Annotated in this window: 54 protein-coding genes (2 of these 54 only partly in view); 24 read left to right on the top strand and 30 right to left on the bottom strand. The window is 59.7% G+C overall.

Annotated features, from left to right (window positions below):
• The 7 genes in view from F3I21_RS09250 to rbsK are tightly spaced (at most 17 nt apart) and all read left to right on the top strand, a layout consistent with a single transcriptional unit that may run on beyond the window.
• Positions 1 to 261: the final stretch of a substrate-binding domain-containing protein gene (locus F3I21_RS09250; RefSeq protein ID WP_058758342.1), read on the top strand. The gene continues 723 nt to the left of window position 1, outside the view; the window shows 261 of its 984 coding nt (coding positions 724-984); its start codon lies beyond the left edge, outside the window; it ends in the stop codon at positions 259 to 261.
• Between the two features lies 1 nt (position 262).
• Complete coding sequence (locus F3I21_RS09255; protein ID WP_150058736.1) at positions 263 to 1,768, top strand: sugar ABC transporter ATP-binding protein; 1,506 nt, start codon at positions 263 to 265, stop codon at positions 1,766 to 1,768.
• On the top strand, positions 1,761 to 2,750 hold the full coding sequence (locus F3I21_RS09260; protein ID WP_150058737.1) for an ABC transporter permease: 990 nt from the start codon (positions 1,761 to 1,763) through the stop codon (positions 2,748 to 2,750). Before F3I21_RS09255 ends, F3I21_RS09260 begins: the two co-directional genes overlap by 8 nt.
• A 17-nt stretch (positions 2,751 to 2,767) precedes the next feature.
• Positions 2,768 to 3,817, top strand: coding sequence for an ABC transporter permease (locus tag F3I21_RS09265; protein ID WP_021508059.1), 1,050 nt, complete (start codon positions 2,768 to 2,770; stop codon positions 3,815 to 3,817).
• Entirely contained in the window at positions 3,817 to 4,509 is a 693-nt protein-coding gene (gene alsE / locus F3I21_RS09270) for a D-allulose 6-phosphate 3-epimerase (RefSeq protein WP_031279804.1), read from the top strand. Before F3I21_RS09265 ends, alsE begins: the two co-directional genes overlap by 1 nt.
• Complete coding sequence (gene alsK, locus F3I21_RS09275; protein ID WP_058758339.1) at positions 4,506 to 5,402, top strand: allose kinase; 897 nt, start codon at positions 4,506 to 4,508, stop codon at positions 5,400 to 5,402. The genes alsE and alsK overlap by 4 nt, the downstream gene beginning before the upstream one ends.
• On the top strand, positions 5,399 to 6,373 hold the full coding sequence (gene rbsK, locus F3I21_RS09280; protein ID WP_150058738.1) for a ribokinase: 975 nt from the start codon (positions 5,399 to 5,401) through the stop codon (positions 6,371 to 6,373). Before alsK ends, rbsK begins: the two co-directional genes overlap by 4 nt.
• Positions 6,374 to 6,444: 71 nt before the next feature.
• Here rbsK and nudK read toward each other — a convergent pair whose 3' ends face one another.
• The 8 genes from nudK to F3I21_RS09320 form a co-directional block, all read right to left on the bottom strand.
• Positions 6,445 to 7,023: a GDP-mannose pyrophosphatase NudK gene (gene nudK / locus F3I21_RS09285; RefSeq protein ID WP_150058739.1), complete on the bottom strand. Its 579-nt coding sequence runs from the start codon at positions 7,021 to 7,023 to the stop codon at positions 6,445 to 6,447.
• Between the two features lie 654 nt (positions 7,024 to 7,677).
• Positions 7,678 to 8,262 (bottom strand): cytochrome c-type protein NapC, encoded by a 585-nt coding sequence (napC, locus tag F3I21_RS09290; protein ID WP_031279803.1) that lies wholly within the window; start codon positions 8,260 to 8,262, stop codon positions 7,678 to 7,680.
• A gap of 7 nt (positions 8,263 to 8,269) precedes the next feature.
• Positions 8,270 to 8,701, bottom strand: coding sequence for a nitrate reductase cytochrome c-type subunit (napB, locus tag F3I21_RS09295; protein ID WP_058758336.1), 432 nt, complete (start codon positions 8,699 to 8,701; stop codon positions 8,270 to 8,272).
• An 11-nt stretch (positions 8,702 to 8,712) separates the two neighbouring features.
• A complete protein-coding gene (napA, locus tag F3I21_RS09300; protein ID WP_104094115.1) occupies positions 8,713 to 11,199 on the bottom strand; it encodes a nitrate reductase catalytic subunit NapA in 2,487 nt (828 codons plus the stop codon).
• Positions 11,196 to 11,474, bottom strand: coding sequence for a chaperone NapD (locus F3I21_RS09305; RefSeq protein WP_021508051.1), 279 nt, complete (start codon positions 11,472 to 11,474; stop codon positions 11,196 to 11,198). Before F3I21_RS09305 ends, napA begins: the two co-directional genes overlap by 4 nt.
• Positions 11,464 to 11,934, bottom strand: coding sequence for a ferredoxin-type protein NapF (gene napF / locus F3I21_RS09310; protein WP_058775675.1), 471 nt, complete (start codon positions 11,932 to 11,934; stop codon positions 11,464 to 11,466). The genes F3I21_RS09305 and napF overlap by 11 nt, the downstream gene beginning before the upstream one ends.
• A 163-nt stretch (positions 11,935 to 12,097) precedes the next feature.
• Entirely contained in the window at positions 12,098 to 13,600 is a 1,503-nt protein-coding gene (gene ansP, locus F3I21_RS09315; protein WP_141496604.1) for an L-asparagine permease, read from the bottom strand.
• 290 nt (positions 13,601 to 13,890) lie between these two features.
• Positions 13,891 to 14,163 (bottom strand): DUF1471 domain-containing protein, encoded by a 273-nt coding sequence (locus F3I21_RS09320; RefSeq protein WP_058770823.1) that lies wholly within the window; start codon positions 14,161 to 14,163, stop codon positions 13,891 to 13,893.
• Between the two features lie 239 nt (positions 14,164 to 14,402).
• Here F3I21_RS09320 and narQ point away from each other — a divergent pair, with 239 nt between their 5' ends.
• From narQ to acrD, 3 genes are all read left to right on the top strand, one after another.
• Entirely contained in the window at positions 14,403 to 16,091 is a 1,689-nt protein-coding gene (gene narQ / locus F3I21_RS09325) for a nitrate/nitrite two-component system sensor histidine kinase NarQ (RefSeq protein ID WP_150058740.1), read from the top strand.
• 41 nt (positions 16,092 to 16,132) lie between these two features.
• On the top strand, positions 16,133 to 16,765 hold the full coding sequence (locus F3I21_RS09330; protein ID WP_058758331.1) for a response regulator: 633 nt from the start codon (positions 16,133 to 16,135) through the stop codon (positions 16,763 to 16,765).
• 195 nt (positions 16,766 to 16,960) lie between these two features.
• Positions 16,961 to 20,077 (top strand): multidrug efflux RND transporter permease AcrD, encoded by a 3,117-nt coding sequence (gene acrD, locus F3I21_RS09335; RefSeq protein WP_021508044.1) that lies wholly within the window; start codon positions 16,961 to 16,963, stop codon positions 20,075 to 20,077.
• A 108-nt stretch (positions 20,078 to 20,185) separates the two neighbouring features.
• Here acrD and ypfM read toward each other — a convergent pair whose 3' ends face one another.
• On the bottom strand, positions 20,186 to 20,317 hold the full coding sequence (ypfM, locus tag F3I21_RS23575; protein ID WP_211072994.1) for a protein YpfM: 132 nt from the start codon (positions 20,315 to 20,317) through the stop codon (positions 20,186 to 20,188).
• Between the two features lie 322 nt (positions 20,318 to 20,639).
• Here ypfM and F3I21_RS09345 point away from each other — a divergent pair, with 322 nt between their 5' ends.
• Genes F3I21_RS09345 through F3I21_RS09355 form a run of 3 tightly spaced genes read left to right on the top strand, consistent with a single transcriptional unit; the run spans position 20,640 to position 22,349 of the window.
• On the top strand, positions 20,640 to 21,008 hold the full coding sequence (locus F3I21_RS09345; protein ID WP_021508043.1) for an ArsC family reductase: 369 nt from the start codon (positions 20,640 to 20,642) through the stop codon (positions 21,006 to 21,008).
• A 1-nt stretch (position 21,009) separates the two neighbouring features.
• A complete protein-coding gene (gene dapE, locus F3I21_RS09350; RefSeq protein ID WP_010617581.1) occupies positions 21,010 to 22,137 on the top strand; it encodes a succinyl-diaminopimelate desuccinylase in 1,128 nt (375 codons plus the stop codon).
• Between the two features lie 23 nt (positions 22,138 to 22,160).
• Positions 22,161 to 22,349, top strand: coding sequence for a YpfN family protein (locus tag F3I21_RS09355; RefSeq protein WP_021508042.1), 189 nt, complete (start codon positions 22,161 to 22,163; stop codon positions 22,347 to 22,349).
• A 67-nt stretch (positions 22,350 to 22,416) separates the two neighbouring features.
• On the opposite strand, the gene ypfH is transcribed toward F3I21_RS09355, so the two are convergent.
• The 6 genes from ypfH to dapA all read right to left on the bottom strand — a co-directional run bounded on the left by ypfH (position 22,417) and on the right by dapA (position 29,014).
• Complete coding sequence (ypfH, locus tag F3I21_RS09360; protein ID WP_021508041.1) at positions 22,417 to 23,112, bottom strand: esterase; 696 nt, start codon at positions 23,110 to 23,112, stop codon at positions 22,417 to 22,419.
• A gap of 73 nt (positions 23,113 to 23,185) precedes the next feature.
• Positions 23,186 to 25,162, bottom strand: coding sequence for a tRNA(Met) cytidine acetyltransferase TmcA (locus F3I21_RS09365; protein ID WP_150058741.1), 1,977 nt, complete (start codon positions 25,160 to 25,162; stop codon positions 23,186 to 23,188).
• A complete protein-coding gene (locus tag F3I21_RS09370; protein WP_021506607.1) occupies positions 25,162 to 26,025 on the bottom strand; it encodes a neutral zinc metallopeptidase in 864 nt (287 codons plus the stop codon). Before F3I21_RS09370 ends, F3I21_RS09365 begins: the two co-directional genes overlap by 1 nt.
• 206 nt (positions 26,026 to 26,231) lie before the next feature.
• The gene (purC, locus tag F3I21_RS09375) at positions 26,232 to 26,945 is read right to left on the bottom strand and encodes a phosphoribosylaminoimidazolesuccinocarboxamide synthase (protein ID WP_031279423.1); all 714 of its coding nucleotides are present in this window, start codon (positions 26,943 to 26,945) and stop codon (positions 26,232 to 26,234) included.
• 144 nt (positions 26,946 to 27,089) lie between these two features.
• Positions 27,090 to 28,121, bottom strand: a complete 1,032-nt coding sequence (gene bamC, locus F3I21_RS09380) for an outer membrane protein assembly factor BamC (protein WP_021506605.1) — start codon at positions 28,119 to 28,121, stop codon at positions 27,090 to 27,092.
• 14 nt (positions 28,122 to 28,135) lie between these two features.
• A complete protein-coding gene (gene dapA, locus F3I21_RS09385) occupies positions 28,136 to 29,014 on the bottom strand; it encodes a 4-hydroxy-tetrahydrodipicolinate synthase (RefSeq protein WP_021506604.1) in 879 nt (292 codons plus the stop codon).
• 143 nt (positions 29,015 to 29,157) lie between these two features.
• Here dapA and F3I21_RS09390 point away from each other — a divergent pair, with 143 nt between their 5' ends.
• Entirely contained in the window at positions 29,158 to 29,724 is a 567-nt protein-coding gene (locus F3I21_RS09390) for a glycine cleavage system transcriptional repressor (RefSeq protein ID WP_059011708.1), read from the top strand.
• 142 nt (positions 29,725 to 29,866) lie between these two features.
• The gene (gene bcp, locus F3I21_RS09395) at positions 29,867 to 30,334 is read left to right on the top strand and encodes a thioredoxin-dependent thiol peroxidase (RefSeq protein WP_021506602.1); all 468 of its coding nucleotides are present in this window, start codon (positions 29,867 to 29,869) and stop codon (positions 30,332 to 30,334) included.
• Positions 30,335 to 30,391: 57 nt separating this feature from the next.
• Here bcp and F3I21_RS09400 read toward each other — a convergent pair whose 3' ends face one another.
• The 9 genes from F3I21_RS09400 to F3I21_RS09440 form a co-directional block, all read right to left on the bottom strand.
• A complete protein-coding gene (locus F3I21_RS09400; RefSeq protein WP_150058742.1) occupies positions 30,392 to 31,987 on the bottom strand; it encodes a sensor domain-containing diguanylate cyclase in 1,596 nt (531 codons plus the stop codon).
• Between the two features lie 166 nt (positions 31,988 to 32,153).
• Complete coding sequence (locus F3I21_RS09405; protein WP_021506600.1) at positions 32,154 to 32,972, bottom strand: phosphodiesterase; 819 nt, start codon at positions 32,970 to 32,972, stop codon at positions 32,154 to 32,156.
• A gap of 24 nt (positions 32,973 to 32,996) precedes the next feature.
• The gene (locus F3I21_RS09410; protein WP_058770829.1) at positions 32,997 to 33,983 is read right to left on the bottom strand and encodes an ABC transporter ATP-binding protein; all 987 of its coding nucleotides are present in this window, start codon (positions 33,981 to 33,983) and stop codon (positions 32,997 to 32,999) included.
• Positions 33,980 to 34,792, bottom strand: a complete 813-nt coding sequence (locus F3I21_RS09415; protein ID WP_150058743.1) for an ABC transporter permease — start codon at positions 34,790 to 34,792, stop codon at positions 33,980 to 33,982. The genes F3I21_RS09410 and F3I21_RS09415 overlap by 4 nt, the downstream gene beginning before the upstream one ends.
• The gene (locus tag F3I21_RS09420) at positions 34,789 to 35,646 is read right to left on the bottom strand and encodes an ABC transporter permease (RefSeq protein ID WP_150058744.1); all 858 of its coding nucleotides are present in this window, start codon (positions 35,644 to 35,646) and stop codon (positions 34,789 to 34,791) included. The genes F3I21_RS09415 and F3I21_RS09420 overlap by 4 nt, the downstream gene beginning before the upstream one ends.
• The gene (locus F3I21_RS09425; RefSeq protein WP_150058745.1) at positions 35,646 to 36,668 is read right to left on the bottom strand and encodes an ABC transporter substrate-binding protein; all 1,023 of its coding nucleotides are present in this window, start codon (positions 36,666 to 36,668) and stop codon (positions 35,646 to 35,648) included. Before F3I21_RS09425 ends, F3I21_RS09420 begins: the two co-directional genes overlap by 1 nt.
• On the bottom strand, positions 36,655 to 37,677 hold the full coding sequence (locus tag F3I21_RS09430) for a substrate-binding domain-containing protein (RefSeq protein WP_150058746.1): 1,023 nt from the start codon (positions 37,675 to 37,677) through the stop codon (positions 36,655 to 36,657). Before F3I21_RS09430 ends, F3I21_RS09425 begins: the two co-directional genes overlap by 14 nt.
• Positions 37,678 to 37,801: 124 nt before the next feature.
• Positions 37,802 to 38,410 carry a DsrE family protein gene (locus F3I21_RS09435; protein WP_021506594.1) on the bottom strand — a complete coding sequence of 203 codons (609 nt, stop codon included), beginning with the start codon at positions 38,408 to 38,410 and terminating at the stop codon, positions 37,802 to 37,804.
• 27 nt (positions 38,411 to 38,437) lie between these two features.
• Complete coding sequence (locus tag F3I21_RS09440) at positions 38,438 to 39,043, bottom strand: DsrE family protein (RefSeq protein ID WP_150058747.1); 606 nt, start codon at positions 39,041 to 39,043, stop codon at positions 38,438 to 38,440.
• Between the two features lie 697 nt (positions 39,044 to 39,740).
• Between F3I21_RS09440 and F3I21_RS09445 the strand changes: the two genes are divergently transcribed.
• Together F3I21_RS09445 and arsC are read left to right on the top strand one after the other, a co-directional pair.
• The gene (locus F3I21_RS09445; RefSeq protein WP_150058748.1) at positions 39,741 to 41,204 is read left to right on the top strand and encodes a M48 family metallopeptidase; all 1,464 of its coding nucleotides are present in this window, start codon (positions 39,741 to 39,743) and stop codon (positions 41,202 to 41,204) included.
• Between the two features lie 88 nt (positions 41,205 to 41,292).
• On the top strand, positions 41,293 to 41,640 hold the full coding sequence (gene arsC / locus F3I21_RS09450) for an arsenate reductase (glutaredoxin) (protein ID WP_190286082.1): 348 nt from the start codon (positions 41,293 to 41,295) through the stop codon (positions 41,638 to 41,640).
• Here arsC and hda read toward each other — a convergent pair.
• The 3 genes from hda to upp form a co-directional block, all read right to left on the bottom strand.
• A complete protein-coding gene (gene hda, locus F3I21_RS09455; protein ID WP_031279417.1) occupies positions 41,637 to 42,338 on the bottom strand; it encodes a DnaA inactivator Hda in 702 nt (233 codons plus the stop codon). The two genes, arsC and hda, sit on opposite strands and share 4 nt — an antisense overlap.
• Positions 42,339 to 42,430: 92 nt before the next feature.
• Positions 42,431 to 43,714, bottom strand: a complete 1,284-nt coding sequence (gene uraA, locus F3I21_RS09460; RefSeq protein ID WP_031279414.1) for a uracil permease — start codon at positions 43,712 to 43,714, stop codon at positions 42,431 to 42,433.
• Positions 43,715 to 43,932: 218 nt separating this feature from the next.
• Positions 43,933 to 44,559 carry a uracil phosphoribosyltransferase gene (upp, locus tag F3I21_RS09465; protein WP_010617600.1) on the bottom strand — a complete coding sequence of 209 codons (627 nt, stop codon included), beginning with the start codon at positions 44,557 to 44,559 and terminating at the stop codon, positions 43,933 to 43,935.
• A gap of 240 nt (positions 44,560 to 44,799) precedes the next feature.
• Between upp and purM the strand changes: the two genes are divergently transcribed.
• The gene (gene purM / locus F3I21_RS09470; protein WP_104094092.1) at positions 44,800 to 45,840 is read left to right on the top strand and encodes a phosphoribosylformylglycinamidine cyclo-ligase; all 1,041 of its coding nucleotides are present in this window, start codon (positions 44,800 to 44,802) and stop codon (positions 45,838 to 45,840) included.
• Complete coding sequence (purN, locus tag F3I21_RS09475) at positions 45,837 to 46,475, top strand: phosphoribosylglycinamide formyltransferase (RefSeq protein WP_150058749.1); 639 nt, start codon at positions 45,837 to 45,839, stop codon at positions 46,473 to 46,475. Before purM ends, purN begins: the two co-directional genes overlap by 4 nt.
• Before the next feature lie 135 nt (positions 46,476 to 46,610).
• Here the strand turns inward: purN and pstB are convergent, their stop codons facing one another.
• From pstB to F3I21_RS09490, 3 genes are read right to left on the bottom strand one after another with little or no spacing between them, the layout of a single operon-like run.
• Positions 46,611 to 47,378: a phosphate ABC transporter ATP-binding protein PstB gene (pstB, locus tag F3I21_RS09480; protein WP_021506586.1), complete on the bottom strand. Its 768-nt coding sequence runs from the start codon at positions 47,376 to 47,378 to the stop codon at positions 46,611 to 46,613.
• 12 nt (positions 47,379 to 47,390) lie between these two features.
• Positions 47,391 to 48,989, bottom strand: coding sequence for a phosphate ABC transporter permease PstA (gene pstA / locus F3I21_RS09485; protein WP_150058750.1), 1,599 nt, complete (start codon positions 48,987 to 48,989; stop codon positions 47,391 to 47,393).
• Positions 48,986 to 51,079 (bottom strand): ABC transporter permease subunit, encoded by a 2,094-nt coding sequence (locus tag F3I21_RS09490; RefSeq protein ID WP_150058751.1) that lies wholly within the window; start codon positions 51,077 to 51,079, stop codon positions 48,986 to 48,988. The genes pstA and F3I21_RS09490 overlap by 4 nt, the downstream gene beginning before the upstream one ends.
• Before the next feature lie 183 nt (positions 51,080 to 51,262).
• On the opposite strand from F3I21_RS09490, the gene ppk1 reads away from it, so the two are divergent.
• The 5 genes from ppk1 to mgtE all read left to right on the top strand — a co-directional run.
• Positions 51,263 to 53,323 (top strand): polyphosphate kinase 1, encoded by a 2,061-nt coding sequence (gene ppk1 / locus F3I21_RS09495; RefSeq protein ID WP_021506583.1) that lies wholly within the window; start codon positions 51,263 to 51,265, stop codon positions 53,321 to 53,323.
• Between the two features lie 5 nt (positions 53,324 to 53,328).
• Entirely contained in the window at positions 53,329 to 54,852 is a 1,524-nt protein-coding gene (ppx, locus tag F3I21_RS09500) for an exopolyphosphatase (RefSeq protein ID WP_150058752.1), read from the top strand.
• Positions 54,853 to 54,879: 27 nt separating this feature from the next.
• Positions 54,880 to 55,479: a tellurite resistance methyltransferase TehB gene (gene tehB, locus F3I21_RS09505; RefSeq protein WP_132464747.1), complete on the top strand. Its 600-nt coding sequence runs from the start codon at positions 54,880 to 54,882 to the stop codon at positions 55,477 to 55,479.
• Positions 55,480 to 55,738: 259 nt separating this feature from the next.
• Positions 55,739 to 55,924, top strand: a complete 186-nt coding sequence (locus F3I21_RS09510) for a YfgG family protein (protein WP_021506580.1) — start codon at positions 55,739 to 55,741, stop codon at positions 55,922 to 55,924.
• 124 nt (positions 55,925 to 56,048) lie between these two features.
• On the top strand, positions 56,049 to 56,747 hold the start of the coding sequence (gene mgtE, locus F3I21_RS09515) for a magnesium transporter (protein ID WP_021506579.1). It continues 738 nt past the right edge of the window; the window shows 699 of its 1,437 coding nt (coding positions 1-699); its start codon is at positions 56,049 to 56,051; its stop codon lies beyond the right edge, outside the window.

Raw genomic sequence — 56,747 nt, forward strand, 5'->3', positions numbered from 1 at the left:
GCCTTCAGCCCGGGCCAGGGCGCGTCGCTGGTACAGCGCGGTGCTATCAAAGGCGGTTATATCTGGAATCCGCAGACCGCCGGTGAAGTATTTGTGCGTATCGCCGACATGATGGAGAAAAAAGAGCCGATCACCGACGGCATGACCATTGAAGGGCTGGGCAAAGTGAAGGTGGATGAGGCGACGCACACCATTCTCGGTAACAACACCGAAAGTCTCGATAAAGAGAACCTGCCAAAACTGGTGAAAATGGGGCTGTAACATGCAAGAGGTCACTCCACAGACGCTGATTGCGCTCGACAACCTGTCGAAAACATTTGGTGGCAACCGCGCACTGAGCGATATCTCGCTGACTCTGCTGGCCGGCGAAGTGCACTGTCTCGCTGGCACCAACGGCTGTGGCAAGAGCACCTTGATTAAAGTCATTTCCGGGGTGCACGCCCCGGACAGTGGCAGCCGCATCACCCTCGGCGACGGTCAGAGTTTCCCGCGTCTGACCACCCGTCAGGCGCGCGACTTCGGTATCCAGGTGATTTACCAGGATCTGTCGCTGTTCCCCAATTTGAGCGTGGCGGAGAACATCGCTTTTGAGCATAACCTCAACGGGTTGCTCGGCTGGCACCGTCAGGCCCGGCTGCGCGACACCGCGCGCGGCATTATTGATGAGCTGAAATTCGATCTCGATCTGAATGAGAAAGTCGCTTCGCTGTCGATTGCCCAGCGCCAGCAGGTGGCGATTTGCCGCGCGCTGGTGGCCGAGGCACGACTGGTGATCATGGATGAACCCACCGCATCGCTGACGCGTACCGAGGTCAATCAGCTGCTGCGCACTGTGCGCTATCTGAAAGACAAAAACATCTGCGTGGTGTTTGTCAGTCACCGGCTGGATGAAGTGCTGGAGATTTCGGATCGCGTAACGGTGATCCGCGACGGCCGCAAGATGGGCTGCTGGCCGGCCAGAGAGATGACGCCGCATCACCTGAGCGAACTGATGACCGGCCTGAAGCTCGACTACCAGTTAAAAGCGCCAACGCGCAACGCCGATCGGGCGATTCTCGAAGTAGAGAAGCTGACGCGCGCCGGTCAGTATCATGACGTCAATTTCAAACTCTACGCCGGTGAAGTGCTGGGCCTGTGCGGCCTGCTCGGCTCCGGCCGCACCGAACTGGCGCTGTCGCTGTTTGGCATGACCAAACCGGACAGCGGCAAAATCTGGCTCGACAGCAAGCCGGTGCGTTTTCGCGGGCACGAAGACGCCATCAAAGCCGGCATCGGCTACGTTTCGGAAGATCGCCTGACGCTCGGCCTGGTGCAGCAGCAGTCGGTGGCCGACAACATGGTGCTGCCGATCCTCGATAAGCTGCAAAACCGTTTCCACCTGATCGACGAATACCGCAAGAACAAGCTGATCCTGCAGTGGATTCAGCAGCTCGGCGTGCGCGTGGCCGATCCTAACCTGGCGATCTCCACCCTGTCCGGCGGCAACCAGCAAAAAATCGTGCTGGCGAAATGGGTGCTGACCCAGCCGCGCATTCTGATCCTCGACTCGCCGACCGTCGGCGTGGATGTCGGTGCCAAGGCCAGCATCTATCAGCTGATCCATGAGCTGGCGAAAGAGGGACTGTCGATCATCCTGATTTCCGACGAAGTGCCGGAGGTCTGGTACAACTGCGACCGCATTCTGCACTTCCGCGACGGCACCATCCATGCCGAATACCAACCCGATACCGTGGCGCAGGAACAGCTGGCGGAGGTGATTAATGCCTGATTTCTCTCGTTTACGTCCGCACTCCAGCCAGGGCTGGCTCGCCTGGGTGCTGCTGGCTTTCATGGTGTTCTTCTCGCTGGCCAGCGATCAGTTCCTGACGGTGCAGAACCTGCTGGATCTGGCGGAAAGCTATGCCGTTACCGGCATTTTCGCCCTCGGCCTGTTTGTGGTGCTGGTGACCGGCGGTATCGATATCTCCTTCGCCGCCGTGGCGTCGGTGGTGCAATACCTGATCGCCTCGCTGTTTGTGCAGTTCCAGTTTGATAACGCGCTGCTCAGCATTCTGCTGGCTATCGTCTGTGGCACGCTATTTGGCGTGATCAACGCCCTGCTGATCACCTCGCTGCGCGTGGTGTCGATCATCATCACCATCAGCATGCAGTCGCTGCTGTTTGGTCTGCTGATGTGGGTTACCGGCGGCAAAAGCCTCTACTCACTGCCGGACTGGTGGATCACCCTGCGCAGCGTGCTGCCGTTTAGCGTACAGGGCAACAGTTTTCAGATTGGCTTACCGCTGGCGATCATGCTGGCGATTGCCGGGCTCACCGCGCTGCTGCTCAACAAAACCAATCTGGGCCGTCAGCTGTATGCGGTGGGCGGCGATGCGGAATCGGCGCGGCGCATTGGCATCCGCGTGGGATTGATTCACGTGTTTGCCTACGGCTGGCTCGGGGCGATGGCGGCGATTGGCGGGCTGGTGCAGGTGTACCGCATGGGTGAAGTAGTGCCGAACGCGCTGGTCGGCGGTGAGCTGGATGTGCTGGCTGCGACGGTGCTGGGCGGTGCCAGCCTGATGGGCGGCAAAGGCACGGTCAGCGGCACGCTGATGGGCGTATTCCTGATCGCCATCCTGAAAAACGGCCTCAATCTGATCGGCGTCTCCAACTACTTCATGAACATTGTGGTCGGCGGCACAATTATGGTGGCGATTGCCGTCACCCACTACAAAAAACGTAAAGAAACCGACGTCAGTTTCGTCTGACGGGAGGAGCCATCATCATGAAATCTCTCTCTGCGCTGCGGCCGGACGGCACCAACATCGGCCTGATGCTGTTGATTGCGCTGGCGCTGGCCACCTTCAGCGTCATGCTGCCGGGCCGCTTTCTCACTGATTCGACCTTTATGAGCATGGCGTTTCAGCTGCCGGAGCTCGGCCTGTTAACGCTGGCGATGTTTATCGCCATCCTCAGCGGCGGCCTGAACCTCGCCATCATCGCCACCGCCAACCTGACGGCGCTGTTCATCGCCTGGACCCTGATGAGCGCCCTGCCGGCTGATGCCGGCACCGGTCAGCAGCTGCTGTGGCTGTTTATCGCCATCGTCGGCGCGATGGTGATTGCCGCCGTGATTGGCGTAATCACCGGCGTGATGGTAACGCGCATCGGCGCGCACCCGATTCTGGTGACGCTGGCCACCATGATGACGCTCAACGGCATCGGCATCTGGCTGACCAAAGGTGCGGCGGTGAGCGGTATGCCGCCGGTGGTGCAGTCGCTCGGCTCAGACACGCTGCTGGGCATGCCGCTGCCGCTGTGGGTATTCCTGGTTGCCGCCGCGCTGCTGGCGCTGTTCCTCGGCAAAACCCGCGCCGGCAAGTGCATCTACATGGGCGGCAGCAACATCAACGCCACCTGGTTCAGCGGCATCAATACCCACCGTATGGTGATGCTGGTGTACGTCATCTCCAGCCTGCTGTGCGTGCTGGCCGGCCTGATTATGATGGCGCGCTTTAACTCGGCGCGCATGGGTTACGGCGATGCCTACCTGCTGCTGACCGTACTGGCCATCATTCTCGGCGGCACCGATCCCAACGGCGGTTTTGGCCGCGTGACCGGCGTAGTGCTGGCGCTGATTGCGCTGCAGGTGCTCTCCACCGGCTTCAACCTGATGAACATCAGCCAGCACGTCAGCCTGGCGATGTGGGGTGCCGTGCTGGTGGTGGTGCTGGCCTTCAAACAACTCAAAGCGCGCTTTAACGATCACCGTGCCGTCAGGCTCAGCAAACTGGCCGCGGCGCTTAATCCTCTGACCGAAAAAAAGGAAGTATGATGCGTATTCAAGTCTCCCCGTCGTTGATGTGTATGAATCTGATGGAGATCAAGCACCAGCTGGCCGTGCTGGACTCCCGCGCTGACTTCCTGCACATCGACATCATGGACGGTCACTACGTTAAAAACATCACCCTGTCGCCGTTCTTTATTGAGCAGATCCGCCCGCATACCCAGGTAGCGATCGATGTGCATCTGATGGTGGAAGAGCCGACCGACTTTATTGAAGCGGTGGCCAATGCCGGCGCCGATTACATTTGCCCGCACGCTGAAACCATCAACCGCGATGCGTTCCGCGTTATCAACCTGATTCGCAGCTACGGCAAAAAAGTGGGCGTGGTGCTCAACCCGGCCACGCCGGTCTCCTTTATCCATCATTACATTCATCTGCTGGATAAAATCACCGTGATGACGGTGGATCCTGGCTATGCCGGTCAGCCGTTTATCCCGGAGATGGTGCAGAAGGTGCAGGAGCTGAAGGCGCTGAAACAGGCGCACGGCCACCGCTACCTGATTGAGATTGACGGTTCCTGTAATACGCGCACTTACAACACGCTGGTCGGTGCCGGTGCCGAAGTGCTGATTGTCGGCACCTCCGGCTTGTTTAACATTCACGAAGATCTCGCCACCGCGTGGAACATGATGCGTGAGAGCATTGATGAAGCGCAGGGCCTGGCGCAGGTGTCGGCATGACAACACGCTGGCTCGGTATCGACATTGGCGGCACCGGCACTCGTCTGCAGTTGATGGAGGCGGGCCGCGTCTGGAGCAGCTTTCGTAAAGTGCCCACCGCCAGCTGGGCGCAGCAGCCCGATGCGCTGGCCGCACTCGGGCAGCTGATTGCGGAAACGCTGGAGCAGCAGCCGGTCAGCGGTGTGATGCTCGGCCTGCCGGGCATTCTCAGCCGCGATCGCCAGCAGGTGATTTCACTGCCGTTCATTCAGGCGCTCGATCATCAGCCGGTAGCGGCGCTGCTGAGTGAACGACTGGGCGTGCCGGTGGCGATGGATAAAGATGTTAACCATCTGATGTTGTGGGATTTAATGCAGCTGGAGCAGCTGCCGGAAAATGCGGTAGGTCTGTATCCTGGCACCGGCATGGGCAACAGCCTGTGGATCAACGGCCGCTTCTACCATGGTCAGCATGGCGGAGCTGGTGAACTCGGCCACGTGCCGGTGGCCGGTAACGCGCTGCCCTGCCCGTGCGGCAACCACGGCTGCGCGGAAACCGTGACCTCCGGCCACTGGTTGAGCCACTGGGCGCAGGCCAATGCGGCGCAAACGCCGATGTCGGCGCTGTTTACCCATCATGGTTCTGACCCGGCGCTGCAGGCGTTTGTGCAGCGGCTGGCGCAGCTGATCGCCACCGAGATGAACATTCTCGATCCGGAGTACCTGATTCTGGGCGGCGGCGTGCTGGCGATGGCAGATTTCCCGCTGGCGCAGCTGCGCAGCCAGATTCAGCAGCATTTACGGCCGCCGGCCACGCGGGATGGTTTGAAAATCATCTTCAGTCAATCCACCGATCACACCGGCTGTCGCGGCGCCTGCCTCGCCGCAGAACGGTTGTTCAGGAGCGCGCAATGAAAGGAAAAGTGTGTGTGTTTGGCTCGTTCAACCTCGACGTGGTGGCGGTGATGAACCGTTTCCCCCTGCCGGGCGAATCGCTCACGGCGCACAACAGCATGATGGGGCCCGGCGGCAAAGGGGCCAACCAGGCCACCGCCGCGCTGCGCGCCGGGGCGCGCGTGCACTATATCGGTAAGGTGGGTAATGACGATTTTGGCACCTTTGCCCGCCGCCATCTGGAGAAGACCGGTTTCGATGCCATTACGCTGTTCACCTGTAAAGAGAAACCCACCGGCAACGCGCTGATTTACGTGGCGGGCGATGATGCCGAGAACATGATATCGGTCTATCCCGGCGCAAATACCACCGTGACCGCGGCCGAAGTGACGCGCTGTCAGCCCACCGTGGCTGCCGCCGATATTCTGCTGGTGCAGCTGGAGAACAACCTCAGCGCCATTCAGCGCATGATCGACAACGCGCGTGCCGGCGGCACGTTTGTTATTCTGAATCCGGCACCGTGGCAGAAAGTCAGCGATGCGCTGCTGGCTAAGGTGGATCTGTTAACGCCCAACAGCACCGAAGCGATGCAGCTGAGCGGGATAAAAGTGACCGACTTTGCCAGCGCGCAGCGCGCCGCCGAAGTGCTGCACCGCAAGGGCGCGCGTCAGGTGATTATTACGCTTGGCACCGCGGGCGCCCTGCTTTCCAGCGCGGAGCAGCAGCTGCGTATTCCGCTGTTTCCTGCCCAGCCGCTCGACACCACCGGTGCCGGCGATGCCTTCAACGGTGCGCTGGCGGCGCGCCTGGCGTCCGGCGATGCGTTACCGCAGGCGGCGCTGTTTGCAGCGGCGTTTGCCTCGCTGTGCGTCGAGCGTTCCGGCGCGGCTAATTCCATGCCCTCCTACGCCGAAGCGCTGGCGCGCATCCAGGCTCATCCGGAGTGTGCAGTAACGCCGTTAAATGCTCCGGAAATCACGCACATGGCATAGTGGCGCAATGCATTGCGCCCCGGCATAGGCAGAGTCGGCATTCGTGCCGGCCCTGTGAATTACCGCCGCGGTTATGCCTGCAACCAGCCCATCAGCTGCGCATAGTGCAGTAACATAATGGTTTTGCCGTCGCGAATGCGCCCCTCTTTCACCATCGCCAGCGCCTGAGGAAACGGCAGCTCGAGTACGGTGATCTCTTCATCTTCAACGCCGCCGCCGTCGTTAGCGCGCTGCGCGTCGCTGTATTCAGCGGCGAAAAAGTGCAGCAATTCGGTCACGCCGCCCGGCGACATGAAGGCCTCAAACAGCTTTTCGACCTTACCGACCTGATAGCCGGTCTCTTCCACCGCTTCTTTACGGATGCAATCTTCCGGCGTGTCGTTATCCAGCAGTCCGGCGCAGGTTTCAATCAGCTCACCGCTGGCGTTGTCATTAACATAGGTCGCGATGCGGAACTGACGAATCAGCACCACGCTGTTTTTTTCACGGTTGTAGAGCAGGATGGTGGCGCCGTTGCCGCGATCATAGACTTCACGTTTGTGACGTACCACGTCGCCGTTGCTGCGGGTGAGTTCGTAGGTGTAGTTGCGCAGAATGAAATAATTATCAGACAGCAACTTATCTTTGATGATGTTGATCTTTAACGACATAGCCGCTCCACTGCGTAGCTGAGGGAGCCTGAGATAATAGGCCGAAGCCGCGGGGAAAACTATCTGAATTGTGGAGCAGGTTGCCCGCGATGGCGTGAGGCTGTCAGTTGAGCATTACGCCTCTTCAACGCTCATGATACGTGTCGTAGCGGCGCCATTCAGTGCGCATCCGGGCAGCTGTGCAGTGATTAACTTAGCGCGATAAATCGCGCCGCTACAATATGCGCAGGATGATGGTGCAGAAATAAAATGCCGCACGAATCGTAGCGGCGCAATTTATTGCGCATCCGGGCAGCTGTGCAGTGATTAACTTAGCGCGATAAATCGCGCCGCTACGATGTGTGCAGAATGATGGTGCAGAAATAAAATGCCGCACGAATCGTAGCGGCGCAATTTATTGCTCATCCGGGCAGCTGTGCAGTGATTAACTGAGCGCGATAAATCGCGCCGCTACAATGTGTGCAGGATGAAGGTGCAGAAATAAAATGCCGCACGAATCGTAGCGGCGCAATTTATTGCGCATCCGGGCAGCTGTGCAGTGATTAACTTCGCGCGATAAATCGCGCCGCTACGATGTTGTGTGGTTTGCGGCTGCCTCAACCGGTCGGCACGAAAACCCTGATACCGCACCGGCAGGCGCGGCCAGGGTCGCGATCAAAAACCGTTTGGCTGGTCTTTCATATCCGGTAGATGGTGGGCAATGCCTTTGTGGCAGTCGATACAGGTCTGTCCGTCCTGCACCGCTTTGCTGTGCATTTTGGCGGCGACCGTTTTCTGCGCGGTGAAGTCCATATAATCGAAGTTGTGGCAGTTACGACACTCCTGCGAATTGTTGTTCTTCATCCGGCGCCACTCGTTCTGCGCCAGCTCGATACGCGTCTCTTCAAACTTCTGCGGCGTATCAATCAGGCCAAAGATCTTGGCGTACACCTCTTTACTCGCCTGGATCTTACGAATCATCTTCGGCCCCCACTCGTGCGGCACGTGACAATCCGGGCAGGTGGCGCGTACGCCGCTGCGGTTGTTGTAATGCACCGTCTGCATATATTCCTGATAGACGTTGTTGCGCATTTCGTGACAGCCAATACAGAACTGTTCGCGGTTGGTCATCTCCATCGCGGTGTTAAAACCGCCCCAGAAGATGATGCCACCAGCAAAGCCAAGAATCAGCAGCGTGCCGAGCGCCAGACGGCTGGGGCGTCGCCACCAGCGCCAGATACGTATAAGTTTCTGTTTCATCGCCACCTCACTGCCCAAAGCCGTCAGCCGGCTTAAAGGTGTTTTCCACCACCGGTTTGGCATCGGTCTGCGGCACGTGACACTGCAGGCAGAAGTAGCGACGCGGCGATACCGTGCTGCTCACCACGCCGTCGCGGTCGGTAAAGTGCGTCGGACTGACGCGCGGCGCGCCGGTGGTCAGATAGCTCTGGGTGCCGTGACACTGCAGGCAGCGGTTCACGTTCTTCGTCACCTGGTAGCCCTCCACGCTGTGCGGGATCACCGGCGGCTGATTAACATAGTTCAGCGGCTTACGGCTCTGCTCTTTGGGCTGATGAATGGTGCCCTGCTGCGTTGCCGTCACTTCCGGTGACTGATTGAGATCGACGCCGTTATTAGCGTACACCACGCCGCCCAGCATCAGGGCGGCAACGGTTACAAGAGTGATAAAAGGTTTCATTGCATCCTGCCTCAGATTTTCACCAGCTTAACGGCGCATTTTTTGTAATCGGTCTGCTTCGACAGCGGATCGGTGGCGTCCAGCGTGATGTTGTTGGCCAGCACGCCGGCATCAAAGAACGGCATAAATACCAGCCCCTGCGGCGGCTGATTACGCCCGCGCGTTTCCACGGTGGCGAGGGTTTCGCCACGACGCGACACCACGCGCACCTTCTCACCGCGACGGAAACCGCGATCTTTGGCGTCCAGCGGATGGATATACAGCAGCGCCTGCGGCACCGCGCGGTGCAGTTCCGGCACGCGGCGCGTCATGGTGCCGGTGTGCCAGTGCTCCAGCACGCGACCGGTGCAGAACCACAGGTCATATTCGGCATCCGGCGCTTCCGCTGGCGGCTCGTACGGCAGGGCAAAAATGGTGGCTTTGCCGTCCGGCTTACCGTAAAAACGTACCCCCTCACCGGCTTTCACGTAGCTGTCGAAACCTTCACGATAGCGCCAGCGCGTCTCTTTGCCGTCCACTACCGGCCAGCGCAGACCGCGCGCCTCGTGATAGGTATCGAACGGTGCGAGATCGTGACCGTGACCGCGGCCAAAGCTGGCATACTCCTCGAACAGGCCTTTCTGAATATAGAAGCCGAACTCACGCGCTTCATCGTTGAGGCGGTCGTCGGCCACTTCGCTCAGCGGGAACTGATTCACCTGGCCGTTGGCATACAGCACGTCATAGAGGGTTTTGCCTTTCAGCTCAGGTTGCTGAGCAATCAGCGCCTCTGGCCACACGTCCTCAACGCGGAAGCGTTTGGCAAAGGTCACCAGCTGCCACAGATCCGATTTTGCCTCGCCCGGCGCTTTCACCTGCTGATGCCAGAACTGGGTACGGCGCTCGGCGTTGCCGTAGGCGCCCTCTTTCTCTACCCACATCGCCGTCGGCAGAATCAGGTCGGCAGACAGGGCGCTTACGGTCGGATACGGGTCGGATACCACGACAAAGTTGCGTGCATCGCGCCAGCCCGGCATGCGTTCCTGCGTCAGGTTCGGCCCGGCCTGCATGTTGTTGTTACACATCACCCAGTAGGCATTCAGCTTGCCATCTTTCAGCGCGCGATCCTGCGCCACGGCGTGCAGACCGACTTTGGCTGGCACCGTGCCCTGCGGCAGCTTCCACAGTTTTTCAGCTAAAGCGCGGTGTTTGTCATTGTTCACCACCATGTCGGCTGGCAGACGATGCGCAAACGTGCCCACTTCACGCGCGGTGCCACAGGCCGATGGCTGGCCGGTGAGCGAGAACGGTCCGGTGCCCGGACGGGAAATTTTGCCGGTCAGCAGGTGGATGTTGTAGCACAGGTTGTTCGCCCACACGCCGCGCGTATGCTGGTTGAAGCCCATGGTCCAGTAAGAGACCACCTTGACGTTCGGATCGGCGTACAGCTCCGCCAGCGCGATCAGCTGATCCTGCTCTACGCCGCTCATGGCGCTGGCTTTTTCCACCGTGTATTCCGCGACAAATTTCGCATATTCATCGAAGCTGATCGGCGTCGACTCGCCATTGTCCGGATTTTTCGCCGCCGCCTGCAGCGGATTGGTCGGGCGCAAACCGTAGCCGATATCCGTCACGCCTTTACGCAGCGTGACGTGATTCTGCAGGAAGGTTTTATCGACTTTGTTGTTCTGAATGATGTAGTTAGCGATGAAGTTGAGGATCGCCAGATCGCTCTGCGGCGTGAAGACGATGGCATTATCGGCCAGCTCGAAGCTGCGGTGGCGATAGGTCGACAGCACCGCCACTTTGACGTTGTCATTGCTGAGACGACGCGCGGTCAGGCGTGACCAGAGAATCGGGTGCATCTCGGCCATGTTCGATCCCCACAGCACAAACGCATCGGCCTGCTCGATATCATCGTAGCAGCCCATTGGTTCGTCCATGCCGAAGGTGCGCATAAAGCCCACCACCGCAGACGCCATGCAGTGGCGCGCGTTCGGATCGAGGTTGTTGGTGCGGAAGCCGGCTTTCATCAGCTTTGATGCAGCGTAACCTTCCCATACGGTCCACTGGCCGGAGCCAAACATGCCGACCGATTCCGGGCCGTTGGCTTTCAGCGCCGCCTTAAACTTCGCTTCCATGATGTCGAACGCCTGATCCCAGCTTACCGGGGTAAACTCGCCGTTCTTATCAAATTTGCCGTCGGTCATGCGCAGCAGCGGCTGGGTCAGACGATCTTTGCCGTACATGATCTTCGGCAGGAAGTAGCCTTTGATGCAGTTCAGACCGCGATTAACCTCCGCCTGCGGATCGCCCTGCGAGGCGACCACGCGGCCATTCTGCGTGCCGACCAGCACGCCACAGCCGGTGCCGCAAAACCGGCACGGCGCTTTTTCCCAGCGAATCGGCTCCGCCAGGCTGGTGGCCGCTTTGGTCACGGTCGGAATGGTGAGACCGGCAGCCGTTGCAGCAGCCGCCGCCGCATTGGCCTTCATAAAATCACGACGACTCAGGTTCATGATGCTTCCTTACAGGGTTCTTCAATTTCGTCTTGCTGGTGATAAACCAGCGATACCGCCAGCACATCCGGGATGTTGCGGGTGGCTTCAATGTTGCTCAGCAGCGTGGCGCTGTCGGCCGCGCCCAGCGTTAGCGCCAGCGTGCCGCGTGCGGCATCTTCCGCCGCGATGTCGCTGTCGGCAAAGTTCAGTAGCGCCTGCCGCACCGCCGCGATCGCGGTCGGACGTGCCTGAATCACCAGGCCACATACGTGCCAGCTGTCGTTATTCGTCATGATGCAGTCCTGTGGCTGAGACCGGACACGGCGCGATACAGGCGCCACAGCCGGTGCAGTGTTGCGGAAGGATTTCCGGCTGGCCGATGCCGTTGGGCATCAGACGAAAACGGATCGCCTGCTGCTCACAACTCTCCTGGCAGCTGCGACAGTTAACGCCGAGAAAAGCGATACAGCGGCTGTCGATGCGGATGCGCCGGCTAAAAGGTTCAGTGTCGCGCGGCTGAAACAGCGGCTGCGGGCAGACGTCGGCACAGGCAGCGCAAAAGGTGCATTCCCCCTGCAGAAAGTCGAGCTGCGGCGCTTCGCCAGCGGCGATGCGGATAATGCCGCTCTCGCAGGCTTCTACGCAGCGTCCACAGCCGTCACAGCCGCTCTCTCCCCGCCACCACGGCAACGCGATACCGCCGGCAGGCATGACGCGCTGCCCGGTAAAGAGTTCACGTCGCGACAGCGCCATCGGCTCACCTCAATGCGGGGATGTAGAGATGGTGCGTAAAATAACCTGAGGTTATGAAGGGCTATATCACCCGAAAGGTGTAATTCCCGATGCGGGATCAAGAGAAGGAGAATTGAAATAAAAACGGGGGCCGACTGGCCCCCGCAGGTGAGCATCGCTGCGATTAACGCGCGTTGTCTTCCGCCAGTTTAGGCGCCGCATCATCCTGATCGTCATGATGATGCTCGTGCTCTTTCATCGCTTCCGCCTGCACGCGCTTACGCACGCCAAACCAGCCGAGCACCAGCAGCACGGCAATCAGCGGAATTGAAGCAATGGTGTAAGTGCCGTTCGGGTAGTCAAACGCCATCAGCACCAGCACGCTCACCAGGAACAGCAGCGTCAGCCAGGAGGTGAACGGCGCCCACGGCAGCTTGAAGCTGACATCTTCCGCTTTGCCCTCTTTGATGGCTTTGCGCAGACGCATCTGGCACACCACGATGAACGCCCACGAGGAGATAATCCCCAGCGACGCCACGTTCAGGACGATCTCAAACACCTGCGACGGAACGTAATAGTTGAGCACTACGCCGATCACGTACACGCCGATGGTCACCAGGATACCGGCGTACGGCACCTGCTGCTTACTCATCTTCGACATGAACTGCGGCGCCGAGCCGCCCATCGACATTGAACGCAGAATACGTCCGGTAGAGTACAGGCCCGAGTTCAGGCTCGACAGCGCCGCGCTCAGCACCACGATGTTCATCACGCTGCCAATGTAGGGCACGCCCAGTTTGGAGAAGAAGGTGACGAACGGGCTTTGTCCGGCCTGATAGGCGTTCCACGGCAGCAGCAGTACCAGCAGCACCACGGAACCCACATAGAACAGGCCGATACGCCAGATCACGCTGTTAATGGCTTTCGGCAGCATGGTTTTCGGGTCTTTACACTCGCCCGCCGCCGTGCCCACCAGCTCAATCGAGGCGAAGGCGAACACCACGCCCTGCACCAGCACCAGCGCCGGCAGCAGACCGTGCGGGAACAGCCCGCCGTTGTCGGTGATCAGATGGAAGCCGGTGGTGTTGCCGTCCAGCGGTTTACCGCTGCCGAGGAACACCACGCCGACAATCAGGAACACCACGATGGCCAGCACTTTCACCAGCGCGAACCAGAATTCCATCTCGGCGAACCACTTCACGCCGATCATATTCATGGTGCCGACAATCGCCAGCGCGCCCAGCGCAAATACCCACTGCGGCACATCACCAAACGCGCCCCAGTAATGCATGTAAAGCGCCACCGCGGTGATATCAACGATTCCGGTCATCGCCCAGTTAACGAAATACATCCAGCCCGCGACGTAGGACGCTTTTTCCCCGAGGAATTCACGCGCGTACGAAACAAAGCTGCCGCTGGAAGGGCGATGCAACACCAGCTCGCCCAACGCACGGAGAATAAAGAAGGAGAAGATACCGCACACCAGATACACCAGTGCCAGTGCCGGACCGGCCATCTGCAGACGCGCGCCGGCACCGAGGAACAGACCGGTACCGATAGCGCCGCCAATGGCGATCATTTGTACCTGACGGTTACCCATCGCTTTGTGGTAACCCGTATCGTGAGAGTTAAGCCAGCGCCTTCTCGCAGCACGCTGTTCGGCTGGCGTTTTTTTAGTAGATTTCATAGCTTTCCTGTTTGTCCTGTCCATCAATCACCGCGTAACCAATCGATTGCGCCGGGCAGTGCGAAATGGGGTAAAACCGGCCCCTGAGCGGCGGAACGATGCCGCGCGGCGAGCCGGGAAATTACGGCGATGAATCCTACCCGTTCTGCATGAACGAAGCAAAATATACTGGCTGACTGCACGGGTTGATTTGTAATAATCCGTCGCGACGCACAAAAAAACCGGCCAGTGGGGTGGCCGGTAATCGGTGGCTACAGGAAAAAACTACCAGAGGGGAATAATGAAGGGCATTAACGGTAAATCTCGGCGCTGCCGCTCCACATGCTGGAATCGCCTGGATTCTGCATGCCAATGACGCGATAGTGGCTGGCGCCCATCTCTTCCGCTTTTTGCGACAGCTGACGGGTGGCGTCATCCAGCGAACCACGCACGCCGCTCACCGAAACAGTGCCGCTGCTTTGCAGGTCCTGGGTTTGTGCCTCGCTTAACGGCGAGGCGGCAAAGGTAGTAAACGATGCGCTGGCAAGCAGTGCAGCAGTCATTACGGCATAACGTGTCTTCATGAGGTGCTCCTGTTGTCGTGCGGGAAAAGGGTTACGCGTCATAGTATCGGCGAGCCAGTGCAAACCAGGCTGCGCGGGCGGTAAAGGCGTTCAATATTTCGCCAGCCAAACGCGGTTAATCCAGGGAAACGTAAACCGCGGTGAGTTTCTCTGGTAAAAGTAACCAGATGTGTCAATTTCGCGCTCGCACCCGCGCTGCGGCTGACTTATAATCCCCCGCTCTTGTAAGGGTTATTATTGTGATAGTGAAACGTCCCGTTACCCGCACCATCGCCCGCGCGCTCAGCGCGATTGTGCTGCTGTCGCTGTTAACCACCGGCCTGGCGCTGATGACGCTCTCCAGCAGTTTGCGCGATGCCGAAGCGGTGAATGTCGCCGGCTCGCTGCGCATGCAAATCTACCGGCTGGCGTGGGACAGCACGCGCGATCCGCAGCAGCTGGCGCACCATATGCAGCAATATCAGCAGACGCTGGAGTCACCGGCGCTGCAGCATCTGGAGCGTCCGTGGGTGCCGATTGAGGTCAGCAGCCGCTACCGCTATCTGCGCGACAGTTGGCCGGTACTGCAGGAGACGCTGCTGCCGGCGCGGGCGCAGGTATACCAGCAGCGCGTGGCGGGCTACGTCAGCGAGATTGACCGCTTCGTGCTGGCGGTGCAGCACTACGCCGAGCTGAAAATGCATCTGGTGGCCGCCAGCAGTCTGTTTGGCTTTCTGGCGATTGTCGCGCTGGCGCTGTGGAGCATTGGCTTTATTCGCCGCAACGTGGTGCGTCCGCTCGATTCGCTGGTCACCGCCAGTCAGTACGTCGAGCAGGCCAACTTCAGTTTTCCGCCGCTTTCCGTGCATCAGCCCAACGAGCTGGGCGTGCTGGCGCAGGCGTTTACCACCATGGCGGAGCGACTGCATTCACACTATCGCCTGCTGGAGTGCGCGGTACGCAATAAAACCGAAGATTTAACCCAGGCCAACCGCACGCTGTCGCTGCTGTATGAAAGCTCGCAGATTCTCACCGGCAGCCCGCTCAATCCCGAGCTGTTTCAGGGTCTGCTGCGGCTGGTGCAGCGGCGGGAAGCGCTGGAGGTGCTGCAAATCGCCAGCGAAGATATCGCTTTCCAGGCCGGCGTGCCCGCCGACGATCTCAGCTGGCAGCGGCTGCCGCTGCAGCAGGAAGAGCAGCGCCTCGGCGAACTGTGCTGGCAAACCCGCCGCGCGCCGCCGGCCGATGAGCTGATGCACAGCCTGGCCAACATGCTGGCGCGTGCACTGTGGATCTGGCAGACGCAGAAGCAGTATCAGCAAATGTTGCTGATTGAAGAGCGCGCCACCATTGCGCGCGAGCTGCACGATTCGCTGGCGCAGTCGCTCTCTTTTCTGCGTATCCAGCTGACGCTGCTGCGGCGTAATGTCGATAGCAGCCAGCCGCAGGCACAGGCGATCATCGCCGATTTTGATCGCGCGCTGGCCGAGGCGTATCAGCAGCTGCGCGAGCTGCTCACCACCTTCCGCCTGAGCATTGAACAGGCCGATTTAGTGCAGGCGATGCAGGCGATGATCGCCCCGCTGCAGGAGCAGTCGCAGGCGGCGATTACCTTTGACTATCAGCCTGGCCTGCAAACGCTGGATGCCCAGCAGCAGGTGCACGTGCTGCAGATTGCACGCGAGGCGCTGCTCAATGCAATTCGTCACGCGCAGGCGCAGCAGATTCAGATTCGCTATCAGCGTGTCGCTGATGATGAGCACCTGCTGACCATCGAAGATGACGGCTGCGGTATCAATAGCGTAGAAGAGCCGCCGGGCCACTACGGGCTAACCATCATGGCCGAGCGCGCGGCGCGTCTCGCCGGCAGCTTACTGATTACCCCGCAGGCGCAGGGCACCTGCGTCACGCTGCGTTTTCCCGCCCGCCCCGCGCACCGGCTGGCTTAACGCATTACACTTAGCAAATGGATTGAAACTCTGGAGAACCTATGGCTCACCCTTCCCTGTCTATTATGATCGTTGACGATCATCCGCTGATGCGTCGCGGTATCCGCCAGTTGCTGGCGCTGGAACCGCGTCTGGAAGTGGTGGCTGAGGCGAATAACGGTACCGAAGCACTGGCCGAAGCGCGCCGTCTGGCACCGGATGTGATTCTGCTCGATCTGAATATGAAGGGCATGTCCGGGCTGGATACGCTGAAAGCGCTGCGCCACGAGGGCGTCGCGGCACGCATTCTGGTACTGACAGTGTCCGACGCGCGCAGCGATATTTACGCCATGGTGGATGCCGGTGCCGATGGCTATCTGCTTAAAGACAGCGAACCGGAACTGCTGCTGGCGCAGGTAATGCGCGGCGCACAGGGCGAGAACGTGTTCAGCGAGGTGGTGGCAGAATATCTGGCGACCCGCCAGCCCAGCGCTAATCCGTTCAGACAGCTGACCGAGCGCGAGCTGGATGTGTTGCAGGAAGTGGCGCGCGGCTTATCCAACAAAGAGATTGCCGCCACGCTGCATATTTCGGAAGAAACGGTAAAGGTGCACATCCGCAACCTGCTACGTAAGCTCGACGTCCGTTCCCGCGTTGCGGCAACGGTGCTGTGGCTGGAGAGTCGCAATGTGTGAGTGCGCACATAAAGCTGCTGCGACTTTTACACTTTCTCCATAATTTATCCACGATTCCCTAATTTGCCCCGCGTACAGTAAGCAGCAACCGGAGTTTTCAGGATCGCCCTTGCACTCCGCCAGCGTGAAGCGCAGCGTGCGGCACGCTTTTACTAATAACAAGTACAAAGTACGCAGCTGAGGAGTGTCGGTTTCATGTCGAACTTTTTTATCGACCGCCCCATTTTTGCCTGGGTGCTGGCTATTTTGCTGTGCCTGTGTGGTACGCTGGCCATTATCTCGCTGCCGGTGGAACAGTATCCGGATCTCGCGCCGCCTAACGTGCGCATCACCGCCAACTATCCCGGCGCATCCGCGCAGACGCTGGAAAACACCGTCACCCAGGTTATCGAGCAGAATATGACGGGGATCGATAACCTGATGTACATGTCCTCGAACAGCAGCAATACCGGCCAGGCGCAGATCACCCTCACCTTTACCGCCGGCACTAACCCGGATGAAGCGCGGCAACAGGTACAGAATCAGCTGCAGAGCGCGCTGCGCAAGCTGCCGGCGGCGGTGCAGTCGCAGGGCGTCACGGTAAACAAAACCGGCGACAGCAACATTCTGATGATTGCCTTTGTCTCCACCGACGGTAGCATGGATAAACAGGATATTGCCGATTACGTTGCCAGTAACATTCAGGATCCGCTCAGCCGCATCGACGGCGTCGGCCAGGTCGATGCCTACGGCTCGCAATACGCGATGCGCATCTGGCTCGATCCCAACAAGCTGATTAACTACGCGCTAACCACCGACGATGTGGTCAGCGCCATCGAATCACAGAACACCCAGGTGGCGGTCGGCCAGGTCGGCGGGTTGCCGTCGGTGGACAAACAGGCGCTGAACGCCACGGTTAACGCCCAGTCGATGCTACAGACGCCCGCGCAGTTTCGCGCCATTACGCTGAAAACCAACACCGACGGTTCAGTGGTGACGCTCGGCGACGTGGCCACCATCGCCATGGGCGCCGAAAAGTATGACTTTCTGAGCCGCTATAACGGCCAGCCGGCCTCCGGTCTCGGCATCAAGCTGGCCTCCGGCGCTAACGAGATGAACACCGACAAGCTGGTGCGCGCCCGTGTTGCTGAACTGGCGCAATACTTCCCGCACGGGCTGGAAGCCAAAGTGGCGTTTGAAACCACACCGTTCGTCAAAGCCTCCATTAAGGACGTGGTGAAAACCCTGCTGGAAGCGATTCTGCTGGTGTTTCTGGTGATGTACCTGTTCCTGCAAAACTTCCGCGCCACGCTGATCCCCACCATTGCTGTGCCGGTGGTGCTGCTCGGCACCTTTGCAGTGCTGTACGCCTGCGGCTTCAGTATTAACACCCTGACCATGTTCGCCATGGTGCTGGCCATCGGGCTGCTGGTGGATGATGCCATCGTGGTGGTGGAAAACGTCGAGCGCATCATGAGCGAAGAGGGATTATCGCCGCGGGCCGCCACGCGTAAATCGATGGGGCAGATTCAGGGCGCGCTGGTGGGCATCGCGCTGGTGCTGTCCGCGGTGTTTGTGCCGATGGCGTTCTTTGGCGGCACCGTGGGCGCTATCTATCGCCAGTTCTCCATCACCATTGTCTCAGCGATGGTGCTGTCGGTGCTGGTGGCGATGATTCTGACGCCCGCGCTGTGCTCCACGCTGCTCAAACCGCTGGCGCAGGGCCAGCACCATGGCCGGCGCGGCTTTTTCGGCTGGTTTAACCGTCACTTCAATGCCAGCGCCGAACGCTACGAGCGCGGCGTAGCGCGCATTCTGCTGAAGAGCGGCCGCTGGCTGCTGCTCTACCTGGCGATTATCGGCGTGATGGCGTTCCTGTTTATTCGTCTGCCTACCTCCTTCCTGCCGCTGGAAGATCGCGGCGTATTTCTTACTCAGGTACAGCTGCCGCCGGGCTCGACGCTGCAGCAAACCTCGCAGGTGGTGGCAAAGGTTGAGGATTATTACCTGACTGCCGAGAAGGACAATGTACTGTCGGTATTCTCCACCATCGGTGCTGGTCCGGGCGGCAACGGACAAAACGTGGCACGCCTGTTTGTGCGCCTGAAGGACTGGGAGCAGCGGCCAGGTCGCGATCGCACCTCGTTTGCCATCATCGATCGCGCCACCGCAGCCTTCAAAAAGATTAAAGAGGCACGCGTCATCGCCAGCAGTCCACCGGCGATCACCGGCATGGGCAGCTCCTCCGGCTTTGATATGGAGTTGCAGGATCACGGCGGCATCGGGCATACCGAGCTGATGGCGATGCGCGATCGGCTGCTGGCGCTGGCCGACAACAATCCGGCGCTGTCGCGCGTGCGCCACAACGGGCTCGACGACAGCCCACAGCTGCAGATTGATGTCGACCAGCGCAAAGCGCAGGCGCTCGGCGTGTCGCTGGATACCATCAACGACACCCTGACCACCGCCTGGGGCTCAACCTACGTGAATGATTTTCTCGATCGCGGCCGCGTGAAGAAGGTCTACGTCCAGGCGGCACCGGAGTTCCGCATGCTGCCGGGCGACATCAACAAATGGTATGTGCGCAACAACAGCGGCGGCATGGTGCCGTTCTCTGCCTTCGCCACCAGCCACTGGGAGACCGGTTCACCGCGTCTTGAACGCTATAACGGCTATTCGTCGCTGGAGATTGTCGGCGAGGCGGCTAACGGCGTCAGCAGCGGCACGGCGATGGATGAGATGGAGAAACTGGTGGCGCAGCTGCCGCTCGGCGTTGGCTTCCAGTGGACCGGTGCCTCCTATCAGGAGCGTCTCTCCGGCTCGCAGGCGCCGGCGCTGTATGCGATTTCGCTGCTGGTGGTGTTCCTGTGCCTCGCGGCGCTGTACGAGAGCTGGTCGATTCCGTTCTCGGTGATGCTGGTGGTGCCGCTGGGCGTGGTGGGCGCGCTGGTCGCCACCTGGCTGCGCGGACTGGAGAATGACGTCTACTTTCAGGTCGGCCTGCTGACGGTGATTGGCCTGTCGGCGAAGAATGCGATCCTGATCGTCGAGTTCGCCAATGAGATCAACAGCAAAGGGCGTGAACTGCTGGAGTCGACGCTGGAGGCATCGCGGCAGCGCCTGCGGCCGATTCTGATGACGTCGCTGGCCTTTATTTTCGGCGTGCTGCCGATGGCGATCAGCAGCGGTGCCGGTTCCGGCAGCCAGCATGCGGTCGGTACTGGCGTGATGGGCGGCATGATCTCCGCCACGGTACTGGCGATCTTCTTTGTGCCGCTGTTCTTTGTGCTGGTGCGCCGCCGCTTCCCGCTGCGGGCAAAGCCGCACGACTGAGGCTAACTCCGGGCAAATAAAAAGCCGCCATGATGAATGGCGGCTTTATTGATGTGTGCGGTAAGAATAACAGCAAGTTGGGAAGTGCCCTGCTTTTCTCTTCACGAATTACTTACGTAACATCGCTTCGATAAATTCTTTCCAGTTCCCCAGTTCGTGTTCAACCATAATACCCTCTCTTCTTGTAGTGGCGATTTTACGCCGTTTTTTTCTACAGGTGAATACGTTTCCACCTCTCATCACTATCGGCAACTACCGCAGAAAGCTTGAATTTGCCGAAACTGCGGACTGACGCACATTTCAGCAACCTGTTAATGCGGCTCATAAAAGCGCGGACTTAATCCGCCAGGCCCGTTTTTGCCGTCTAAGATAATTCTTAGAGCACTAATGATGCCGCAGGCGACAATTTCGCAGGTAAGTGAAAGCGTTTACTGGCCCTGATTAGCGGCGTTTATTGGCGTCGCGGCGAGATGAAAAACAGCGCTGCCACGCGTCTGACCTCACAGCCCACGGCGCGCTATGGTAAACTCGCGCTTTATTTAACACAGGACGGGAATACGCGATGACAGCGCAGTGGGTGATGTACGGAATTAAGAATTGCGACACCATAAAAAAAGCACGCAACTATTTGAGCACTTCCGGCATCGACTTTCATTTTCATGATTATCGCGCTGACGGGCTGGATGCGGCGCTGCTGCAATCCTTTATCGACCAGCTGGGGTATGACGTGCTGCTGAACACGCGCGGCACCACCTGGCGTCAGTTGCCGGAAGCGGAACGCGATGCCATCCGCGATGCGGCCAGCGCCAAAGCGCTGATGCTGGCGCACCCGGCGCTGATCAAACGTCCGGTGCTGGCGGCGCCAGACGGTACATTGCTGGTGGGTTTCAAAGAACCCGTTTATCACGCCTTTATCCAGGAGAAGTCATAACATGTTCTGTCCGGTTATTGAGCTGGCTCAGCAGCTTATTCGTCGCCCCTCGCTTAGTCCGGATGACGCCGGTTGCCAGGCCATGTTAATTGCGCGCCTGGAGGCGATTGGTTTCCACGTCGAGCCGATGCACATTGGCGATACGCTTAACTTCTGGGCCACGCGCGGCCAGGGCGAAACGCTGGCTTTTGCCGGGCACACCGATGTGGTGCCGCCGGGCGATGCCAACCGCTGGATCAGCCCGCCGTTTGAACCTTCGATTCGCGACGGCATGCTGTTTGGCCGTGGCGCTGCAGACATGAAAGGCTCGCTGGCGGCGATGGTGGTGGCGGCCGAGCGCTTCGTTGCTGCTCATCCCAATCATGCTGGCCGGCTGGCGTTTCTCATCACTTCCGATGAAGAAGCCAGCGCCGTCAACGGGACGGTAAAAGTGGTTGAGCGCCTGATGGCGCGCAACGAACGCATGGATTACTGCCTCGTCGGCGAACCGTCGAGCACCGAAGTGGTCGGCGACGTGGTGAAGAATGGCCGTCGCGGCTCCATGACCGCCAATCTGACCATTCACGGCGTGCAGGGCCACGTGGCGTATCCGCATCTGGCTGATAACCCGGTACATCGCGCAATGCCGGCGCTCAACGAGCTGGTGGCGACCGAGTGGGATCAGGGCAATGAGTTCTTCCCGCCGACCAGCATGCAGATCGCCAACGTGCAGGCGGGAACCGGCAGTAACAATGTGATCCCCGGCGAGTTTTTCGTGCAGTTTAACTTCCGCTTCAGCACCGAACTGACCGATCAGATGATCAAAGATCGCGTGGCGGCGCTGCTCGATCGCCACCAGCTGCGCTACACGCTGGAGTGGAATGTGTCCGGTCAGCCATTCCTGACTTCACGCGGCAAGCTGGTGGATGCGGTCGTCAACGCCGTGGCGCACTATAATGAGATCAAGCCGCAGCTGTTAACCACCGGCGGCACCTCTGACGGGCGCTTTATTGCCCGCATGGGCGCGCAGGTGGTGGAGCTCGGCCCGGTGAATGCCACTATTCATAAGATCAATGAGTGCGTGAAAGCCTCGGATTTGCAGCTGCTGAGCCGGATGTATCAGCGCATTATGGAACAGCTGATCGCCTGATGGCACCTTGAAGGAGAAACCTCATGGAATGGTTAAAAGAGTACTGGTGGGTGATTGTGATTCTGCTGATGGTGGGCGTGCTGATGAACGTCTATAAAGACCTGAAGCGCATCGATCATAAAAAATATATGGATAACAAACCGGATCTGCCACCGCATCGCGATTTCAACGATAAGTGGGACGATGACGACGACTGGCCGAAGAAGAAGTAGTCGCCGCCGATCGTTTAGCGTACAAGGTCGCCCTGCACGGCGACCTTTGTTTTATGGCGCGCCGGTCTCACACCATCATCACCACATCGTCGTCGCCCGGCTTCGCCCCGCTCAGCGCCTCATCAAAATAGCGGCGCGGCACGGTATAGCGCAGGTGATTCAGCGCCAGCTGCATGCTGCGTTCATCAATTGCGTGCGGCAGATCGTCAACGATATCCAGCGTCACATCGCCGCCCAGCGCAGTTAAGCGCTGCATCGCCGCTTCCGCATGCTGCATCGGCACCTGCTCGTCATAATCGCCGTGAATCAGGTGGATAGTGTTGCGCGTGCTGGCCTGCTCCGGCAGCGTGACGTAGCGGCCGCTAAAGGCCACCACGCGTCCCGCCAGATCCGGCTGGGCTTTTACGCCTTCCAGCACCATGGTGCCGCCCTGCGAAAAACCGACCAGCGCGGTGGCTTCCGGCCGCACGCCGCTCTGCTGCTGCCAGTGACGCACCGACTCGACAAAGGACGGCATCACCGCATCCACGCCCTGCTGCTGCGAGCGGTCGTGTTCCGGTATCTCGGCATACCACTGGCGGCCCTGCGGCGCGCTGGCCGGATAAGGTGCGCCCACCGACACCACCTGCGCCTGCGGAAACGCCTGCGCGAACCAGCTGCCAATCTGCGCCATCGAATCGGGGTTGTCGTTCACGCCGTGATACAGCAAAAACAGCTGCGCGGCGTTGTCCGGTTGCTGAACAATTACATATCGTAGTGCCATAACGTCCTCCTCAAATCACTATACGCCGCTGACGGCAAAGTGATATTGGGAAAATTTGAACGAGATAATGGATTTATTGCAATGTGCCGAGGCGCTGCTGCCAGTGCTGCGCGGCAGCGGCATCCAGCATGATGAGTGCGTCAGCCGCCTCCGCGCGCAGCCTGAGCATCAGCGTTTTACGCCCGCTCACGCCGGCCAGCCGTGCCGCTTCACTCAGCGTTTGTTTTTGTTGCAGTATGGCACATAGCAACGGTGGCGATGCGACACCCGCCAGCCGCTGCAGCGCCGGATAGCTGGCTTCATAGGGCCGCTGCGCCCAGGCAAACGCGGCCAGCAGCGGCCAGTCGTCGGCGCTGAGGGATTGATGGTCGGTGGACGACAGGGTCAGCGGCACCGCGATCAGCTTTTGCAGCCACGGCCAGTCGCGCGCCAGACGCTGCGCGGCGCGCTGCTGCAGGGCTTCACCGGCTGGCGTCAGCGCACAAATCGCCATCGCCGCATAGCAACCGCTGCTGGCTTCGCGCTGTGAACCGATACGCACCAGGGTAAAGCCGCAGGCGCGCCAGAACTGCCACAGCGCTGCGGTGTAGCCAAAGCTCACCGACAGATAATCCGCGCCCTGTGCCTGCTGCCGCGCCGTCGCCACCAGCGCGCGACCGATGCCGCGCTGGCGCTGCGCGGCCTGCACGGCGATGCGGCTGATGCGCAGCGAACGTAACGTCGCCGCTTCAGTAAAACCGGCATGTGCCGCTAATGACTGCGCCACCAGATTGCCGCGCGGACGACGTAAGCCAGCCCATACCGCCTGCGCCAGCGCAGCATCCAGTCCGCCCTCTTCCACCAGCCACAGCGCGCCGGTGACCTGCTGCGGCTGCCCGGCCAGCCAGAAATGCATGCCGGGCGCATCCAGCATACGTCGCAGATCGAGCGGGGAGGTGCGATAGTGGGCGCTCGCCAGCAGACGATAGCCAGCCTGTAAGGCGTCGGCGTGCTGCGCGGGCGTAGCGGCAAAAATTGCTGTCTGCGCGGGTGCGTCGCAGGCTTCGGCCTCTGCAAACAGCAGCGCCGCACTCAGCCACTGCTCCAGCGGATCCTGCGCCGACCAGCGCAGCGGCTCATCCAGCTGGAAGTAGCGCACCTGCGGCAGCGTGGCGCAGAAGCGCAGCATGAAACCGCGCCCGGTACCTTCGTAGCCCTGCACCGTGGTGGTCAGCAGAACGCGCGGAAAACGCTGCACCAGCTGCTGTAACAGCGGCGCGGGGATGGCCGCGGCCTCATCCACAATCAGCCATTCTGCCAGCGGCTGAGCCTCCTGCGGCTGAGCGAGAATCGCATCCGGGGCCATAAAGTTAAACTGCTCAGCGGCGAACTGCGCCAGCACCTCCGTCGCGGCTTTGGCCGGCGCCGTCACCAGCGCGCTTTGCGTCTGGCGCGCCAGCATCCCCGCCAGTGCCGATTTGCCGCGACCGCGCGGGGCGATGCTCACCGCGACACCGGGCGGCATGGCGCACAGCTGGCGGACAATCTGCGCCTGCTGCTCGGGGGCGCGACACTGCCACGGCGCGAAGGGCTGCGGCGACGGCAGGCGTGGCGTCTGATGCTGACGCAGCAGCATCACCTGCGCATCCTGCAGGATCTGCTGTTGCAGATGGTGGATGAAATGCGGCGTGGCGATGGGCTGGTCGACATCGGCCCAGCGCAGGCTGTCGCGATCGGGCTGCGCCGGCCAGGCGTTCCAGTCAGGCGTCAGTAACAGCAGCCAGCTGCCGGCCCGCAGCGTCCCGGCCAGCGCAGCGAACGCTTCCGCGTGAAAGCCGTGGCGCGCATCGAAAATGGCATGCCGGAATTCCCGGCCCAGCAGGGTACGCAGCGCTGCAGGCGCGATGCGCTGCGGGAAGTCATCGCTGTCGCTGACCGTTAACCAGTCACCGGGCAGTGCGGCCTGCCATGTGGCCGCCTCATGGCGCGCCCAGCCAGCTTCACCGGCTATCACGCACAGACGGCGGATACCGGCTTGCTGCATCGCCGCCGTCAGTTCAGCGTGCAACATCAGTTACTGGCGAAGGTATTGCACTGGCCCGGATTGCCGCTGTCAAAACCGCGTTTGAACCAGGTGTAGCGCTGCTGTGAGGTGCCGTGAGTGAAGCTGTCCGGCACTACGCGCCCCTGACTTTGCTGCTGCAGACGATCGTCGCCAATCGCCTCGGCGGCGTTCAGCGCTTCCTGCAAATCGCCCACCTCAAGAATGTTTTCCTGCTGCATATAGTGACCCCAGACGCCAGCAAAGCAGTCCGCCTGCAGCTCCATCTTCACCGACAGCTGGTTCACCTGCGCCTGCGTGGCGCCCTGCTGCATCTGGCGCACTTTGGGTTCGATACCCAGCAGTTTCTGCACGTGATGCCCCACTTCGTGGGCGATGACGTAACCCTGGGCAAAATCACCCCCGGCTCCGAGTTTGGTTTTCATGTCGTCATAGAAGGAGAGATCGATATACACCGTCTGATCGGCCGGGCAGTAGAACGGCCCCATTGCCGACTGGCCGGTACCGCAGTTAGTGCGCGTCGCACCGCGATACATCACCAGCTTTGGCGGTGCGTATTGTTTGCCCATCTGCTGGAACAGTTTGCCCCAGGTATCTTCGGTGGTGGCGAGGATTACCGAGGTGAATTTGGCCGCCTCGTTATCCTGCGCCGAATTGACCTGACGCTGCTGCTGTTGCGACACCGGTGCGCCGCCTTCCAGCAGCGCGGTGAGGTCGTAGCCGTAATAGCCAGCGACCGCGACCACAATCAGCAGAATAATGCCGCCCTTGCCGCGCGGCAGACGAATCTGGCGTCCGCCAGAACTAAAACCCGGCGAATCGCCGCGACGATCTTCCACATTGTCGCTTTCACGACGCCCTTGCCAGCGCATGGCCTGCTCCTGTTATCAATGACTTTTGCATGATTTTAGTTGGCGGCAGAGGTTAGTACCAGCAATGCAATGCCAGCGCAGCGAGATTGCGCGCAGGGCGCAGTGTGAAGGCCGTAAACAGGCAATAAAAAAGGCCGCCAGCCAGGGCGACCTTCATGCGCTGAAAGCTTTGCGTCTGTTATACCGTGACGCACACCGGCAGAAGCTTAGTCCAGTTTGACACCCAGACGGTGTGCCACTTCTTCGTACGCTTCGATCAGGCCGCCGAGGCTCTGACGGAAACGGTCTTTGTCCATCTTGTCCATGGTCTCTTTGTCCCACAGACGCGCGCCGTCTGGCGAGAATTCGTCGCCCAGCGTCACTTCACCTTTGAACAGACCGAACTCCAGCTTGAAGTCCACCAGAATCAGACCGGCATCATCAAACAGTTTGCTCAGCACTTCGTTGGCTTTGAAGGTCAGCTCCTGCATGCGCGCCAGGTTGGCCTTGCTCACCCAGCCAAAGGTTTCGCAGTACGATTCGTTGACCATCGGGTCGTGTTTGGCGTCATCTTTCAGGAAGAGATCAAACAGCGGTGGATTGAGCAGCATGCCCTCTTCCACGCCCAGACGTTTCACCAGCGATCCGGCCGCCCGGTTGCGCACCACGCACTCTACCGGCACCATCTCCAGCTTTTTCACCAGCGCTTCGTTATCAGAAAGCAGCGCTTCCATCTGGGTCGGAATGCCCGCTTCCTGCAGTTTGGTCATGATGAAATGGTTGAACTTGTTGTTCACCATGCCTTTACGATCAAACTGCTCGATTCGTGCACCGTCTCCTGCTGACGTATCGTTGCGGAATTCAAGTACCAGCAGATCCGGATTGTCGGTGCTGTATACGGTTTTCGCTTTACCGCGATACAACTCAGCTCGCTTTTGCATCTTGTTAACTCCAAACATGAAAGAACCCGTGTTCAGCGGTGTTTCACCGCGCGATGACTGCCTGACGCAATCGTTTACCTCGCCGGGCGCTATTATGCCAAAACCAAAACAAAAAGGCCGGAGAATCTCCGGCCTTTATTGCATTTATTTGTTCAGTGCGCCCTGCAGGACCGCCACCAGCGCATCATTCTGCGCCTGGGTGAGTACGTGTCCTTTCGGATCGATGAACTGCAGGCTGCTGCGGTTATCGAGATCGCCCACCTGCAACTTGTAGTCGCCGTTTGGCAGTTCCGGATCTTTCGCGCCGATGGCGTCAAACGCGCTGCTGCCCGGCTGCTTGTAGGTCACTTTCAGACTGCCCTGCGAGCGGTTGTCATCGGTAACTTCCATGCCCATACGCTTCAGCGCCGCCGGCAGACGCTGCCAGGTGACGTTAAACGGTGAGCGCAGCACCAGCAGTGGCAGGCCGGTGTCGTCCGCGCCGCTCTGGACATCAATCTGTCCGCTGGCACGTCCGGCAGCCGCATCCTGGCTGGCGGTATCGATCTTATCCAGACCGGTGCTGATGTCATTCAGCATCTGACCGGTATAGCGCTGAACCTGGACCGGCGTGGTGACCGTCTGGCCCTGCTGCTGCAGTTCCAGCAGACGTACGGTCAGCACCTGCTGATAGCCCTGGTTCTGCACGCTGATCTGGTAACGGCCGCGATACTGGTTATCTTCGTCAGCACGGTTCCACTGTACCCAGTCGGTGGTGAGCTGCTGCGCCGCATCATCACGCTGGGCAACCGGGAATTTGTACGACTGCACCACGTTCACCACCTGCGACCAGATGGAGCCACGGCTGCTGTCAACCGCCAGCACGCCGGTGTTACCGGTGAACTGCGCGCGGGTGCCGTTCATCAGCGCCAGCGGCTGCGCCGGTGGACGGATGTCGAGCTCTTTACCCAGCGCGCCTTTCGCCACGCTGTGCGGCACATCGTAATCACCATTCTGCAGCGGCAGAATCATGCCCGCCGGGGCTTTTAAATCATGCAGTTCAGGCGCCTGCAGGTAAGATTCATCACCGCTGACCTGGCGCTTATAACGCTGATCGCTGGAACAAGCTGTTAGCAGCATCAGGGTGGAGAGGCCCACCACGGTTGCCAGCGTCGAGCGCTTAACTGAATAACTCATTGATTCTCCCTAAATTATCGCAGACCCGCCTGGATCAGCGCCTGCGCGGTTTTCGCCTGACCGGCTTCGGTCAGCGGCGTCATCGGCAAGCGCAGCGTGTCATCGGCGATCAATCCTAGCTGTTTCGCGGCCCATTTCACCGGGATAGGATTCGGTTCACAGAAAAGCGTCTGGTGCAGGTGCATCAGACGCTGATTCAGGCGACGCGCTTCGGCAAATTTGCCCTCTTGTGCCAGCGCACAGAGTTCAACCATTTCACGTGCTGCAATATTAGCCGTGACCGAAATAACGCCTTTGCCGCCCAGTTGCATGGAGTCCAGCGCTGTCGCGTCATCACCGCTGACAATAATGAACTCATCTCCAACCAGCTGTTGGATCTGCGAAATACGCGATAAGTTCCCGGTGGCCTCTTTGATTCCGATAATATTTTTGATTTCAGCCAGTCGGGCAACGGTTTCCGGCAGCATGTCACAGCCGGTACGTGACGGGACGTTATACAGCATCTGGGGCAGATCGGTGCTTTCGGCGATCGCTTTGAAGTGCTGGTACAGACCTTCCTGCGTCGGACGGTTGTAGTAGGGGGTCACGGTGAGGCAGCCGACTACGCCGGTGCCGGTAAAGCGTTTTGTCAGAGAGATCCCTTCGGCGGTGGCATTCGCGCCGGTCCCGGCAATCACGGGAATGCGGCCATCGGCCAGCTCCAGGGTTTGCATCACCACATCGCCATGCTCTTCATGGCTGAGGGTCGCGGATTCGCCGGTGGTGCCAACAGAAACAATCGCCGCCGTACCGCTGGCGACATGATAATCAATCAGTTTTTTCAGACTTGCGCGGCAGACATCACCTTTTTCATTCAAAGGCGTAATGAGCGCAACAATACTTCCGGTGAACATGGGCTATCCCCTCGACAAACAAGTGCCTCATGTTACGTTTTCCGCCGAAAGAAAAGCAAGCGAGCCACGCCATTACCGCGCTTGTCAGCAGTTTTTTTTATGTTTACCTTATGGTTATTAGCGAACGTACAGGAAACGCCATTTTGCCGCAGTCACAGCCGCACCATCTGGTGATCACCGCTCTGGGCGTTGATCGTCCGGGTATCGTCAATACCATTACCCGCCACGTCAGCAGCTGCGGTTGCAATATTGAAGACAGCCGCCTGGCGATGCTGGGCGACGAGTTCACCTTTATTATGCTGCTCTCCGGCAGCTGGAACGCCATTACCCTGATTGAATCGACCCTGCCGATGAAGGGTGCCGAGCTGGAACTGCTGATCGTGATGAAGCGCACTAACGCGCGCGTGACGCCGCCGATGCCCGCCACCGTCTGGGTACAGGTGGAAGTGCCGGACTCACCGCATATCATCGAACGCTTTACCGATCTGTTCGATAAACATCAGATGAACATCGCCGAGCTGGTGTCGCGCATTACGCCCGCCCAGGACGACGCGCCGCCGGTGCTCTATATTCAGATGACCGCGCACAGCCCGGCGAATCATGCCAGCGCACCGTTTGAGCAGGCTTTCCATCGGCTGTGCGAAGAACTGCATGCACAAGGTTCAATTCGCCTCTATAGTGTCACCGACGACGCGCACAGCGCCGTCTGAATCAGGCTCCGGGTTATTCCGCCACACACTCTGCCGCGCTGGCATACCGTGTAGTGAAATAACCCTGAGGTAAACTCCACCTGGCGCTTTTGCCGCTGATGGTGTATTACCCACAGCATGAAGAAAAAAATGGAGAGTTGTGATGAATCCACTGAAAGCCGGTGACACCGCACCGAAATTTAGCTTGCCCGATCAGGATGGCGAACAAGTAAATTTGGCCGACTTCCAGGGACAGCGCGTTCTGGTCTATTTCTACCCGAAAGCCATGACGCCGGGCTGCACCACACAGGCCTGTGGTCTGCGCGATAACATGGATGATTTAAAGAAGGCGGGCGTGGAAGTGCTGGGCATCAGCACCGACAAGCCGGAAAAACTGTCTCGCTTTGTCGAGAAAGAACTACTCAACTTCACCCTGCTGTCGGATGAAGATCATCAGGTTTGCGAGCAGTTTGGCGTCTGGGGTGAGAAAACCTTTATGGGGAAAACCTACGACGGCATTCACCGCATCAGCTTCCTGATTGGCGGCGATGGTAAAGTGGAGAAGGTGTTCGACGATTTTAAAACCTCGAACCACCACGATATCGTGCTCGATTACCTGAAATCAGCCTGATGACCAATGGGTGCCCGCCAGGCACCCGTTTTTTTATCCTGCTGTGACGCTGCGCGATTAATAGCGCGAAACCGTGCTGGCCAGCGCTTCCTGCCCGGCGATCACCACGCAGTTACGTCCGGCGTTTTTCGCCTGATACAGCGCATCATCGGCCTGCTTCAGAATCTGTTCCTGACTGCCGTGCGTCGGCTGCCAGCTGGCGATACCAATCGAAATCGTGATCTGCCCGACCGGATCAATCCAGCCGCCGGCAATGCTGGTGCGCACGCGCTCCGCAATCACCCGCGCTTCATCAGGGGCGGTGGCGGGAAGCAGCATCAGAAACTCTTCGCCGCCGTTCCGGCACACCACGTCGGTCTGACGCGCGCTCTGGCGCAACGTGCGCGCCACCTGTTTGATCACCTCGTCGCCAACATCATGCCCGAAGTTATCATTCACCCGTTTGAAGTGGTCAATATCCAGCGCCAGCACGGCAAACGGCTGCTGCATGGTATCGAAATAGTCGAGCACCGCGCTCAGGCCGCGGCGATTGAGCAGGCTGGTCATGGGATCGCTCTGCACCTCTGACTTGAGCCGGCCAATTTTATCCTGCACCAGACCAATACCGGTGAGCAGCGCGCGCTTCACCTGCGCCGCTTCAAAATACCAGGCGCGGATCACGCCAATTTCCCCGGAAACGCCCTGGGTATCCATCTGGCTGGCTTTGCGCGCCAGCTGCCACAGTGGCAAGGCGATCAGCCGGGCCAGAATCACCGCCACCAGCAGCGTCAGCAGCGCAAACGGCACCGAATTCTTCAGCACCTGGAGCAGCAGCCCGGAGAGCGGCGCCAGCGTGACGTTTGTCGGCTTGAGCGCCACCACCATCCAGCCGGTGGTGGGCACCACAGCGTAGCCCGCCAGCTTCGCGGTACCCTCTTCCGTCAGCTGAACTTCGCCATTGCTGTGCTCCTGGCGCTGACGATCGCTGACGATGCCCGGCACGTTTTTGCCAATCAGCTGATTGTTCTGGTGATACAGCACGCGGTTTTCGCGATCCAGCACATAAACATGGGTGCCGTCACGATAGTACTGCTCGCCGAGCAGTACGTTGAGAATGCTCTTTTTCTTCAGATAAATAGTGCCACCGACGTAGCCAAGATAGCGCCCATCGGTGCTCCATACCGGCCAGGAAACAAACACCAGCAGGTTATTGGTGGCAGAAATGGTGGGCCGGCTGACCATCGGCTGGCGCTGCGCCAGCGCTTCGCGCGAAGACTGGCTGGTGAGCTGCATGCCTTTCAGCATCAGCGATTCCGGCGAAATGGCTTTAATCACGCCGTTGCTGTCGACAATCGCCACCGAGTTAAAGCTGCTGGTCTGCTCGCGCAGTCGGTTCACTTCCTGCTGCTGCAGTTCGGGATTGTCGAAATCTTTACCCAGTTGATTGGCGCTGTAGTGCAGCTGCGACTGCGCCAGCTGGAAAAACACTTCGGTGGTGGCCGCCAGCTTGGTGGCGTAAGCGCGATTGGCTTCGAGGGTGCTTTCGATCAGCACCATGCGCTGTACGCGCCAGGTGGCGTACAGCGTATTAGCCAGTGTGATGACGATGCTGGTGATCGCCAGCAGCGCAATCAGCGTGCGAAGATCAGTTTTTGGCCGGATGCGCGTTAACATGGCGCAACCGCCCTGGTGAGTAGCTTCATAAGTTAGCGTGCCTGACTATCTTGTTATAATTGGAGGTGTTTACCCTGGTGAGGTAACAGACAATTGTACACCTCTGAGCCAAATTGACTACGACGCAGACCCTCAGGAACGCTTTTTTATTGTGCTATTACTGGTGCTAATCAATTAAACCCTGCGCATCGTAAAACGGCCACGGTCCTGGATAATCGCCGATCGCGCACAGATGCGTAGTCATCCCCTGCTGCGGCTGCCAGCGATGCAGCAGAAAACCGGGCGGTTCCAGCACAAAGTTCGCCGGACCGTGGTCACGCAAATCCAGTGCCACCTGATGCGACACACCGGGCGCCACGCAGGCCAGCGTGCCGGCAAAACGCGCCTGCACCGAGCGGTGCAGGTGACCGCTCAACACCCGTTCCACCTGGGGATGCTGACCAACGATGGCAGCCAGCGCCGCCGGATTGCGCAGCGGCTGCCGATCCATATGGCCAATGCCGCTCAGGAACGGCGGATGATGCAGCAGCACCAGCGTCGGCAAATCAGGCTCACGCGCCAGCTGCTCTGCCAGCCATTGCAGCTGTGCGTCATCGACGTAGCCCCACGGCTGATGCGGTACGCTGGAGTCGAGCGCCAGCAGCTGCAGATGATTCACACGCATCTGCCAGTTGAGCGTTTCGCCGTGCTGCAGGTAGTGATGCTCCGGAAACGCGGCGCGCAGCTGCTGGCGATCGTCGTGATTGCCCGGCATCAGCAGGAACGGCAGCTGCAGATGGCGCAGCGCCTCGCGCAGCGTCTGGTACTCTTCCGCAGTGCCAAAATCCACCAGGTCGCCGGTAATTACCACCGTATCCGGTCGCGGCACCAGCTGATTCAGCGTGTCGATCACCCGCAGCAGCGCAGCGTGCGTATCCACTTTTTTATAGGAGAGACGGCCATGGGCCTTGATGTGTAAATCGCTGATTTGCGCAATCAGCGTCATTGCGTCAGTCACAACAGCTCCTTATCAGGCAGAAAAGTGCAGCGCGGCATCCTGCGCCAGCGTCCAGCTTACCGGCTGGCCGGCGTGCCAGGCTTCGCGCGCGTGGCGATCAACCTGGATCGGCGCCGCCAGCCCGATATCAATACTCAGCCGCTGCGCAGCGCCGAGAAAGGTGGTGCCGAGGATAAAACCAGGGCGTGCGTAGCGCTGGTCCGCCGCCAGCAGCACATCCTCCGGGCGGCAGAAATGCTGCGGATTGCCGCGCGCATCGACCCCGACACAGTTAATCGCGCCGACAAAATCCGCGACAAACTGTGACGCCGGGCGCTGGTAAATATTTTGCGGCGTATCAATTTGCACCAGACGTCCCTGCTCCATCACCGCAATGCGATCGCCCAGCGCCATCGCTTCCTGCTGATCGTGCGTGACGTAGACGGCGGTGATCGCCAGCTGTTTCAGCAGCGCGCCAATCTCCAGCCGCAGCCGGTCGCGCAGGCGCGCATCCAGCGCCGCCAGCGGCTCATCAAACAGCAGTACCTTCGGACGCGCCGCCAGCGCACGCGCCAGCGCTACGCGCTGCTTTTGACCGCCCGACAGCTTGTCGATGCTGCGCTGCGCCAGCGCGCTGAGATCCACCAGGGCCAGCATCTCCTGCACGCGCGCGTCGCGTTCGGCGCGCGCCACGCCCTGCACTTTCAGGCCGTAGGCGACGTTCTGCGCCACGTTGAGATGGGGAAACAGCGCGTAGTTCTGGAACACCATGCCCACGTTGCGTTTCTCGATCGGCAGCGCTGTCACGTTACGATCGTCAAACCACACTTCGCCGCCGTCGTCACAGCGCTCCAGGCCACTGATGATGCGCAGCGTGGTGGTTTTGCCACAGCCGGACGGACCGAGCAGCACCAGGGTTTCGCCAGGCTGCACCGTCAGATCAAGCGGCTGCAGTGCCAGCTGGTGATTAAAGTGCCGCGCACAGTGGCGCAGCGTAACGGTTACGGCCGCAGGGTTCATGCCGCCTCCTTGTTAGCACGCGTGAGCGTACGGTTGAGCCAGTGATTGACCGCGTTGAGCATCAGCAGCAGCGGCAGAATCAGCAGAATAAAGATCAGCGTGTAGGCCGATCCCACTTCCAGTCGCATTGAGGCATAGCTGTCTGCCAGCCCCACCGGCAGCGTTTTTGTCAGCGGCGTATGCAGCATCCAGGTGATGTTGAACTCACCCACCGACAGGGTGATCACCATAAACGCCCCGGCGAGAATGCCGTTGCGACAGTTGGGCACCACCACGGTAAAAAAGCGCTGCCAAAGGCTGGCACCGAGACTGGCCGCCGCCTCTTCCAGCCGCGGCATCTCCACCGCCTGCATTACCGCCAGCACCGGGCGCAGCATAAACGGCAAGGTGAACAGCACGTGACCGATGAGAATGAACAGCCAGCTATCGCGCAGGCCGGAGAACTGACCGTACAGCAGGATGATGCCCAGCGCGGTGGCGAGGCCCGGCAGCGCGACCGGCAGCATCAGGCACTCTTCGATGCGCGCCGCCCAGCGCCGCGGCGCTTTTAACAGCCCCCACGCTGCCGGCACGCCGATCAGCAGCGTGATCAGCAGGCAGGCCAGCGCAATCAGCAGCGACAGCCAGAAGGTGTCGGTGTAAAGCTGCCACACCTGGGTCACCCACTTCAGCGTCAGGCCGCTGCGCAGGCCGGTAAAGTAGTTGTTGGTCACGCCGGCCAGCATCGACAGCACCACCGGCACGATCATGAACAGCGCGGTGAGCACGGTGACCAGCAGTTGCAGGCTGAACAGTCCGCGACGTCTCATGTCACCTCCTGGTGAGCCAGTCGGCGCGCCAGCATTAGTGCCAGCCAGGCGACGCCGCCCATCACCACCGACAGTGCGGCGGCGGTGGCGAAATTGGCGTAGTTGGTGAATTCGCCGTAAATGGTCAGCGGCAGCACCGCCAGATCGGTGCCCAGGGTGAACGCGGTACCGAACGCACCCATGCTGGTGGCAAAACAGAGCGCGCCGGTGGAGAGCAGCGCCGGCTGCAGCCCCGGCACAATCACATCCCAGGTGATGCGCCACTGACTGGCGCCCAGCGAACGCGCCGCCTCTTCGAGAGAACGGTCGAGTTTTTCACTCGCCGCCACCAGCGTGATGATGGCGCGCGGCAGTGAAAAATAGAGATAGCCAATAAACAGGCCGGTAAACGAATAGGCCAGCATCCAGCGCTCGTGGAACAGCGCCAGGCTGATTTGCGCCAGCAGTCCCTGACGGCCCGCCAGCATCACCACCAGAAATCCCACCACCACGCCCGGAAAGGCCAGCGGAAACGTCAGCAGCGCCAGCAGCGTGCTGCGTCCGCTGAAGCGCTGGCGTGCCAGAAAGCAGCCGACTGTCGCGGCGATGGCCAGCGTCACCAGCGTGACGGCGAGCGACAGCAGCACGGTATTCAGCAGGCTGAGCAGATAGTGTGGCTGCGTCAGTACCGTCCAGTAGCCGCTGTGCCGGGTGCTGCGGTTGTCCTGCATTGCCATCTGCAGCAGCCGGACAAACGGCAGCAGCCAGAAGGCGCAGAAGAACAGCAGCGCCGGCAGCGTCAGCCATAGCCAGCGGCTGCCGGCCAGGCGCGGTGTCCGGCGGCACGAAGCCGCCAGGGTATCGGTCATCGCCATCAGCGAATCTCACTCAGATAGCGCGCCGAGAAGGCTTTCTGCGCTGCCGCCATCTGCTGATAGTCAACGGTGTGCGCACGCGCATAATCGCTGTCCGGCAGGAAATATTTCTTCGCTTCTGCGCTCATGGCGCCGGTGCGCACCGGGCGCAGGAACGCGCTGGCCCAGATGGCCTGCCCTTTGTCCGACAGCACATAGTCGATCACTTTTTTGCCGTTCGCCGCGTGCGGTGCATTCTTCACCAGGCTGATGACGTACGGCACCGTTACCGTGCCCTCTTTGGGAATAACAAAGGCGACGTTAGCGTGATCTTTGTAGCGGGCGCGGTAAGCATTGAAGTCATAGTCGAGCAGAATCGGGATCTCGCCGGAAATCAGGCGTGCATACGCGGTCTGCTTAGGCACGATAGGCTGATTCGCCTGCAGCTTTTTGAACCAGTTCAGCGCCGGCGTGAAGTCCTGCATGTTGCCGCCCTTCGCCTGGTTGACTGCCACCGCCGCCACGTAACCGACAAAGGCGCTGGCCGGATCGAGATAACCAATCATGCCTTTGTATTCCGGCTTCAGCAGGTCGTCCCAGGATTGCGGCACCGGCGCGCCGCCCAGCGCATCGACGTTGATCATAAAGCCCATGGTGCCCGAGTGCAGCGCCACCCATTTACCGTTGCTGTCTTTCATGCCGGCAGGGATGTCATCCCAGTGCGCCGGTTTGTAACTGGCGACCACGCCGGCGCTGTCCGCCTGAATGCCGAAGCTGACGCCGTAATAGACCACGTCGGCCACCGGATTGCCTTGCTCCGCCACCAGCTGCGCCAGTGCCTGGCCGGAGTTTTTGTTGTCCTGCGGCACCTGAATGCCGGTGTCTCTGGCAATCGCTTTGAGCTGAGTGCCCCAGTCGGCCCACTCGGACGGGCAGTTGTAACAGATGGCGGTTTCCGCCGCCTGCGTCAGGCTGGTAAACAACGCGCTGGCGCTGAGCGCGATGGCGCCGGCGTAAATTTTTACTTTTTTATGCAGCATCATGAGGTTCCCTGGTGGTGGCAATAAACGCGGGGGCAGCAACACTCTCACCGCTCCGCAACTGATGTGGCAGCACGCGGGTGCCGCGGCTGACGTTATGCAACAACATATCGATGGCGCAGGCGCCGAGCCGTTCGGCGGGCTGCGCTACGCTGGCCAGCGACGGGGCCATTTGTGCCCCCATCGCAATCCCGTCAAAGCCCATCACCGCCAGCTGCTGTGGCACAGGCACGCCCGCGCGCGCCGCCGCGCCAATCAGGCTGATGGCCAGCAGGTCGTTGGTGCAGATCACGGCGCTGAGCGGGGTGGCACTGCCGAGCATCGGGGCCAGCAGCGTAAAGTCTGATTGGGTGTGGCTGGCCATCTCAATCACCGGCAGCGCCGTCAGGCCCGCGTGCTGCATGGCATCGCAATAGCCCTGATAGCGCAGGCGCGCACGATCTGACTGCAGCATCGGTCCGGCGACCATGGCAATGCGGCGATGACCAAGCGCCAGCAGCTGTGCGGTGGCTTCGCTCATCGCCTGGCGGTTATCCACGCACACCGCCGGCCAGTGGCTGTGCTGCGGCACGTTATGCGCCAGCACAAACGGCAGGCCAGCCGCCTGCAGCGTGCTGAGCACTGCGCTGTTATCCGCGTCGGCCACCGTCAGGACCAGGCCCGCCACGCGCTGACGCAGCATATGTTCAACGATGGCGGCTTCGCGCTCGGGCTGGTAATCGCTGGTAGCCACCAGCAGGCCATAGCCGGCGTCGCGCGCCTGGCGCTCCATCGCCTGTAACTGGCAGGAGAAGATCGGGTTAAGCAACGAGGGCAGCAGCACGCCGAAGGTGGTGGAGTGCTGCGTGCGCAGCTGGCGCGCGATGTGGTTAGGACGAAAGCCGAGCTGCTCCGACGCCGCCAGCACTCTCTCCAGCGTGTCGCGCCGCAGCAGATGGGGATCGGAAAAGGCGCGCGCGGCCGTGGCGCGTGAAACGCCTGCCAGCTTTGCCACCGTGAGTAAGTCGGACATGTTCGCCTCGTAAAGTGCCGATGAGATCGATCTCATTGGCGCCTAAATTAACGGCGAACTGTGACAGTGACATCGCGAAGGGATGACGAAAAGATGACAGCAGCCTGCACTGCTGTCAGCAGGATTACAGCATCAGGAAGGCGTACCCTTCATTTTGCAGCGACGCGACGGTGGTGCCGCTGGAGAGCGTATGCGTGACGCGGGTATCAATCCAGTCGCGCTCCAGCTGATGGAAGGCCACCGACTGGTCGCAAATGGTCACTTTCACCCCGGCTTTCTTCAGCTCATCAATCAGCTTCAGGTTAGGATTATCGCTGCCGTACGCTTTACGGAACTGATCGTTATTGAGCGCGGCCGGCACCGCATCGCTGTTGATCGACACCACAAAGTTGAGCTGATTCAGCGGCACGCCAGCCGCGTAATAGAGGTTGGTGACGCGTGCCACGCGCTCAAGGCCGAGGTTTGGCTGATGGATATCCCCTTCGCTGCGGTTGATCTGAAACACAATCTTATTGCTCAGCCCGGGCGTGTTGGCCGGGTTGTAATCCGGCGTGTTAACAAAGTGAATTTTACCGTAACCGGCAATCGCCGGCGTGCTCCAGAAATCCGCCGGTTCGGTTTTCTGGTCAGCGAATTTGCCGCTGACTTTATCCACCAGTTCCGGCAGCTGCAGCACATTTCCGCCGACAAAGCCCGCCAGCGCGGCGATAACAATATAGGATGCTGGACGCATGACACTTCTCCTTAACCAAAGACGCGATTACATCTGTAAAAAGGCATAGCCCTGATTTTCCAGCGTCGACACCGTGGTCGGGCTGGACAATGCATGAATCACCGACCGGTCGATCCAGTTGCGCGGATAGTGATGGAACGCCACCGACTGATCGCACACCGAGACTTTGACGCCCAGCTTGTTCAGCGCGCCAATCAGCCCGAGGTTGGGGTTATCGACGCCGTAAAACTGCTTAAAATGCGCGTTATCCAGCGTGGCGGGCGTGGCATCGCCGGTCATCGACACCACAAACTGCAACTGTTCGGCCGGTACGCCAGCGGCGATGTACAGATTGACCACGCGCGCCACACGCTCCAGCCCGAGGTTAGGTCGTTTGATATCGCCTTCATTGCGGGTCAGCTGGAACACCACTTTGTTGCTCAGCCCCACCGCCGGTTTAAACGCGGCGTCGGCTTCATAATGAATTTTGCCGTAGCCCGCGACCGCCGGTGTGCTCCAGAACCCGTCCGGATCGGCAGGTTCAGGGGAAAAATGGCCCGCGATACGCTGATACAGGTCATCGCTTTTGATTACGGCGGCACCGACCATCCCACCCACGATGGCAATCAGGGCGTAGGAAACAACAGAACGCATAGAAACTCTCCGGCATGCACTGCGCGTTAATTCACAGTCCGTTTGAAAAAGTGCTTTATCTATACCACAGCGCGCGGCGGGCAAAACGCCTATACTGCCGGGCTGTCCGGCGTTTGGCTGCCAGCAGAAATCATTGCGCCAGCTGATTGAATAAGGCTGTTGATTGAGCCGTGCGGGCGAGTTGAAAAATAGCTGGCCGGAATTACCGGCAGTCACCAGGGAGAGAGATGCACAGCAGATGACAGCACCTCATCGTGCGGGTTAATACTGTCATCGCGCACCGCCAGTTGACCAGTGAGCAAAACCTGACCATTCATTTCTGGGCTGGTGATGCACGGCCAGAGCAACACGATAAAAATCACTGATGGATAAAGCGAGCCAACCGTGGGTTTTAGGGCGTGTTTTTCAGAGTAAACCTGGAAAAAACCATGCCAGATTCAATTATTTTGAGCAACTTTACGTAACTTTAATTTCATCAGTGCGCTGCGCCGTTTTATTTTGCCTTTTCGCTATTCAATTTTTTGCTACAAATTTCGCGTCAGTCAGCCATTCTTTGCCATCACGTCAATGTGACGGCGGCATTTGCTTGTATCCTCACTGTGGTTAAGATAGAGCCGCGGCAGAAAAGGAAACGCCGCCACAGAACATTGGCATGACTTTCCTGTCCAATGGCAGGAGACTTTTACAGGATCAAGGCATGTTTAACCGGTTGAAAAAATCAGTGCTGGCGGCCCTTATTCCTGCGCTGCTGCTCACGCCTGCGGTCGGTGTCCGCGCCGATCTGAGCGACAATTTGCCCGACATGGGCACCACGGCAGGCTCCACGCTTTCCATTAATCAGGAGCTGCAGATTGGCGACTTCTACGTGCGCCAGCTGCGCGCCAGCGCGCCACTGATCAACGATCCGCTGCTTAATCAGTACATCAATGAACTCGGCCAGCGGCTGGTGGCACACGCCCATTCAGTGCGCACGCCGTTTCACTTTTTCCTGATTCAGAATGACGAGCTCAACGCCTTCGCCTTCTTTGGCGGCAATGTGGTGCTGCACTCGTCGCTGTTCCGCTATACCGATAACGAAAGCCAGCTGGCGTCAGTGATGGCGCACGAAATTTCGCACGTGACGCAGCGTCATCTGGCGCGCGCCATGGAAGAGCAGAAGCGCAGCGCCCCGCTCACCTGGGTCGGCGCGCTGGGTTCAATCCTGCTGGCGCTGGCCAGCCCGCAGGCCGGGATGGCGGCACTGACCGGTACGCTGGCCGGTACGCAGCAGGGGATTATCAGCTTTACCCAGGGCAATGAACAGGAAGCAGATCGCATCGGCATTCAAGTGCTACAGCGCGCCGGTTTCGATCCGCAGGCGATGCCCGCGTTTCTGCAAAAGCTGGCCGATCAAAGCCGCTTCTCGTCAAAACCACCGGAAATTTTGCTGACGCACCCGCTGCCCGATAGCCGCCTGGCCGACGCGCGTAACCGCGCCAACCAGATGCGCCCGGTGGTGGTGCAGTCGTCGCAGGATTTCTATATGGCGAAGGTGCGCGCGCTGGGTATGTACGCCACCGGTCGCAATCAGCTGACTGACGATTTGCTGAATGAGTACGCCAAAGGCAACACGCGGGAACAGCAGGCGGCGCAGTACGGCAAAGCGGTGCAGTTCCTGCAGGCGAAAGATTTTGCCAACGCGAAAAAGATCATCGCGCCGCTGCTGGCGAAGCAGCCGGATAACCTGTGGTTCCTTGATATCATGACCGATATCGACATCGGTCTGAACCAGCCGCAGCAGGCCATCAGTATGCTGAACGCCGCCCGCGGCAGCCAGACCAGCCCGGTGCTGCAGCTTAATCTGGCGAACGCCTACGTCGAGGCGAAGCAGCCGGCCAACGCCAGCCGCATCCTGAACCGCTATACCTTTGCGCACCCTGACGATCTCAACGCATGGGATTTACTGGCGCAGGCCTCAGCCGCGCAGGGGCTGCGCGATGAGGAGCTTTCGGCACGGGCGGAGAGTCTGGCGCTGAACGGCCAGCTTGATCAGGCCATCACCACCCTGAGCATCGCCAGCGCCCAGGTGCCGCTCGGCAGCCTGAAGCAGGCGCGTTACGATGCGCGTATCGACCAGTTCCGCGAGTTACAGCGGCGTTTTAAGCAGTATGCAAAAGGGTAAATAGCCGGTTACGCGGGTGGATGGCCGGCAGGATTTCGGTGCGCATCAATGCGCACCTGGCAACAATGGATTACGCAGGATAAAAAACATGGTCCGTATTTATCACAATCCGCGCTGCAGCAAGAGCCGCGAAACCCTCGCGCTACTGCAGCAACAGGGCATTGAACCGCAGGTGGTGCTGTATCTCGATACGCCGCCGGACATCGACACGCTGAAAACGCTGCTGCAACAGCTGGGCATGCGCAGCGCACGCGAGCTGATGCGTCGTGGCGAGGAAATCTATAAAACGCTGGGGTTGGCCAGTAACGATCTCAGCGAACAACAGCTGTTACAGGCGATGGTGGAGCATCCAAAACTGATCGAGCGGCCGATTGTGATTCAGGGCGACCGCGCCCGCATTGGTCGTCCGCCGGAAGCGGTGCTGGAGATTCTCTAAAGCCCCAGCGCCTCTTTCACGAAGGGAATGGTCAGCTTGCGCTGTGCGCTGATCGAGGCGCGATCGAGACGATCAAGCGTGTCAAACAGCGTGCGCATTTCGCGGTCGAGGCGTTTCAGCAGGAAACGCCCGACATCTTCCGGCAGCTCAAAGCCGCGCAGGCCGGCACGCAGCTGCATCGCCTGCAGTTTGTCCTCGTCGGACAGCGGCTGTAAGCGGTAAATTTGTCCCCAGTCGAGACGTGACGCCAGATCCGGCAGGCCCAGATTGAGCTGACGCGGAGGGCGATCGCCGGTGATCAGCAGGCGGGTTTTGCCGGTTTCCAGAATGCGGTTGTAGAGATCGAAGATCGCCATCTCCCACTCGGCTTCGCCGGCGATGCACTCAATATTATCAATGCACACCAGCGCCAGATTCTCCATGCCTTCCAGCACTTCCGGCACGAACCAGGTGCGCTTATCGAGCGGCACATAACCCACCGCTTCGCCGCGCGCGGACATTTCGGCGCAGGCTGCATGCAGCAAATGGCTGCGGCCACCGCCTTCGCGCGACCAGAAGTAGAGATAGCTGCCGTGCTGTTGCGCCAGCGCGCCCTGCAGCGCCGCCAGCAGTGACGGATTTTCCCCCGGCCAGAAACTGGCGAAGGTTTCATCATCGGGTAGATAGAGTGGCAGTGAAAGCTGTGCCGGCGTGTTCAGAAGTACCTCAACGGATGAGCGGGCAGAAAACCGGGCAAGTTTATCACGATCCTCCGCAGAGATGAACCGGGCTTCCCTGCCCGCAGGATCCTTTAAAGCTCGCGTTTTTCTTCCGCGTCCAGCACCACCTCTTCCGGACGTAACAGACTGATTACGCGGAAAATCAGCGCCAGGCCAACGCCGACGATGGTGGCCAGCGCCATGCCCTTCAGCTCGGCGGCGCCCACGTGCACTTTCGCGCCGCTGACGCCAATGATCAGGATCACCGAGGTGAGGATCAAATTCTGCGCTTTGTTGTAGTCGACTTTGGATTCAATCAGCACGCGAATACCGGAAGCGCCGATCACGCCATACAGCAGCAGCGACACCCCGCCCATCACCGGTACCGGGATCGCCTGGATGGCGGCTGCCAGTTTACCGACGCAGGAGAGCAGAATGGCGAAGATCGCCGCGCCGCCGATCACCCAGGTGCTGTAAACGCGGGTGATCGCCATGACGCCAATGTTTTCACCGTAGGTGGTATTCGGCGTGGAACCAAAGAAGCCGGAGATCATGGTCGACAGACCGTTGGCAAACATCGAGCGATGCAGGCCGGGATCGCGAATCAGGTCCTTCTTCACGATGTTGGCGGTCACTACCAAATGGCCCACGTGCTCGGCAATCACCACCAGCGCTGCGGGCAGGATGGTCAGCATCGCGGCCCATTCAAAGCGCGGCGTATAGAAGGTCGGCAGCGCAAACCACGGCGCGTTTTCCACCGCGCTCCAGTCAACGATACCCATGGCCGACGACAGCGCGTAGCCGACCAGCACGCCAATCAGGATCGGGATAATGGCGAAGAAGCCACGGAACAGCACCGAGCCGAACACCGTCACCGCCAGCGTCACCAGCGAAATAATGATGGTTTTACTGTCCGCTGTGGTGCCATCAGCGGGCAGCAGCCCGGCCATATTCGCCGCCACGCCCGCCAGTTCGAGACCGATAACCGCCACGATGGCCCCCATCGCCGCCGGTGGGAACATGACATCGAGCCAGCCGGTGCCGGCCTTCTTTACAATCAGCGCCACAATGCAGAACAGCGCGCCGCACAGGATAAAGCCGCCGAGCGCCACTTCATATCCGAGCGGCAGCAGCAGCAACACCGGCGAGATAAAGGCAAAGCTGGAGCCAAGATAGGCCGGGATTTTGCCTTTACAGATAAACAGATACAGCAGTGTGCCGACGCCGTTGAACAGCAGCACGGTCGCCGGGTTGATGTGGAACAGAATCGGCACCAGCACGGTGGCGCCGAACATGGCGAACAGGTGCTGCAGGCTGAGCGGAATGGTTTGAAGAAGCGGTGGGCGTTCGCTAACGCCAATGGCTCTGCGAGTCATCATTTATCCCCTATACGTTTATTTTTATGCTCGTTCGTCAACGCCGCACCTTATCGTAGTGGCGCAATTCATTGCGCCTTGTCCGGATGGGCACCATAGCTTGCCCGGCATCAGCGCGATAAATCGCGCCGCTACAAAATGTGCATCCTGTCGATACGTTGTCTGACTGAACGGTATTTTTGCCAAAAAAAAGCCGACTCTCTGGCCGGCTGGTTTATTTATTTGGTTCCGAAAATCTTGTCGCCGGCATCGCCGAGGCCCGGGATGATGTACCCCTTCTCGTTCAGGCCCTGATCGATTGACGCGGTGTACAGCTCAACGTCCGGATGTGCTTTCTCCAGCGCGGCAATGCCTTCCGGCGCGGCCACCAGCACCAGCACTTTAATGCTGTTGCAGCCGGCTTTCTTCAGCAGATCGATGGTGGCGATCATCGAGCCGCCGGTCGCCAGCATCGGGTCAACCACCAGCGCCATACGCTCTTCGATGTTTGACACCAGCTTCTGGAAATAAGGGACCGGCTCCAGCGTCTCTTCGTCACGGTAAACGCCCACCACGCTGATGCGCGCGCTCGGTACGTGTTCCAGCACACCTTCCATCATGCCAAGACCAGCACGCAGAATCGGGACGACGGTAATTTTTTTGCCTTTGATTTGATCGACGTCGACCGGACCGTTCCAGCCTTCAATGGTCACGCGCTCGGTTTCGAGATCGGCGGTGGCTTCATAGGTCAGTAAGCTGCCCACTTCCGAGGCCAGCTCGCGGAAGCGCTTGGTGCTGATATCATGCTCACGCATCAGGCCCAGTTTATGTTTGACCAGCGGGTGTCTGACTTCCACGATCTTCATGATTATTCTCCCGGAATTGAGTTGAGCTAAAAAAAAATCGCCGGATTATACCGCCTTTTTACCGCCGCGCCACCGGTGATTGGTCAGGTAACGTGCACAAATCACCTGAGAATAAGGATTAGCGAAAAATCAGCACGCTGCAAAGGTGCCCTGAGATGGGACTCGCAAACGTTTGCCTGCGCTGGTAGAATTGCCGCGCTTAATTTTTGCCACCAACCGCAATCGCGTGGGGATTCCGCAGTGACCGACAAAACCTCTCTCAGCTACAAAGACGCCGGTGTTGATATTGATGCTGGTAACGATCTGGTTGACCGTATTAAAGGCGTAGTAAAGAAAACCCGCCGCCCGGAAGTGATGGGTGGACTGGGTGGCTTTGGCGCGCTGTGTGCGCTGCCGCAGAAATACCGCGAGCCGGTGCTGGTCTCCGGAACTGATGGCGTCGGCACTAAGCTGCGTCTGGCGATGGATCTCAAACGCCACGACAGCATCGGCATCGATCTGGTCGCGATGTGCGTGAACGATCTGGTGGTACAGGGCGCTGAGCCGCTGTTCTTCCTCGACTATTACGCCACCGGCAAGCTGGATGTGGATACCGCCTCCGCGGTGATCACCGGTATCGCCGAAGGCTGTCTGCAGTCGGGCTGTGCGCTGGTCGGCGGTGAAACCGCTGAGATGCCGGGCATGTATCACGGCGAAGATTACGACGTGGCCGGTTTCTGCGTCGGCGTGGTGGAAAAATCCGAGATCATCGACGGCAGTAAAGTGCAGGATGGCGACGTGCTGATCGCGCTGGGCTCCAGCGGTCCGCACTCTAACGGCTACTCGCTGGTGCGTAAAATTCTTGAAGTCAGTCAGACCGATCCCACCACTAAACAGCTGGAAGGCAAACCGCTGGCCGATCACCTGCTGGCACCGACCCGCATCTACGTGAAAAATATCCTCAGCCTGATTGAGCAGGTGGACGTGCACGCCATTGCCCACCTGACCGGCGGCGGCTTCTGGGAAAACATTCCGCGCGTACTGCCGGATAACACCCAGGCGGTGATTGACGAGAAAAGCTGGCAGTGGCCGGCGGTATTCAGCTGGCTGCAGCAGGCCGGTAACGTCAGCCGTCACGAGATGTACCGCACCTTTAACTGCGGCGTGGGCATGGTGATTGCGCTGAGCCCGGCCGATGCCGACAAAGCGGTACAGCTGATGACCGCGGCTGGCGAGCAGGCGTGGAAAATTGGCGTGATTAAGGCGTCTGATGCCGAAGAGCGTGTGGTTATCAACCCATGAAGAAACTGGTTGTACTGATCTCCGGCAACGGCAGCAATCTTCAGTCCATCCTCGACGCCTGCGAGAGCGGGCGTATCAACGGCAGCGTGGCTGCCGTTTTCAGTAATAAAGCCTCGGCCTATGGTCTGACGCGGGCGCAGCTGGCCAGCGTGCCTGCTCACGCGCTGTCCGCGCAGGATTTCCCCGATCGCGACGCCTTTGACCGCCAGCTGATGCAGCAGATCGACGCTTATGCACCAGATCTGGTGGTGCTGGCCGGTTATATGCGCATTCTGAGCCCGGCGTTTGTCGCGCACTATCATGATCGTCTGCTGAATATTCATCCGTCGCTGCTGCCGAAATATCCCGGTTTGCATACGCATCGCCAGGCGCTGGCGAACGGGGACGCAGAGCACGGTACGTCGGTGCATTTTGTGACTGATGAGCTGGACGGTGGACCGATCATTCTGCAGGCGCGCGTGCCGGTATTTGCTGACGATGACGAAGCTGAGATCAGCGCCCGCGTGCAGCATCAGGAGCACGCGATTTATCCGCTGGTGATCAGCTGGTTTGTCGAAGGACGCTTGCAGATGCGCGCGGGCAAAGCGTGGTTAGATGGCGAACCGCTGACGCCGGAAGGTTATGCGCACGATTGATTGACCTTTACGCCGTGCGCTTGCAGGAATTGCGCAATAAATTGCGCCGCTACGGGGCTGTGCCGGGTTTAATTACTGCATGATTTCTTTGCACATTTCGTAGCGGCGCGATTCTTCGCGCTAACCTAACAATACTTACCCAAACCGGCCGGTAATATAATCCTCGGTGCGCCGCGCCTGCGGTGCGGTGAAAATCCGGTCGGTTTCGTCAAACTCCACCAGCTGCCCGTTATGCATAAACGCGGTGTAATCGGATACGCGCGCGGCCTGCTGCATGTTGTGCGTCACCAGCACCAGCGTGAAATGCTGCTTCAGCGTGGTCATCAACTCTTCAATCACCAGCGTCGAGATCGGATCCAGCGCCGAGGTGGGTTCATCCAGCAGCAGCACTTCCGGCTCGATGGCGATGGCGCGCGCAATCACCAGACGCTGCTGCTGACCGCTCGACAGCGTCAGCGCATTCTGCCCCAGCTGATCTTTCACTTCGCCCCACAGCGCCGCCGCCCGCAGCGCGCGCTCGCAGGCCTCATTCAGCACGCGACGATCGCGCACGCCCTGCAAACGCAGACCGTAAACCACATTCTCATAGATCGACTTGGGGAACGGATTCGGGCGCTGGAACACCATGCCGATGCGCCGCCGCAGCGCCGGCAGATCCTGGTTCGCCTGCATCACCGCGTGGCTATCGAGCAGAATCTCACCTTCGATGCGGCAGCCATCAATGACGTCGTTCATGCGATTGAAGCAGCGCAGCAGCGTCGATTTACCGCAGCCGGAAGGCCCAATCAGCGCCGTGATGCGATGCTTTGGGATCTGCAAATCAATGTTATTCAGCGCCTGGCGTTCGCCGTACCACAGCGACAGTTGGTTAACGGTGAGCGCAATAGCGTAATCGGGCGTCATGTGTAAACCTTATTAGTGCGTCATAAGCCGGTAGCGCTCGCGCAGCCGATGGCGCAGCACCATCGCCAGCAGGTTAAGCGACAGAATGATCGCCACCAGCAGCAGTGCCGTGGCATACACCAGCGGTCGGTCGGCGTCGATGTTCGGGCTCTGGAAGGCCAGATCGTAAATCTGAAAACCGAGATGCATAAATTTACGGTCAAGATGCAGATAAGGAAACACCGCATCGACCGGCAGCTCTGGCACCATTTTGACCACGCCCACCAGCATCAGCGGTGCGGTTTCGCCGGCGGCGCGCGCCACCGCCAGAATCAGGCCGGTGAGCATTGCCGGTACCGCCAGCGGCAGCACCACGCGCCACAGCGTTTCCGCCTGGGTTGCGCCCAGCGCCAGCGAGCCCTGACGCAGATTGTCCGGAATACGCGACAGCCCCTCTTCGGTGGCGACGATCACCACTGGCAGCGTCAGCAGCGCCAGCGTCAGCGCCGCCCACAGCAGGCCAGGCGTGCCGAAGGTAGGATTGGGCAGCGAGCGGGAGAAGAACAGCTGATCGAGGGTACCGCCAATCAGCCAGACAAAAAAGCCGAGGCCAAACACGCCATACACAATCGACGGCACGCCAGCCAGATTCACCACCGCAATGCGCACCAGCCGGGTGAGCGCGTTGCGCCCGGCGTATTCGTGCAGCCAGACGGCGGCCACCACGCCCAGCGGCATGACAATCACCGACATCAGCAGCACCATCAAAACGGTGCCGAAAATCGCCGGCAGCGCGCCATTTTCACTGCCGCCCGAGGTGGGCGAGTCACTGACAAACTGCCAGATCTGACTGAGGAAATGCCCGATTTTCTGCCCGAGGCTCAGGCTGTTTGGATACCAGGCGGCCACCACCTGCGCCAGCGGAATCAGATGATCGTCGCCCTGCACGTCGCGCAGTACCAGCGTATCGCGCTGGCTTTCATGCTGCAGATGCGCCAGCTGCTGCGCCAGCGCGCCGAAGCGTTTATGCAGCGCCGCGCTGTTGGCATCCAGTTCTGACTGATCCTGCAGGCTGAAGTGACCACCGCGCCGCTGCTCGTCAGCCTGCTGTTGCAGACTCTCCAGCTGGGCGTTAAGGCGCGCCATTTCGATACGCCGGATGTTGCTCGCCTGGCGCAGCTGCTCATGCACCTGCTTCAGCCGCTGCTGCAGCAGTGCATCGCGGTCGCGCGCGGTCAGCACCTCGTTGTCTTCACGCAGCTCCACCAGCCAGCCGTAGGCATTGCCGCCACTGCGTCGCTGTAGCACCAGCACTTCTGCCGGGCGTCGGGTTTGCGCTTCGCCCTGACTGACGATGACGCGGAAATCCGGCGCGGCAAAATCGCGGTTACCGGTTTTCACTACGTAGCGCCAGCGATCGCCCTGCTGCTGGCGATCCAGCGTTTCACCCAGCACCCTCAGCGGTGCCCCCTGCGGCGGCTGGAACTGATACTGATCGACCGGCTGCGGCCAGAACGCCCTGACGCCCTGCCAGCCCAGCAGGCCGATTAATAAGGTAAATGCCAGCAGGCAGACGGCGACCGCACCGGCAGTCAGCCAGCGCCAGCGATCGTTTTGACGCAGCGCGCTCATGCCTGCCCCTCATGCTGACTGTAGCGCTGGCGCAGCCGCTGACGAATCAGTTCCGCCACGGTGTTGATCGCCAGCGTGAATATCAGCAGCAGCAACGCACTGAGAAACAGGATGCGATAATGGGCGCTGCCCGCCGCGGCTTCCGGCATTTCAATGGCGATATTAGCCGACAGCGCGCGCAGCCCGGCAAACAGTCCGCCTTCGCTCACCGGGGTGTTGCCGGTGGCCATCAGCACAATCATGGTTTCCCCCACCGCACGGCCAAAGCCGATCATCAGCGCAGCAAAAATGCCTGCCGACGCGCCCGGCAGCACCACGCGCGTCAGGGTTTGCCACGGTGTCGCACCCAGCGCCAGCGAGCCCTGCCCCAGCGCCACCGGCACGCTAAACAGCGCATCTTCCGCCAGGGTAAAGATCAGCGGCACCAGCGCAAAGCCCATCGCCAGCGCCGCCACCAGCAGGTTACGCTGCTCATAGTGCGCCAGCTGTTCGCCCATCTGCGGCCACCACAGTGTCGGCAGCCACAGCGTCAGTAACGTCACCAGTAACAGCAGCGGCATCAGCAGCAGCACTTCAAAACCGGGCCGCCGCCAGCGCGCCGGCAAACGCGGACTGAGCACGCCGCACAGCAGCAGCGTGGCGGCCAGTACCAGCGGCAGCAGCATCACGCCAGGCAGTGCACGGCTGATGTGCGGCGCCAGCCACACGCCAGCGATCAGGCCAATCACCACGCTCGGCAGCGCGCCCATCATTTCAATGCCCGGCTTGACCCAGCGGCGCAGGCCCGGCGACATAAACCATGCGGTATACATTGCCGCCGCCAGCGCCAGCGGCGTGGCAAACAGCAGCGCCAGCGACGCTGCTTTCAGCGTGCCGATCACCAGCGGCATCAGGCTGAATTTGGCCTGATAGCTGTCGCCGGCGGCGGTGGACTGCCATACCCAGTCCGGCTGCGGATAGTTTTCATACCAGATTTTCTGCCACAGATTGCGCCAGCTGAAATCGGGCCACGGATTATCCAGCGCGAATTGCTGCCACTGTCCGGCACGTTCGACGATCAGGCTATCGCCGCGCGGAGACAACGCCAGCGCGCTGATGCCCGCGGCCAGCTGGCGCGTGACAATCGGGCCCGCCTGCTTGCTGGCGAACAGGCGCACCACGCCCTGCGCGTCAAAGCTGGCAAAAACGCGCCGCTGCGCCTCAGGCACGATGCCGAGCACACCCGCGCTGTGCGTGAAGGTGTGAATCTGCTGCAGCCGTGGCCCGTGGTCACCGGTGATGGCAAACCATTGCTGAATGCCACGCGCATCCTGAATCAGTAAGCTGCGCCCGCCCGCCAGCAGTTGCAGGCTGCGCGGTTGCTGAGTCAGCGTCTGGGTTTCCCGCAGCTGCGCGCCCTGCGGCGTAATCTGCCACACCCGCAACAGCCGTCCGGTACTGGTGTACAGCAGCGTGCCGTCCGGCGACAACCGCATCAGGTCGGCCTGCTCACCGGGCAATACAATCTGGTCGACGCGTTTCTGGCCGGCAAAGGTCAGCAGGCTGATACCGGCCGGCGTTTGTGCGGCGATGCGCCACTGGTGATCGCCCGGCACCGCCAGCGCCATCTGGCTGACCGCGCCCTGCGGCAGATGCAGCGGCCGATCGCCCAGCGGGAAATACCATTCACCGTGCTGGCCGTGGATGAGCGGTTGCATCAGCAACAGATCGCCCTGCATATTGAGCAATACGCTGCCGCCGTCGCTGCTGGTCACCGCCGCCTGCGGCTGACCGTTCAGCGCCAGCGCGTCGCCCGCTGGCTGACCGTCGAGCGGAATAAAGCGCGCTTCGTTGCGGCTGATGCGCCAGCCGAGCTGGCCTTCGCTGCCCAGCGCCAGCGCCGGGGCTTTGTCCCACAGCTGCTGACTGAGCGTCGGCTGCATGCCCGGCGCGCTGAACAGCGGCATCACCACCCAGATCAGCCAGAAGAACAGCAGCAGCATCAGCAGTAAAATTCCCACACCGCAGGCCGTGACGATGCGGCGCACGAACTGATCGATGGCGCGTCGACGACGGTCACTAAAGTGGACAGGAATACGATTTATGCTCATGCAGGCCAGAGTTACCCTTGAAGTTATGCCGCTATGTTGCCCGTAGCTGATTGATAAGACAACTGTTGAGGTTGGACAAGGCTGCCATACTCTCGCCATAATGGTGGAGGACACTGAGCGGAACCGCAATTTTGCGTTTATTCCGCCGGACATTCCGTCCAGCAACAGCATCACGGAGTCAGAATGGGTCAGGAAAAGCTGTATATAGAAAAAGAACTAAGCTGGTTAACCTTTAACGAACGCGTGCTGCAGGAAGCCGCTGATAAAAGCAATCCGCTCATTGAGCGCATGCGTTTTCTCGGCATCTATTCCAATAACCTGGAAGAGTTTTATAAAGTGCGCTTTGCCGATCTCAAGCGCCGCATTCTGATTGGCGAAGAACAGGGGACGCCCACCACCCTGCGCCATTTGCTGAAAAAGATTCAGCTGCGGGTACAGAAATCGGATCAGGAGTTCGATGCGCTGTATAACGACCTGCTGCTGGAGATGGCGCGCAACCAGATTTTCCTGATCAACGAGCGCCAGCTGTCACCCAATCAGCAGGAGTGGCTACGCTACTACTTTAAGCATCAGCTGCGCCAGCACGTCACGCCCATTCTGATCAACCACGACACCGACCTGATTGAGTTCCTGAAAGACGATTACACCTATCTGGCGGTGGAGATTATCCGCGGCGAAGAAATCCGTTACGCCCTGCTGGAGATCCCGTCCGATAAAGTGCCGCGCTTTGTGAATCTGCCGGCAGAATCGCCGCGCCGTCGCAAGCCAATGATTCTGCTGGATAACATTCTGCGCTACTGCCTTGATGAGATTTTCAAAGGCTTCTTTGATTACGACGCGCTGAACGCCTACTCAATGAAAATGACGCGCGACGCCGAGTACGACCTGGTCACGGAGATGGAATCCAGCCTGCTGGAACTGATGTCCTCCAGCCTGAAACAGCGCCTGACCGCTGAGCCGGTGCGCTTTGTCTATCAGCGCGATATGCCCGATGCGATGGTGGAAATGCTGCGCCATAAGCTGTCGATCTCCAGCTACGACTCGATTGTGCCGGGCGGCCGTTATCATAACTTCAAAGATTTCATCGGCTTCCCGAACGTGGGCAAAGCCAACCTGGAAAATCGCCCGCTGCCTCAGATTCGTCATATCGGTTTTGATGGCTTCCGCAACGGCTTTGATGCCATCCGCAACCGCGATGTACTGCTTTACTATCCGTACCACACCTTTGAGCACGTGCTGGAGCTGCTGCGTCAGGCGTCATTCGACCCGAACGTGCTGGCCATCAAGATCAACATTTACCGCGTGGCCAAGAATTCGCGCATTATGGATGCGATGATCCACGCCGCCTACAACGGTAAAAAGGTCACGGTAGTGGTCGAGCTACAGGCGCGCTTTGATGAAGAAGCCAACATTCGCTGGGCGAAGCGGCTGACCGAAGCGGGCGTGCACGTGATCTTCTCAGCGCCCGGCCTGAAGATTCACGCCAAGCTGTTCCTGATCTCCCGCCGCGAGGGCGAAGAAGTGGTGCGTTACGCCCACATCGGTACCGGCAACTTCAACGAAAAAACCGCGCGTATTTACACTGACTATTCGCTGCTGACCGCCGACGCGCGCATCACCAATGAAGTGCGCCGCGTATTTAACTTTATCGAAAACCCGTATCGCCCGGTAACGTTCGAACACCTGATGGTGTCGCCGCAAAACTCGCGCGCCATGCTGTATCAGCTGATTGATAACGAGATTGCCAACGCGCAGCAGGGCAACCCTTCCGGCATTACGCTGAAAATCAACAACCTGGTGGACAATGGTCTGGTGGATCGGCTGTATGCCGCCTCATCGGCTGGCGTGAAGATCAACCTGCTGGTGCGCGGCATGTGCTCGCTGATCCCCGATTTGCCGGGCATCAGTGAAAATATTCGCATCACCAGTATCGTTGACCGCTACCTTGAGCACGACCGCGTCTATATTTTTGAAAGCGGCGGCGATAAAAAAGTATTCCTGTCGTCGGCGGACTGGATGACGCGCAACATCGATTATCGTATCGAAGTGGCGGTGTCGGTGCTCGATCCGCGCCTGAAACAGCGCATACTGGATATCATTGCCATTCTGTTAAGTGATACGGTAAAAGCCCGCATCGTAGACAAAGAATTGAGTAACCGTTATGTTCCGCGCGGCAATCGCAAGAAGGTGCGCTCGCAGCTGGCGATTTACGATTACATCAAGAAACTGGAACAACCCGAATAACGCCTATGCCAATCTCCCATAAAAGTACGCCGAAACCGCAGGAATTCGCCGCCATCGATCTCGGCTCGAACAGCTTCCACATGGTGATTGCCCGTGTGGTGGATGGCGCCATGCAGGTGCTGGGACGCCTGAAACAGCGCGTGCACCTCGCCGACGGGCTGGATGCGCAAAATCGCCTGAGCGAAGAAGCGATGGAGCGCGGCCTGAGCTGCCTGGCGCTGTTTGCCGAGCGCCTGCAGGGGTTCAGCGCCGCCAACGTCACCATCGTCGGTACGCACACGCTGCGCATCGCATCCAACGCGGAAGAGTTTCTGCAGCGCGCCGCGGAGGTCATCCCGTATCCGATTGAGGTGATTTCCGGCAATGAAGAAGCGCGCCTGATCTTTATGGGCGTTGAGCACACGCAGCCGGAGAAAGGCCGCAAGCTGGTGATTGATATCGGCGGCGGTTCAACCGAGCTGGTGATCGGCGAAGATTTTGAGCCGCAACTGGTGGAGAGTCGCCGCATGGGTTGCGTCAGCTTCGCCAACCTCTACTTCCCGAAAGGCGAGATTAGCCAGGAGAATTTCCGTCGCGCCCGGCTTGCCGCCGCGCAAAAGCTGGAAACGCTGGCGTGGCAGTATCGTCTGCAGGGCTGGCAATATGCGCTGGGCGCGTCCGGCAGTATCAAAGCGGCCTGTGAAGTGCTGCTGGCGATGGGCGAGAAAGAGAAGCGCGTGACGCCGGAAAACCTCGACATGCTGGTGAGCGAAGTGCTGAAGCACAAATCCTTTGCTGCCCTGAGCCTGCCCGGGCTGTCGGACGAGCGCAAGGCAGTGTTTGTACCGGGGCTGGCGATTCTGTGTGGCGTGTTTGACGCGCTGGCCATTCGCGAGCTGCGCCTGTCGGATGGCGCGCTGCGTGAAGGCGTGCTGTATGAGATGGAGGGCCGCTTCCGTCATCAGGATATCCGCAGCCGTACCGCGCAGAGCCTGGCAAATCATTACGCCATCGACAGCGACCAGGCACGCCGCGTGCTGGAAACCACCGAACAACTGTACAGCCAGTGGCTGGAGCAGAACCCGAAGCTGGCCACCCCCCAGCTGACGGCGCTGATGAAGTGGGCAGCGCTGCTGCATGAAGTCGGGCTGACCATCAACCACAGCGGTATGCAGCGTCATTCGGCCTACATCCTGCAAAACTCCAATATGCCGGGCTTTAATCAGGATCAACAGATGCTGCTGGCCACGCTGGTACGCTTCCACCGTAAAGCGGTGAAGCAGGATGAGATGCCGCGTTTCACCTTATTTAAAAAGAAACAGTTCCTGCCGATGATCTTCCTGCTGCGGCTCGGCACCCTGCTGAACAATCAGCGTCAGGCCACCACGCGCCCCGACACGCTGAAGCTGAGCACCGACGATGGTCACTGGACGCTGACCTTCCCGGCCGGTTTCCTCAGCCAGAACACGCTGGTTCAGCTGGATCTGGAGCGGGAGCAGGCTTACTGGAATGACGTCACCGGCTGGAAACTGATGCTGGAAGAGGAGTAACGCGGGCTTCAGGCCCGCAATAGCACTATGACAACACGCCCCGATAACTATTTTGCGGAGAAATACGGCCTGACGCCGCCCCACTCCGAAGTGCTGGCCGCGCTGCCAAAACTGGAAGTGGGTAATGCGCTGGACCTCGGCTGCGGCCAGGGCCGCAACAGCCTGCTGCTTAATCAGCACGGTTTTACGGTGACCGCCTGGGACAACAATCCGCAGAGCCTGGAACGCCTTAACAGCATCATCGCGGAAGAGCAGCTGCAGCAGATACATACCGAACAGTGCGACCTGAATCAGGTGCGTTTCAACGGTGATTATCAGTTTGTGTTTTCCACCGTGGTGATGATGTTCCTGCAGCCGGCGACCATTCCGCAGCTGATCGCCGATATGCAGGCCAGCACGCGCAAGTACGGTTACAACCTGATTGTGGCGGCGATGAGCACCGACGATTATCCCAACACGCAAAACTTCCCGTTTACCTTTAAATCGGGCGAGCTGAGCCATTATTACCGTAACTGGCACATCGTGAAGTACAACGAAGAGGTCGGTGAACTGCATCGCCGCGATGAACACGGTCAGCGCATTAAGTATCGCTTCGCTACCCTGCTGGCGCAGAAAGCCAGCTACTGATGTCTGGCAACAAGATGGTCCGGTCGCCATCAATGGCGACCCTACAACGGATTAGTGCGGTTGGTGAAAGTATGCGGCTTTCGGTCGTCATCAATGACGCCCCTGCAGAGTCGATGACGCACGCTTCGCCCGGCGGCTGATATCGATCAAGGCAATCTTAACCTTTTCTGCTCATTTTTCACGCAGCGGTTGACCTCCCGGTCGGGTTGTGACTAAATGTTGCCACCGCCCAGCCGGGCTTTGACAGGAACCACCCCGCGTGAATAACGCCATCTCTGCACGAAGACGTCCCAAAACTGGTACCATGACCCGCATTGTTTTGCTGATCAGTTTCTTTATTTTGGTTGGCCGTCTGATTTTCATTATTCCCGGTGCCATCGAGCATCATCAGCAAAAGAAAGCCGCACCTGAACCGGTCACACTGAGCACCAGCGAGACGCGCTAAGGAATTTGCGGGTCATCGTCGCTCTGCCATCACATTGTCCGCCGCGGCAATGCTGCTTGTTACGCCCACTTTACCCGCAACGCGCTACACTTTGACCTGACTTTACAGACACAAAGGACGCGTTATGTCTGCTTCGCACGCACAACAACTATCAGAAACCCGCCAGCGAATTCTGCACCTTCTGCTCAGCGAGCACGATTTAGTCGATGTGCTGCTGGATAAATCCGTCGACCTCAACGCCGCCGAACTGCGCAAAATCACCGGCTGGCGTCAGCAGCTGGAGCATGAACTGCCGCAGCTGCACGCCGCCGACCTGGCGGACATTCTCGAAGCGCTGCCGGAAGAGGAGCGTCTGGCGCTGTGGCGGCTGGTGCCCTACGAGCAGCGCGGTCGCGTGCTGGTGGAGGCCTCCGAAACCGTGTGGGCCAGCCTGACGGAAGAGATGACCGACCGCGAAATCCTGCGCGCCATCGAGCCGCTGGATATTGACGATCAGGTCTATCTGGCGCGTTATCTGCCGCGCGATCTCACCGGCCGCCTGCTCACCACGCTCGATCCCAGCCTGCGCGCCCGACTGCTGGATGTGATTGAGCTGGATCGCGATCGCGTCGGCCAGGTGATGGACTTCAATATCCTCACCGTGCGCTCAGACGTGACGCTGGCGACGGTGCAACGCTTTCTGCGCAAGCGCAAAAGCATGCCGGACGGCACCGATAAAATCTTCATCACCGACGAACACAATCAGCTGCTGGGTGAACTGGCGCTGACCGATATCCTGCTCAACAAACCTAAAACGCTGGTGGCTGAGGTGATGAACGCGCGC

This window comes from Pantoea sp. B_9 (assembly GCF_008632015.1).
In the GTDB taxonomy this organism is placed as follows: Bacteria; Pseudomonadota; Gammaproteobacteria; order Enterobacterales; family Enterobacteriaceae; genus Pantoea; species Pantoea dispersa.

What these genes read in the sequence shown, in the direction of transcription:
- tehB (WP_132464747.1), top strand. Translation starts at nt 54,880, where the DNA reads ATGACAACACGCCCCGATAACTATTTTGCGGAGAAATACGGCCTGACG.
- upp (WP_010617600.1), bottom strand. Translation starts at nt 44,559, where the DNA reads ATGAAGATCGTGGAAGTCAGACACCCGCTGGTCAAACATAAACTGGGC.
- ppk1 (WP_021506583.1), top strand. Translation starts at nt 51,263, where the DNA reads ATGGGTCAGGAAAAGCTGTATATAGAAAAAGAACTAAGCTGGTTAACC.
- acrD (WP_021508044.1), top strand. Translation starts at nt 16,961, where the DNA reads ATGTCGAACTTTTTTATCGACCGCCCCATTTTTGCCTGGGTGCTGGCT.
- F3I21_RS09425 (WP_150058745.1), bottom strand. Translation starts at nt 36,668, where the DNA reads ATGATGCTGCATAAAAAAGTAAAAATTTACGCCGGCGCCATCGCGCTC.
- F3I21_RS09400 (WP_150058742.1), bottom strand. Translation starts at nt 31,987, where the DNA reads ATGTTAACGCGCATCCGGCCAAAAACTGATCTTCGCACGCTGATTGCG.
- F3I21_RS09440 (WP_150058747.1), bottom strand. Translation starts at nt 39,043, where the DNA reads ATGCGTTCTGTTGTTTCCTACGCCCTGATTGCCATCGTGGGTGGGATG.
- F3I21_RS09365 (WP_150058741.1), bottom strand. Translation starts at nt 25,162, where the DNA reads ATGTTGCACGCTGAACTGACGGCGGCGATGCAGCAAGCCGGTATCCGC.
- F3I21_RS09305 (WP_021508051.1), bottom strand. Translation starts at nt 11,474, where the DNA reads ATGACGAATAACGACAGCTGGCACGTATGTGGCCTGGTGATTCAGGCA.
- F3I21_RS09355 (WP_021508042.1), top strand. Translation starts at nt 22,161, where the DNA reads ATGGAATGGTTAAAAGAGTACTGGTGGGTGATTGTGATTCTGCTGATG.
- rbsK (WP_150058738.1), top strand. Translation starts at nt 5,399, where the DNA reads ATGAAAGGAAAAGTGTGTGTGTTTGGCTCGTTCAACCTCGACGTGGTG.
- bamC (WP_021506605.1), bottom strand. Translation starts at nt 28,121, where the DNA reads ATGAGTTATTCAGTTAAGCGCTCGACGCTGGCAACCGTGGTGGGCCTC.
- uraA (WP_031279414.1), bottom strand. Translation starts at nt 43,714, where the DNA reads ATGACTCGCAGAGCCATTGGCGTTAGCGAACGCCCACCGCTTCTTCAA.
- purN (WP_150058749.1), top strand. Translation starts at nt 45,837, where the DNA reads ATGAAGAAACTGGTTGTACTGATCTCCGGCAACGGCAGCAATCTTCAG.
- arsC (WP_190286082.1), top strand. Translation starts at nt 41,293, where the DNA reads ATGGTCCGTATTTATCACAATCCGCGCTGCAGCAAGAGCCGCGAAACC.
- pstB (WP_021506586.1), bottom strand. Translation starts at nt 47,378, where the DNA reads ATGACGCCCGATTACGCTATTGCGCTCACCGTTAACCAACTGTCGCTG.
- ypfH (WP_021508041.1), bottom strand. Translation starts at nt 23,112, where the DNA reads ATGGCACTACGATATGTAATTGTTCAGCAACCGGACAACGCCGCGCAG.
- alsE (WP_031279804.1), top strand. Translation starts at nt 3,817, where the DNA reads ATGCGTATTCAAGTCTCCCCGTCGTTGATGTGTATGAATCTGATGGAG.
- ppx (WP_150058752.1), top strand. Translation starts at nt 53,329, where the DNA reads ATGCCAATCTCCCATAAAAGTACGCCGAAACCGCAGGAATTCGCCGCC.
- napC (WP_031279803.1), bottom strand. Translation starts at nt 8,262, where the DNA reads ATGAAACAGAAACTTATACGTATCTGGCGCTGGTGGCGACGCCCCAGC.
- napB (WP_058758336.1), bottom strand. Translation starts at nt 8,701, where the DNA reads ATGAAACCTTTTATCACTCTTGTAACCGTTGCCGCCCTGATGCTGGGC.
- dapE (WP_010617581.1), top strand. Translation starts at nt 21,010, where the DNA reads ATGTTCTGTCCGGTTATTGAGCTGGCTCAGCAGCTTATTCGTCGCCCC.
- bcp (WP_021506602.1), top strand. Translation starts at nt 29,867, where the DNA reads ATGAATCCACTGAAAGCCGGTGACACCGCACCGAAATTTAGCTTGCCC.
- F3I21_RS09420 (WP_150058744.1), bottom strand. Translation starts at nt 35,646, where the DNA reads ATGGCGATGACCGATACCCTGGCGGCTTCGTGCCGCCGGACACCGCGC.
- F3I21_RS09415 (WP_150058743.1), bottom strand. Translation starts at nt 34,792, where the DNA reads ATGAGACGTCGCGGACTGTTCAGCCTGCAACTGCTGGTCACCGTGCTC.
- ansP (WP_141496604.1), bottom strand. Translation starts at nt 13,600, where the DNA reads ATGAAATCTACTAAAAAAACGCCAGCCGAACAGCGTGCTGCGAGAAGG.
- F3I21_RS09430 (WP_150058746.1), bottom strand. Translation starts at nt 37,677, where the DNA reads ATGTCCGACTTACTCACGGTGGCAAAGCTGGCAGGCGTTTCACGCGCC.
- F3I21_RS09405 (WP_021506600.1), bottom strand. Translation starts at nt 32,972, where the DNA reads ATGACGCTGATTGCGCAAATCAGCGATTTACACATCAAGGCCCATGGC.
- dapA (WP_021506604.1), bottom strand. Translation starts at nt 29,014, where the DNA reads ATGTTCACCGGAAGTATTGTTGCGCTCATTACGCCTTTGAATGAAAAA.
- F3I21_RS09320 (WP_058770823.1), bottom strand. Translation starts at nt 14,163, where the DNA reads ATGAAGACACGTTATGCCGTAATGACTGCTGCACTGCTTGCCAGCGCA.
- F3I21_RS09345 (WP_021508043.1), top strand. Translation starts at nt 20,640, where the DNA reads ATGACAGCGCAGTGGGTGATGTACGGAATTAAGAATTGCGACACCATA.
- F3I21_RS09370 (WP_021506607.1), bottom strand. Translation starts at nt 26,025, where the DNA reads ATGCGCTGGCAAGGGCGTCGTGAAAGCGACAATGTGGAAGATCGTCGC.
- F3I21_RS09255 (WP_150058736.1), top strand. Translation starts at nt 263, where the DNA reads ATGCAAGAGGTCACTCCACAGACGCTGATTGCGCTCGACAACCTGTCG.
- nudK (WP_150058739.1), bottom strand. Translation starts at nt 7,023, where the DNA reads ATGTCGTTAAAGATCAACATCATCAAAGATAAGTTGCTGTCTGATAAT.
- napF (WP_058775675.1), bottom strand. Translation starts at nt 11,934, where the DNA reads ATGGCGCTGTCGCGACGTGAACTCTTTACCGGGCAGCGCGTCATGCCT.
- F3I21_RS09490 (WP_150058751.1), bottom strand. Translation starts at nt 51,079, where the DNA reads ATGAGCATAAATCGTATTCCTGTCCACTTTAGTGACCGTCGTCGACGC.
- purC (WP_031279423.1), bottom strand. Translation starts at nt 26,945, where the DNA reads ATGCAAAAGCGAGCTGAGTTGTATCGCGGTAAAGCGAAAACCGTATAC.
- F3I21_RS09260 (WP_150058737.1), top strand. Translation starts at nt 1,761, where the DNA reads ATGCCTGATTTCTCTCGTTTACGTCCGCACTCCAGCCAGGGCTGGCTC.
- pstA (WP_150058750.1), bottom strand. Translation starts at nt 48,989, where the DNA reads ATGAGCGCGCTGCGTCAAAACGATCGCTGGCGCTGGCTGACTGCCGGT.
- napA (WP_104094115.1), bottom strand. Translation starts at nt 11,199, where the DNA reads ATGAACCTGAGTCGTCGTGATTTTATGAAGGCCAATGCGGCGGCGGCT.
- ypfM (WP_211072994.1), bottom strand. Translation starts at nt 20,317, where the DNA reads ATGAGAGGTGGAAACGTATTCACCTGTAGAAAAAAACGGCGTAAAATC.
- F3I21_RS09265 (WP_021508059.1), top strand. Translation starts at nt 2,768, where the DNA reads ATGAAATCTCTCTCTGCGCTGCGGCCGGACGGCACCAACATCGGCCTG.
- F3I21_RS09435 (WP_021506594.1), bottom strand. Translation starts at nt 38,410, where the DNA reads ATGCGTCCAGCATCCTATATTGTTATCGCCGCGCTGGCGGGCTTTGTC.
- F3I21_RS09410 (WP_058770829.1), bottom strand. Translation starts at nt 33,983, where the DNA reads ATGAACCCTGCGGCCGTAACCGTTACGCTGCGCCACTGTGCGCGGCAC.
- F3I21_RS09330 (WP_058758331.1), top strand. Translation starts at nt 16,133, where the DNA reads ATGGCTCACCCTTCCCTGTCTATTATGATCGTTGACGATCATCCGCTG.
- F3I21_RS09445 (WP_150058748.1), top strand. Translation starts at nt 39,741, where the DNA reads ATGTTTAACCGGTTGAAAAAATCAGTGCTGGCGGCCCTTATTCCTGCG.
- alsK (WP_058758339.1), top strand. Translation starts at nt 4,506, where the DNA reads ATGACAACACGCTGGCTCGGTATCGACATTGGCGGCACCGGCACTCGT.